This is a genomic window from bacterium (assembly GCA_035530055.1).
Taxonomy (GTDB): domain Bacteria; phylum UBA6262; class WVXT01; order WVXT01; family WVXT01; genus WVXT01.
On sequence record DATKVN010000008.1, the window covers coordinates 1 to 50,645 of the forward strand.

The following is a 50,645-nucleotide window of genomic DNA, read 5'->3' on the forward strand; positions in this document are numbered from 1 at the left end:
ATGAACTCGGGTTGCCGGTAGATATAAATAATCCTTTCCGGGGAATAGATACAGCAAGAATTTCTGGTACAGATTGGCAGGAGCTGGCTCCTTTATTTGCTGTGGCTGTAGGGCTGGCTACCAGGCGCGAAGGGGACACCAAATAGGAAGTGACAGAGTGATAGCTCTGTCTCAATGTAGGTAGTGTAGGGGCTTGTCCCCGTAAAAATTACGCCCATAAAGGGCTACACTACTTTGTTGAATGTATTGAATCCGCGAGTGGGATAAATCCGACCCCTATATTTAGAAGATGTTAAAAAATGATTAAGATTAATTTATTACCTAAAGAGGTAGAGAAGAAAGTTGCTCTGCGGGAGAAAAAGCTTCTACTTTCTATCATAGTTCTCCTGGTGGTAGGAGGATTTTTAGGATTATACTTCTTAAAGGTTGGACAATATACTCGCCTGAAGAAAAAGGTAAAAAGAGTGGAGAAGGAACTTAGCCTTTTAGAAACGATAGTTAAAAAAGTTGATGAAATAGAAGAGTCCAAAGAAGCTCTGGCTAAGAAATTAGATGTCATTCAGAGCTTGCTGGGAAATCGATTGGTCTATCCCCAACTATTTGAGGATTTAGCAAGGATAGTTCCTTCCCGAGTATGGTTAACTTCCTTACTGACTAAAAGTGAGCCTGACTTCTTAACTATTACCATTGAGGCTTCAGCTGTAGATAATTATGCAATTGTTGACTTTATTACTAAATTGAGTAAGGCTAAGAATTTTTCTAAAGTTGAACTGAGCAATATAACTACCAGAAAAGGGAAAGAAGAAGTAGCAATAAAAAATTTCGGCGCAACCTGCGAATACAGGTAACCCCATTTTCTAATAAGTGAGATAATAAGATGACAAAACAACAGAAGGTATTGTTGGGTATTCTGGGAGTCTTAGTTTTTTTTATATTCTATAAATATCTCTATGGTCCGCTGGGGCTTAAGTTAAAAAAGGTCAAGAATGAGTTGGCCACAAAGCAATCAAAACTTACACTCGCCAGAGCAAGAACAGGTCGTCTGGAGCAGCTAAAAACTGATTATGAACTGCTCAGAGTTAAGGTGGCAGAAGCAGAAAAAAAGTTACCCAGAGAGAAGGAAATTCCTCGCCTGCTGCGAGATATAACCAGTGCTGGACGGAAGTTTAAGATTGATATTTCTGATTTCCGGCCGCGAGCAGAAAAACAGCAGGAATATTACATATCCCACCCTTTTCTAATAACTCTGGATACTAACTACCATAATTTGGCGGACTTTCTGGCTGAAATAGGTCAATATGAGAGAATTTTTCATATTAAAAATTTAAGCGTAACACCAATATTGGAAGATGAAAAAAAACTGAAAGGCATTTCCACGGATTTTCAACTATATACCTACACCTTTAAAGAAAAAAAGGAAGAAGAAGAAAAAGTAAAAAGTAAATGAATAGTAAAATTGTTCTAATTATTTTTATCCTGATTCTCCTGGGGCTCAATGGCTGTCCTAAAAAAAAGGCCAGGCCGGTTTCCAGAGAACCTATAAAAGAGAAAGAGATTGTCACGGCTAAAAAAACAGAGGAGAAAAGGCAAGTCAGGTATACATATGGCGGTAAGAAGTATAAGGACCCATTTGCTCCTCCTGAAGACATGGGAGGAGGAATTGAAAGGGTTGGTAAAGGTGTAGAAATTGACCTGAGTAGATTGAAATTAACAGGAATTATGATTTCTCCTTCAGCTAAGGATAACTATGCCCTTATTGATGCTGGCGGAGGAAGAGGATATGTAGTTAAAGGTGGAAAGCTAATAGATAATTACAATAGGGTTGTAGATGGTGTGGTGGCCATAGTGAGAAAAGATAAGGTAATTCTAATTACCCGTAATAATGTCATTCGAGAGCTTAAATTGAAAACTGAAAAATGAGAATTAAAAGAGGAGAATATCGAATGAGAAAACTACTTTTTCCCAAGATAGTATTTATTTTAGTGTTAGGATTGGTCTGTTTTGTAAATGTTGGACCAGTTGCCCGGGAGGGGAACCCTGTACCCGAGTGGGAAGAGTTGACTAATGTGAAAGTTCAGAAGATCAGTGAAACTAAATCGAACATCATAATTACCACTACGGGACCCATAAAATACCACTGTTTCAAGATTACTAATCCGCCAAGGTTGGTAGTGGAGATGACTAATACAGTTCACAACTGGAAGCAGAAAGAGTTGGAAGTAGACAATTTCTTACTTAAGAGAATCCGTTCCGGTCAGTATCAGAATGAACCTATTAAAATAACTCGCGTAGTTCTCGATTTACAGAGGCCGGTTGATTATGAGTCTACTGCCACTGAGAAACAGATTATCCTGACTATTTTTGGTAAAGGAACCATAGAAAAGGTAGAAAAAGAAGTGCCGAAAATAATAAAAGTAGAAAGGGAGAAAAGGCCAAAGATAACAAAGAAAAAAATAATAAGGGAAGAAGGAATTGCACCAAACATTCAAGATGAAGAGCATAAAAGGTTAGTAGAGAAGATAAAAAAAGAAGAGAGAAGGCCGGCTAAGATAGCAATAGAAGAGAAGAAAAGACCAGTGGCGATAGGAGAGTTAATGGGTCCAATCAGCCAGGAGCCAGTGAGTTTAGATTTTGTTGACGCTGACATATCACAAGTAATTCGCTTCTTTGCCTTGAAGACGAAGATGAATTTTGTCCTGGCTGAAGACGTTGAAGGGGAGGTCACCATCCACTTACACAGCATACCTTTCGATGAAGCACTAAGAACTGTTCTGGATCAAAAAGGACTGATAGGAATTCAACATTCTGAAAATGTTATCAAGGTTGTAAACAAGAGCAAAATGCCCACTTATAGAAAGACATTTTCGCTGCAGAATAGAAATGCTTCAGAGGTCAAAGATACCATTGATACGTCATTAACAGAAGAAGAAAAGAAGTATACCACTGTTGGTGTATCTGATGTTACTAACGCCTTAATTATAACTTCCACTTCCGAGGGTATAGAGAAGCTTTCCCAGCTCATTGAGGAATTGGACATCAAGATGCCTCAGATCAGAATTACGGCAAGGATTATGGAAGTAGATATCAGTAAAGGTGTAGATCTAGGAATAGATTGGACAATGACTAAAACCTTTACTGGCAGTGCTACATTCGGTGATACAACGGTGACTGGAAATGTAGAAGATATGGCTGCACCTTTTAGTTATGGAACGCCAGCAACCTTAAATATAGCTACAATAATGAGCGGAGCAGATCTTGCGCTCACTTTAAAGGCTCTGGTAAAAAAGGCCGAAACAAAGACATTGTCTAATCCCACCCTGGTGGTGGAGAACAACCGTCCAGCGCACATCCATGTGGGCGATTCGTTACCTTATAAGGAAACTATAGTTACCGCGGCGGGAGTCACCGAGACCACGAAGCAACTGGAAATCGGAACTACTCTCGATGTTACTCCTACAGTTAGCCCTACGGGTAATCAGATAAGTATGGATGTTAACGTAGCAGTGAAAGACTTTGTGGGTTTTACTGCGGCGGGACCACAAACCACAGACCGGGAGGCGACGACAAAAGTCACAATAAGAGAAGGACAGACAGTGGTGGTTGGTGGATTGGTTAGTGAGACGGAAAAGGGCACGACATACCAGGTACCAATTTTAGGCGATATTCCCATTTTAGGTTACTTGTTTAAGAAGAAAGAAACACACAAGCGGACATTGGAACTTCTGATTTTCTTAACTCCCCATGTCATGCGCCACTAAAAAAGGTGACAGGTACTTTTTTCAAGGAGAGAGAGGATAGCGAGTTACAAATATATATACCAAAAAAGTTATCTATGCAATTTTGTGCCTGATTCTTATATTTTCCCCTCTCGCTCGTGCGAGTATGGATATTTGGACGCTGACTCTTGTCTATCTCTTCTCTCTTTTTGCTCTCCTCCTGTATAGTATCCTCCTAGTATGGTTTCCTCCAGCTACTTCAGAATCACAGACTTCCTTCCGCGTTCAGCTTAAGAGGCTTTCTTTTCCTCTGGTCCTCTTTTTGAGCATGGCTTACATCTCCTTTCTCTTTTCCACTAACAGATTCAATAGCAGAAACGAAATCTTCAATTTGCTCAATTATTTTTTTCTGTTTTATTTAGTAACTACTATAATAAAAAAGAAAAAGAGACAGAATTTAATTCGTTTAGTATTATTAGTAGGCATCTTTCTCTCGATAACCGGAATATACCAATTCATTAGAGGGAATGTAGCGGCCGGGACAATGGTTAATCCCAATATTTTGGCCGGATATTTAACAATGGTAATTCCATTTACGACAGGACTGATTCTCTCCTTGTCAAATTCGATTAACAGAGAATTCATCAAATCCCACCTTTTTTATTTAGTTGGTTGGTTATTAATGGTTGCTTGCTTATTCCTGACGAAATCCCCGGGAGGGATTATAGGAGTAATTTTGGGAATTTGTGTAATTCTCTATTTCAAGCATGGGAAGCAAATTTTTATTAAATTTCGATATATATTTATCGCTATAGCTGTAGTTATCGTAATTCTGCTACTTTTTAAACTCAGACAATTACAGGTTTATAATCGCCTCCTTTGCTGGTGGGGAGCATTGAGAATGGTTTACCAACGTCCTCTAATAGGGGTTGGCCTTGGTGGGTTCGAAACCGCCTATGCCAGGTATAAACTAACAGGCTTAAATCCATTATATGCTTATAACTATTTCTTGCAACTTGCAGCAGAGATGGGAGTTGTAGGATTGGGTGTTTTCCTCTGGTTCCTGTTTATGGTTGGGAAGCATATTAAATTTTTATCTAAGGGTTTCAAGTTCTTTTCTTTTGAAGTCGGGGTATTGGGAAGTATTGTTGCCATATTGTTTCATAATCTTACCGATTATAACCTGTGTATTCCGGCAAATGCAATACTTTTCTGGGTTTTCTTGGGGCTATTAATTACTGGCCCAGGATTTCTGGAGTCCACCCGAAAGGGAGGAAACTCGGCAGTCCCCAGGCACCGATTGGGGAAGATTAATAAACTACTACTTACCGGAGCAATTACTTTTTCCATTCTTGGAGTGGGGGTAGGGCTTACCAGACTATCTCTGGCAAATCGCCATTACCAGTTGGGTAAGCATCTTTTTGAGATTAGAAAGTTAGAGAATTTAGTGAAAGTAGAAGGGGTGAACTTAGAGAAGGCAGAATTTGAATATGGACGAGCGATCGAGTTGGACTCCTTGAATTCCTGGTATCATCACGGACTTGCAGGGGTATATTTAGCCAGATACTGGAGAGAAGGATATTCGAGCTATTTGGATGAAGCAATAATTGAGTTGAGAGAAGCGGTTGAGCGGATGCCTTATTATGGACCGTTTTACGCTAATCTCTCCTATGTGTATGAGTTAAAGAAAGATTACAAGAAGGCTATTCTTTACATGGAATCTGCCATAGCCTGCGACAGGCAAAATGGTGATTACTGGCAAAGAATAAGCGAATTGGTGGGAAGAATGCAAACCAGGATAGATGTTGAGAATAATTAATTTAGGTTTAATATTTATCTTTCTATATATTCCTTGGTTTAATGGTGGAGAAAAGATATTTCCCCGCTCATTAATCCAGGCAATAATTCTCATTTTATCAATTCTCTACTTAGCAAAAAGGAAAAATTTTAACTCTCTTTGGACGAAACTTTACATCTCGCCTTCACTCCATTTTCCAGTCTGTCTTATTCTATTCTTTTCCTTCTTTTCAGTAGTTAATTCCACATATTTACACAATTCCCTTCTCTCTTTTATAAAAATAGTTACTTTTGTTCTCTTCTATTTTCTCTTAGTAGAACATTTAACAGATAGAGACATATTGAGAGGAAATTATCTATTTAAAATAATTTTCGTTTCCGCTTCAATTCTTGCAGTCACTGGTCTATTCCAGTCTTTCTTTCATTTAGAAATTAAAGCAACTCTTCCCACTCCTGACTTTTTAGCCGGTTACCTGACAGTGGGAATAACCCTGGGAATAACTGAACTACTGACTTTTAGAAAGTGGAGTGGTCCAAATAACGTTAATGTAAACATTAAGAATATAATTAGCCAACATAGAGTTCCCTTTATCATTTATCTTATAACTACACTTATAATGTTTATATGCTTAGTTTTGACTCGCTCGTTAAGCGGAGTACTTGCTCTTTTAGCTGCAATCATATTTATAACTATTTTTCTATACAAGAAGAGGGCAGCATATATAATCTTTACTCTCATAGGAATATTTCTAATCTTTCCTTCTACGATGAAAGTTTTTCAATTGTTGGGAGGGGAAACTCTGAAAGAGTTCTTCCTCCAGAGATTGGGAATTTGGAGTCGATGTGTGGAAGTAATCTCAGCACATCCGTTCCTGGGAGTAGGCCCGGGAAACTTTGGCAATTTTCGGATTGCTTCTGGCTATGGCACTTATACAAAATTTGCCTACAATGAGTATTTACAGATAGGTGCTGAACTGGGAATGATTGTAGTATTTCTCGTATGTTCCATTTTTTACATAATGGTGAAGGGAGTAAAGAAATTATTAAAGAATAATCTCTCTCTTAAATCTCAAGCTGAGGTGGTTTCTGCCTCGGCAGGCGCTTTAGCAGTATTAACCCAGGGCCTATTTTATTTCAATCTCCACCTTCCGGCAATAACCTGTATTTTACTCTTTTTTATAACAAAGATTATGGTTGATAATCATAATCTATTTCTATCCCGGATTTCCCCTGACGAAAAGCTCGGTTCACTTTCTGACCTTCAAGCTCCCGGGTGGCTAAGAGTGACGTCTATTTCTTTTCTCTCAATTTTGTTTCTCCTCGTTTCAGTAATCTATCTTGGAAACCACTATGCATATAAGGGAGAATACAGGAAGGCCGTGAAACTTGTTCCTTTGAATGCTGAATACCATAAGGAATTGGCCGATTATTACAGGAAAGAAGAAAAACAGGATAGAGCAATTTCAATTTATGGGAAGGTTATAAAATTACATCCCCAAGAGGCGGATTATCATGACCAGTTAGGCCGTATTTACTATCGTCTTAAAGACACAGTAAGCGCTTTAAAGGAATTTAAACTAGCAGTGAAGCATAACCCCTACAATCCGTTTTTCCGCTTTGCCCTGGGTTCTTACTATCTAGACCGCTGGGAATTTAAGAAAGCAAAAATAGAATATCAAAAAGCAGTTGATATAGAACCATACTATCTATTAGCCCACTTGCGGTTGGGAGAGAGCCAGTTGGGTTTAAAGGAGATTGCCAGAGCCAAGGAAGAATTCTACAAGGTCTTAAAGTTGAAAGGACTACTTCCCCAATTGGTCTTCTCGGGGAAAGATTATGAAAATAGATTATTTGAATTTGATTATTCTCGTGTTTATGTGGGTTTGGGAAGGTGCTGGATGGAGGAAGGGAATATAATTCAAGCCATTGCTGAGTACAGAAAAGCCCTGAAATTGAATCGCTATTCTGCAGCTGCCCATAGCGGACTTGCCGATGTCTACTTTATCCAGAAGAGGTACGACTTAGCAACAGATGAGATTAAAAAGGCAATAAAACTGGCTCCTCAAAATGAAGCTTACAGAATGAACCTTAACCTAATTGAGGAAGCCATCTCAGGAGTAGAGCTTCCGTCCGAATAATAACGCAGAGCAAGCTCTGCTACTCCACAGTTTTTTGGAGTAGCGAAACTTGTTTCGCGATGATGGCTGGTAGTCGGGCTCGTCCCACACTTCGGTAGTCGGGCTCGTCCCTGAGCCCGACATTGCCTAAAAATAGGGCTTGACAAAAGGGGAAAGTTATAATATACTTTGTTTAGAACATTCTAAACGTTCTAAACCAACTATTACAAAGCCATAAAATTATGGAAAACCCTGAACTTGATAAAATAAGAGATGAATTCACAGAAATTGCTGGTCAGCTGGGTGTGCGCCTGGGGCTTAGCCGCACTGTGGGACAGCTATACGCATTGCTTTTCCTAAGCGATGAGCCACTCTGTCTCGATTATATGGTGGAAAGATTAAAAGTAAGCAAGGGGAGTGTAAGTACAAATATTCGCGAATTGGAAAAATGGGGTGGGGTGAGAAAAGTATGGGTGAAGGGTTCCCGAAAGGATTTTTACGAGGCAAACCCTGATACCTTGAAAATAGTAATTAACAGGTTTAAAGGTGGCATACAAGAAAGAGTAAATGAAATGTCAGGAGGAATAGATAAATTTGAGAAAGCCTTATCTAAGATAGAAAACAGCCTTTCTGTAGAGGAGAAAAAGAAGGCTCAGTTCTACAAAGAGAAATTCAGAAAAGTGAAGAAAATGCAAACCCTGATTAATACCTTCTTGAAAATCATCCCCAAGAAAATTTTCCTATGAAAAGAACTTTGAAAAAGATAGAGCCACTTCCGGAGTCCTTCCGAAAGGAAGATGACTTCCGGAGTCCTTCCGAAAGGAAGGGAACATTCCAGATGGTTCTTTCTTCGCTAAAGAGACCGTTGAGCGACAATCTTGAGTCCAGGTGATGTATGAAAATAGGAGTCTGCATGATTAGTGCATATTTTCCTCCAGTCGTTGGGGGAACCGAAATACAAACTTTGAGGCTGGCCAAGGCATTAATCGCTCGAAATGTAAATCCTTTTGTTATTACCGAAAGGTTAAAAGGACTGAAGAGATTTGAAAAGTTAGATGGAGTTCCAGTTTATAGATTGTTCGCTTTGGGTTCGGGAATTGTTGCTTCCTTGTCATTTATGTTTTCATCATTTCTTTTCCTGATGAAAAATCGAAGGAAATACCAGATTATCCACGCCCATTTAGCGTCTTCCCCGGCAATTACAGCAGCAATTGCAGGCAAACTGCTGAGAAAGAAGGTTATCGTGAAATTTGGCCGTTCCGGGAAAGTAGGAGATATCCAAACTTCCGATAGAACTTGTCTTGGAAGGGCAAAGCTCAAAATTCTAATGAAATATGGTGACGTTTTCGTTTGTCCCAGTGAGGAAGTGAAGAGGGAATCAATAGACTATGGATTTGCTAAAAGGAAGGTAGTAAAGATTTCCAATGGTGTAGATACAGCCCTTTTTCATCCAGTCGACGACCTACAAAAACAGGACTTGAAGAGACGCTTCAATTTTCCATCACTCCCAATTATGGTCTATTCGGGGAGACTGGAATCGGTTAAAGGACTGGCAGTATTATTCATGGCCTGGCAAATAGTCATAAAATCTGAAAAAGAAGGTTACCTGCTTATTATAGGCAATGGTTCCCAGAAAGGTAGCTTGATTAGTTTAGCGAAGGAGTTAAAAATTATTGAATCTATAAAATTTACTGGTCAAGTTGATAATGTCAATGAATACCTTCAAACTGGTAATGGCTTTGTCTTTCCTTCAACTGCGGAAGGATTATCTAATGCACTACTGGAAGCAATGGCTACAGAACTGCCGATTGTGGCTACTAAGATAGGTGGCACGGAAGAAATAATTGAGAATAAAAAGAATGGATTCTTAGTTGAACCGGGCAAAGTGCACCAATTTGCAAAAGGAATAATAACATTACTAAGCCAGCCTGAAGTTGGTCATAAATTGGGCCGGGAGGCAAGGCGGACAATTGAAGAAAATTACTCCATAGGTATGGTAGCCCAGAAGCATGTGCAGTTATATGAGGAAATGATTAAATGAGATTTGCGTTGGTAGACCACGATACAAACTATTTCACAAAACCAGAACAATTGGAGAATGTATACGAAAAAATCTGGGATAAAACACCGATATGTTTATCAAATTTAAAGAAGGTAAGAGAGAACGCGCGAAAGAAGATATTAGACAATTTTTTTATTTCCCGAATTATTTCCTTCTATATTCAGGAGGTTTATTTTGGGACTTAAAATTGTCAGCACAAATTTAAAGATAGCAAAAGCAGCATTAATTTTGATAGTTGCAAGTACTTGCGGGCATATACTAAGTTTAGGAAAGGAAATCCTTGTTGCAAATTATTTTGGAATTACAAAGGTTATGGATGCTTTTTATGCAGCAATTACTGTTCCAAATTTAATAAATAGTGTTCTATTATCAACATTTGGAGCTGTTTTTATTCCTATATTTATTAGGTATAAACTTAAAGACAAAAGTGAAGCAAATCATATTTCTTCAGTAATCACAAATTATCTTTTTATTTTTTTTATCTTTGCGTCTTTATTTCTTTATATTTTTGCTCCCTGGATTATCAGATTTGGTTTCCATGGTTTAAAACCAGAGACTATTAATTTAGCAATAAAGATGTTGCGTATAGTCTGCTTTACCCTTATTTTAAGTGGGCTGATAGGGATTATGGCTGGCATTCTTAATGCTTTTGAGCATTTTGCTTGGCCGGCTTTTTCACAGATGTTTGTTACAATCACCACAATTTTGTTTATTTTATTCTTTGTAAAACAGTTGAGCATTTTTACCCTTATTTATGGATTACTTGTAGGTCTAATTCTGCAATTCATTTTCTTAATTCCTATTACAAAGGGAAAAGGGTATCATCATTACTTTGATTTTAACCGGGAACACCCGGCAATAAAAGAAATGATATCCTTAAGTTTTATTTTTTTCATAGCTATGGTTGCCTCTCAATTGAATATCGTTGTTGATAGAATTATGGCCTCTTATCTAGCTCCCGGAAGTATTGCTGCTCTTGGCTATGCAGGAAGGCTTGTTCAGGTTCCTTTGGTAATTTTTTCTTCATCTATTGCTATTGCAGTTTTCCCATTCTTCTCATCTCAGATTGCTGAAAACAAAATTGAAGAAATGAAGGATTCTGTTGCCAAAAGCATAAGGATGTCTGGCTTTATCTTTATACCATTAACTGTGATTTTAGTTATCCTTGCAAAACCGATAATAACGCTCTTATTCCAGAGGGGGCTATTTGATTCCCATGCAACAAATTTAACTTCGATAATTCTTATATGCTATTCCTTCCAGTTTTTCTTTTATACAGTGGGAATGATTCTGGCAAGGGTATTCCTTGCTTTTCAAGATATGGCAACCCTCTTAAAAATAACCATCGTCGGAGTAATAATGAATATAGTCTTAAACTTTCTTTTTATAAAAATTATCAATCCTCCCGCTGCAGGAATTGCTCTTTCGACGTCGGTAACATATTTTACTATAATGAGTCTTCTTTTTATTTTTTTAAAAAAACAAATGTCTCTATCTACAAAGTACATATTGGAAGGAATTACCAAAATTATTATAGCCTCCATAACTGCAGGGATAGGTATCTTTTTTATATTTAACCTTTTGAATCAGATAATCGCTTCTGTGACGATTATCAATCAAGTGATCCAGATTGGAGTCCCCATAATTATTTCGGGATGTCTTTTTATAGGAACAATTTTTTTGTTAAAAATGGAAGAAGTAAATAAATTTTTGGGATTAATGAAAAGCAAAGTTTTTAGTTTTGGAGATAAAATAAGATGAAGTTACTGCTTGTTAATGCGATTGAGAGTAAAACAACGACAGAGGAAGAATATTTTCCTCCACTTGGTTTAGGATACATTGCATCTTATTTACGAAAGAATATGCCATCAATAAAGATAAGAATAATTGAGAAAAATATAAATGAAGAACTAGGAATGTTTAAACCTGATATCGTCGGCATATATTCTCTATCTCAAAATTTTGGGAAAGCAAAAGAAATTAGCAAAATCTGCAGAAATTTAGGCCTTCAAGTAATAATAGGAGGACCCCATATTACTGCTTTACCTTCTAGCCTAACAGCAGATATGGACCTGGCAGTTATGCAGGAAGGTGAGGAAACTATGCTGGAATTGATGGAGATGTTTCAGGGAAGTGGGATAAATTTTGAGCAGATAGGTAAGATTTCTGGAATTGCTTTTTACGATAAAAGCGGTAAACTAAAGGTTACCAAAGCAAGAGAACTAATAGTTCCATTGGACCGTATTCCTTTTCCAGCGAGAGATTTACTTGGTGTTAAAAAGCAAGATAGAGTGCATTTGGTTTCTTCCAGAGGTTGCCCTTATCACTGTCGTTATTGTGCTTCCAGCAGTTTTTGGAAGAGTGTCCGTTTCTTCTCAGCTCGATATGTACTTGAGGAATTAAAAATGTTAATATCCAAGTATTCACCAAGCATAATATGTTTCTATGACGATCTTTTTATTGCAAATAAAGAAAGATTGTCTAAAATTGTAGAGCTGATAAAAAAAGAAGGAATTAATAAGCAAGTAAGTTTTTTTGTGACCGTTAGAGCAAATCTAATTGATGAAGAAACTGTTAAATTGTTAAAGGAGATGAATGTAACTTCCACTAATATTGGATTGGAATCAGGAAATGCAAGAATACTTCATTATCTAAAGGACAGAGTTACAATGGAAGATAATATTAAAGCAATTAAAATAATGAAAAAATTTGGGCTTAACATAGGGGCTAGTTTTATAATTGGTTCACCTGATGAAACTAAGGATGAAATCTTGGAAACGTTATCTTTCATTTGCAATAATAATATTGTTTCTACATCTAATATTTACATCTTAACTCCTTTACCAGGAACCTATTTTTGGGAATACGCCTTGAAGAAAGGATTAGTTTTGGAGGATATGAATTGGAAGAAATTAAAGATTGAATCAAAAGATAATCTTGAAGAAAAAGTCATATTAACAGAAAAAATTGAGAGAAAGAAATTGTTTGAATTGTATTATCTTTTTAGACGTATGAGAAAAAGGTCTTACTTTACAGAGATAATGAGACAGCGATTTACAAAATGGTTGTATAATCCCGTGGAAATTTTTCTATCTTTATTTAGATATTTTAAGAGAATTACTGCAAAAGGCTTGAGGAGGGAGTGAAAGAATGAAAGAAAGGTTATTAGATTATCTTTGTTGCCCAAAGTGTAAGGCAGATCTCAAAATGGAAATTCAAGAGACCAAACAGGAACAAATTAAAACAGGGAAGCTAATTTGTTCGAAATGTCAGCAGGAATATGAAATTAGGGATGGGATTCCAATTATGCTTGATAAACAATCTCGTATATTATTACAACAGAGCTCGAAACCCTCTATGCAGATAGGTTTATTTAAGCAACGGATTTCAAAAATATTAAGAAAAATGCATTCCCTAGAGCCATATTCTATAAATAGTCTATACCAACGAGTTGAAAAATTTCTGAACTATTTTGATTACGGAGCAAAAACTTGTGATTTGGGGTGTGGATATAGAAGATTTGATCAGCGGATAGTTAATCTGGATATAGCACTTTCTGAATATGTGGATATAGTTGGAGATGCTCATATCCTCCCTTTTGCTGACGAGACTTTTGACGGGATAATTTGCACATCGGTATTAGAGCATGTCTGGAATCCAGTGAAGGTAGTAAATGAAATTTATAGAATTTTAAAAAAAGGTGGGAAAATCTATATTGAAGTTCCATTTTTATATCCTTATCATCCGGTAACAGGAACAGATATGGATTATCAGCGTTATACTGAAGCAGGGTTATTGAATCTATTTAAAGATTTCAAGCCTTTGGAGTTAGGCGTTAGTGGTGGACCAAATGTGGCTTTGATTGTTTTTTTAAGACAATATTTTTCTGAATTATTTAATTTCTGGCATAATCACGATGCTCCTCGTGAGATTATCAGTATAATTACTGGTTGGATATTGCTTCCGTTGAAGTATTTGGATCCACTTTTGATAAAAAGAAAATCTATTGCAAGTATTTTCTATTTTGTAGGGGAAAAATAATATAGAAAATGACAAAAAGATGGCAAGAATATTTTCAGAGGCAAGAATATAAACATCATAGCGTCTTGGATTTTGCGGTTAACCACTGGAATTACAACGAACCACTATATTTCAGAATTAAAAGATTGATGCAACCACCAGCGAGAATTTTGGATGTTGGTTGTGGACTTGGCTATTCTGATATTTATCTTCAAAAATGTGGGTATGAGGTGGTAGGCATTGACGATGATGCGAATATTGTGGAAAAAGCCAGGAAAAATGCTGAATATTTTCGCTCCAATGTTAAATTTGAACAGGTAGATGCTTTTGACCTGTCAAAGTATTATGGCAAGTTTGATTTAGTATATTCAGTTGGTGTGGTAGAACATTTTGATAGAAAAACAACAATTGTTTTACTTAAAGAACAAGCAAAATGTGCAAAATATATGATAGCGGTAATTCCGACTAAATTTACAAGATATTCTGGTGAAATAACTGACGAAAGAATTTATACTATTTCTCAATTGCGTGGAATATTTAAGTATGCCGGATTAGAAGTAATAGGTAAGTTCGGGTATGGTAACATTGTTTCGCCATTTCATAATTGGGTGCATCGACTTCTACCTCATGGATTGTATCGGATTCTCCAAAATAATTTCTCATATGCCATGGGAATTGGTTGTATAGGAAAGAAAAAATAATGAAAGATAGATTATTAAGACTTCTTTGCTGCCCTGAATGCAAATCGGATTTAGGCATAGCTAAATCCAAAAGTGTAAACAGTGAAATTGAAAGCGGTATTTTGCATTGTCCCATTTGTCAAGCGGAATATCAAATCATAAATTTTATCCCTCGGTTTGTTTCAACAGATAAATATGTGGAAAGTTTCAGTTTTGAGTGGAAAATTTATAAAAAAACGCAGTTAGACAGCGCAACAGGAAGGACAGAATCCAAGGTTACATTTATAGAAAAGACAGGTATTGAGTTAGAAAAGTTAAGAGATAAGATTGTTCTGGATGCTGGGTGTGGTATGGGACGGTTTATGGAAGTAGTTCAGCCCTATGCAAAGGAAGTAATAGGAATAGATTTATCCTTTGCTGTAGATTCTGCATATGAAAATCTAAAAAAGTTTGATAATGTTCATATTATACATGCCGATATTTTTAACCTTCCTCTCAAAAATAATACATTTGATTATATTTACAGCATAGGCGTTTTACACCATACTCCTGATACTAAGAAAGCATTTATGAACCTCCCCTGTCTTTTGAAAAGCGGAGGAGAAATTGCTATCTGGGTTTATTCTGATGAAACGAGTTATACACAAATCATTACTGATTTTTATAGACTTTTTACTGTTCATCTACCAAAGAAATTGTTGTGGTATTTATCTCATTTGGCGATTCCTTTTTATTACTTTAAAAAAATCCCGAAGGTTGGGGCATTGATTAACGTTTTTCCCATGAGTAGTCATTCCGATTGGAAATGGAGAGTGCTGGATACTTTCGACTGGTATTCACCAAAGTATCAAAATAAGCATCCCTGTTATGAAGTTATGAGTTGGTTTGAGGAAGCCGGTTTAAAAGATATTAAATTATTACATTTTCCAGTAGCAGTCAAGGGGAGGAAGTAAAAATGAATTTTAGAATTTGCATGATATGTTCTCAATTTTATCCTGTTGTTAGTGGGGCAGAACAACAAGCAGAAGCATTAGCAAGGGAGCTTTTAAAAGAGGGAGCAAAAGTATTTGTTCTTACCCAGAGGGTAAAGGGCCTAAGAAGAAGAGAGAACTTGAATGGATTGATAGTATATAGAGAGATAATTGCCCCTCAGTGGGGACCTATTTTTGGATTGAGTTATTTATTGAGTACTTTTCTATTTCTTTTTTTTAAAAGAAATGATTATGACATCATCCATTGTCATATTTTGTACTTACATACAATCTCAGCAGTCATTATGAATATGTTATTCAGAAAAAAAGTTATTGTTACCATTCAATGTACTAGAGAATATGGTGATGTTGTAAGACTTAAAAGAATAAAAGGTGCAAATATTATCTTCAGAATTATCAAAAAAGTTAACAAGTTTATTGTGGTCAGCTGGGAAGCAAAGGATGAATTAAAGAGTATCGGTATTAAAGATGAGAAAATTATCAGAATTCCTAATTTTGTAGATGAAAGTAAATTTTATCCTGTAGTAAACAATGTAAAGAATAAATTAAGAGATAAGTTGCTATTGCCACCGGACAAAAAAATTGTGACATTTGTGGGACGGCTCACTCCTCAAAAAGGAATTTTCTATTCAATAGAAGCGTGGTTTGAAGTGATTATTTCATATCCTGAAGTGGCTTTATTAATTATCGGGGATGGACCTCTGATGAAGAGTTTAAAAGATCAGGCATGTGCTTTAAACTTATTGGATAAGATAGAATTTTTAGGAAAGAAAAAAAATATCTCTGAATATCTTCAGGCGAGTGACATATTTGTTTTACCCTCACTTGCAGAAGGGATGTCTGTTGCACTTTTGGAGGCAATGGCTTGTGGGCTTCCTTGTATAACAACAAAGATTGGAGGTAATGTTGACTTAATTGATGATGGTAAAGATGGAATTTTAGTAAAACCATCAAGTAGTGAAGAACTTGCATCTGCTATATTGAGGTTATTAAAAGATAAAAAATCCTTTAAAGATTTCGGTAGTCAAGCGAGAAAAAAAATTCTAAAACGGTATTCAATAAATTCTATAGTTCCGGCTTACATAAATTTATACAAAGGACTCTTAAGCTAACGGCTCTGGTAACATAACGAGCTTTGGAAATTTGTAATGAGTAACAAAAAGATTCTTTTCGTATTCTATCGCATCTACGGTGGTGGGGCAGAGAAACAAATGCAATATATTTTGAGATATATTGATAGAGAAAAGTTTGAGCCGAATCTTGCTGTTTTTCACTTGACAGGAACCGAGAAAGAGCTGGTGCCAGAAAATGTTCCTATTTTTGATTTGAGTACAAAACTGAGACCAGCTTCGATTTTTTTAACCTTCAAACTCATAAATTTAATTAAAAGGAGTAAACCCGATAAGATATTGTCTTTTCTCTGGGGAACGAACTTGATTTCCATTTTAGCAGGGATTCTTACGAAGACAGACTTTCTAATAAGTGAAAGAACGTTCTCAGGGATAGATATAAAAGGATATTCTCTTCCAAAGTTAAGAAAAAAAATGATTTCACTACTTTATCCCAAAGCAGAAAAGATAATTGCAGTCTCATATAATGTCAAGGAGAATTTATGTAAATATTTTGATATTCCAGAAAGTAAAATTGAAGTAATTTATAATGGAATAGATTTAGAAAAGATAAAAAAATTAAAAATTGAATATGAAATTAATCTCCAAAGTTATTTGCTTGCGTGTGGGGGTTTACACAAATGGAAAAATTATGATTTCTTAATTGAAGTAATGGCAGAACTTAAAAGCTTATCTCTGGTTATTTTGGGTGAGGGTCCTTTAAGGAAACATCTTAAAGAGAAAGCAGAATCTTTGGGAGTAGATTTAATTCTGCCTGGTTATATTAATAACCCGTATCCTTATTTTAAGAAAGCAAGAGCTTTTGTCTTGACTTCTTTATATGAAGGGTTTCCTAATGTTATTTTAGAAGCAATGGCTTGTGGAGTTCCTGTTGTTTCGGTTGATTGTCCGGGCGGTGTGAATGAAATTATTGAAAATGGAAAGACAGGCCTTTTAGTTCCTCGTGGTGATAAAAAGGCACTGGCTCGGGCTATGATTAAATTACTTAAGGATGAAAATTTGCGTAGAATTCTCATAGAAAATGCCTATAGAAAAGTAAAGGAAGAATTTACATTGGATCGGATGGTTAAGAGTTATGAGGATGTGTTGAAATAATGTGTGGAATTTGTGGAATATTAAATTTTGATGGTAAGCCGATATCTGAAGAATTATTGAAGAAGATGAACAATCAAATAATTCATCGGGGACCGGATGATGAGGGATACTATATTAGCGGAAAATATAAAAAGCAAAATGAGGCAAAATATAACGTGGGGATGGGGATGAGGCGGCTGAGTATTATTGATTTGGAAACAGGACAGCAGCCGATTCATAATGAGGATAAGTCAATATGGGTTATATTAAACGGTGAAATTTACAATTTCCAGGAGCTTCGGGATAATCTCAAAAAAAAGGGTCATTGTTTTTACACAAAGAGCGATACAGAGGTACTTGCTCATCTGTATGAGGACTACGGGACTGACTGCCTCAAATATATGAATGGAATGTTTGCCTTTGCCCTGTGGGACGAAAATAAACACTGCCTCTTCATTGCAAGGGATCAGGTTGGGAAGAAGCCTCTATATTATATGAGAATAGGTGACAGGTTCTATTTTGCTTCGGAGATAAAGTCATTTCTGGTAATACCGAAATTTAAGAAGGAGATTAATCTAAAGGCAATTCATTATTATCTTACATATCAATACATTCCTTCTCCTATGACGATATTTAAAGATGTCTTTCGCCTTCCACCGGCTACATTTATGGTTATTGATTCACAGGGCAGGATAAAAAGCTGCAAGTACTGGTCGCTAAATTTCAGACATAAGACAGATTTGACTTTTCATGAAGCCAAAGAGAGAATCAGGTCGCTCTTGAGAGATGCTGTTAGAATTAGGATGATTGCCGACGTTCCTTTAGGTGCATTTCTTTCTGGTGGGCATGATTCTTCCATAATTGTGGCATTGATGAGTCAATTATCATCTCAACCGGTAAAGACATTTTCTATTGGCTTTGAAGAACAAGAATTTTCAGAATTGAGATATGCTAGAATACTTGCTAAGAAATTTGGATGTGAGCATCATGAATTTATCGTTAAACCAGATTATATTGATATTTTACCTAAGATTGTCTGGCATTATGACCAACCTTATGCTGATAGCTCAGCCTTACCAAGTTTTTATGTTGCTAAGATGACACGTGAATATGTAAAAGTTGCCTTAAATGGAGATGGGGGGGATGAGAATTTTGCCGGTTATCTGAGATATTCTGCCTTAAGAAATTTTACTATTCTGGCTTTGCCCTTTCAAATAATTCCTCATAAATTATTTTCAGAATTTTTGAATTTAATCCCTGATGTTGAATCATCTCAACGGAACCCCATTCGTTATGCAAAACGGCTTTTGTCTACTTTAAATGAATCTCCTTCTCGTAGAAACATCATCTGGCATTGTTTCTTTGATAATTTTTCAAAAAAGCGGATCTATTCTGATGAGATGAAAAATAGATTTTCAGATATTGATACTTATGAATATCTCAGCAATTTATTTGAGCGGGCGCCGGCGACCGGGGTTATTGACAGAGCTCTTTATACTGACATCAATGCCTATCTTCCGGAGGATTTACTTATAAAGATGGATGTGGCTACAATGGCGAATTCCCTTGAGGCACGCTCGCCATTTCTGGACTATCGCATACTTGAATTTACTTCCAGCCTTCCATCTTCATGGAAAATGAAGATTTTTTCTCAAAAGTACATTCTAAAAAGAACATTTCAGGATTTACTTCCTCCTGAAATCCTGCATCGTTCTAAACAGGGATTTGGCATTCCTGTCGGAGAATGGTTTCGTCATCAATGGAAGGATTATTTCAGAGAAATTGTCCTTTCCCCAAAAGCAGAAAGAGGTTATTTTGATATGAAAGAAGTGGAGGCATTATTTCAGGAGCATATCTTGGGAAGACGAGACCATGGTTATCGCCTATGGGCTCTTTTTATGTTAGAATTATGGCATAGAGTTTTTATTGATGGAGATATTGTAGTATGAAAAAAGGACTGATTAACGGGGATCACAGGACGGGATGGTTCATATTTAGCAGAATTTTTGTCATCAAAAGGATATGAAGTTCATAGAATAATTAGAAATCATCAAAGAAGAGTGTTCGTTTCATAAAATAGTTCCTCAATACTTGAATCTCTACCATAAACTTTTTTAAGATGAATAAGGAAAAGAAATACTTAATTTTCATTTTCGTACTGGCATTAATCTTAAGGTTAACGTACGTCCTATTTTTCCCTCAGTTAAAAATAGAAAGTGATGCTTTGCAATATGATACTATTGGCTGGAATTTAGCTTCTGGTGATGGTTTTTCACTGGAACCCGGTGTGCCGACACCGGTTAGAGCGCCTGTGTATCCGTTTTTTTTGAGTCTGATTTATCTTGTATTTGGACACAGTTATCTGGCAGTAAGATTAGCACAAACAATAGTCAGTGCTTTGACTTGTTTGGTCATCTATTGGCTGGGAAAGGAGATTTTTGACGAAGAGATGGGTCGGGTCACTTCCTTAATTATAGCTTTGTATCCGGTTCTGATAAGTTACACTGGGTTTCTTCTAACGGAAACCTTGTTTACTTTTTTGCTATCTATTACAGCCTTATTTCTAGTGAGAGCAGTAAAAAATAGATTAGGTAAATATTATGCAATTAGTGGCATGTTGTTGGGAATAACAACTCTATGTCGAGCGACAACGATGTTATTTCCGTTTTTTATCTTTGTAGGATTATGGGCTGTTTATAAAGTAAAGATTAGAGCAATTGTCCATTTTTTGATTTTTCTTTCAATGATGGTTGTTGTAATAATTCCTTGGACGGTGCGCAATTACTTTCGGTTTCATACCTTTTTACCTGTTGCCACAGGAGGAGGATTGACATTATGGGCAGGTACTTATGTGCCCTGGGACGGTAAATATCAAGGAGTGACAACAGAACCCCTAAGAACCATGGGAGAAGAATATTCACCTATAGAATTAGATAAAAGGTTATTTAAGGAAGGAGTGAGAAATATCAAGGAGCGTCCAATAAAATATTTCATTATGTCCATAAAAAAATTTCCCAGATTCTGGATAACCAGTCATAGTAGTGTATTTGGCATTGACAAGCCGAATTCTTGGTATCTACGGGAACGTCAGTATTTTCCGCTTTTCGTGAAATTTTGCCTCTTACTTCTGCACACTGTTACGCTTATTTTAGGTATTATAGGAGTTTTCTTGATTAGAAGACAATGGAAGTCTTGCATAATTCCTTTATTACTGATTTGTTTTTTTACAGGGCATATTTTTTTGGTTACTATACCCCGTTATCATGTCCCAGTTTTACCTTATGTCTTTATTTTTGCTTCAGTATGTTTAATAAAAATCAATAAAAAAATTATAGAATCAAAAGTTAAATTAGGATGACAGAGAGTGAGATCGGTGAAATGATAGAAGCGATTCAGAATTTAGATAGAATGGCGAAGACTGTCAATTACAATAATTGGATATATAAAATAATTAAGCCTTTTATTGGAAAAAGGATATTGGAGATTGGTTGCGGCATTGGAAATATGACCAAATTTTTTCTTGATTATGAAGCAATAGTCGCCATTGATAATTCAGCTGAGTGTATAGAAATTATGAAATCTAAATTCTCTCATTATAAGAACTTACGGATCGTCAATCACGACATATCCAATGAAGGGTTTGGAGAGCTGAGAGAGTTCAATTTCGATACCGTTGTTTGCATAAATGTGTTGGAACACATAAAAGACGACCTTCAAGCACTAAGACATTGCTATCAATTACTCAAAGAGCGGGGGAGATTAATTTTGTTTGTGCCCGCTCTCAAAATTCTTTATGGCACGGTTGACCGGGCTGATTCTCATTATCGGAGGTATACTAGGATTGAACTAACCAAGAAATTGAGAGAGGCTGGTTTTGTTATCAAAAAAGCATCCTATGCAAATTTTTTTGGAATTTTTCCATGGGTTTTGCACAGCAAAATCTTGAAGAGGTCGTTACATCCCCCCAGGCAGATGGTATTCTTTGATAAGTTTGTGCCCTTTTTCGCTTTCTGGGAAAAGCTGTTTCTGCCTCCTATTGGACTTAGTTTACTTTTCGTTTGCCGGAAAGGCTGAGGTATGAAATTATCAGTCATAATGCCTGTTTATAATGAAAAACATACCATAAAGGAAATCGTACGCAAGGTAATGAATGTAAATATGGAGAAAGAGATTATAATTGTGGATGATTGTTCAATAGATAGCACGCGAGATACATTAAGGAGAATTGATAATAATAACATCAAAGTGATTTATCATGATAAAAATATGGGAAAAGGGATGGCGATAAGAACAGGGATTAAGTATGTAACCGGAGATATCATAATTATTCAAGATGCTGATTTAGAATATGAGCCCGAAGACTATTATGAATTGACCCGGCCCATTATTGAGGGGAAAGCAGATGTGGTATACGGGTCTCGAGAACTTCTTAAACAAAATAAATGGTCTTACTATCGGTATGCCATCGGAGGCAGATTCTTGAGTTGGCTGACAAATCTACTTTACCATTCGAGTATTACTGATGAGCCAACTTGTTATAAAGTATTCAAAGCTGACATTTTGAAAAGTATCAATTTGGACTGTAAGAAGTTTGAGTTTTGTCCTGAAGTCACAGCTAAGGTACTAAGAAGAGGTATTAAAATCTATGAAGTACCCATTCATTATTATTCGAGGTCAATAGAACAAGGAAAGAAGATAGGGTTGAGGGATGGATTGCAAGCGATATGGACCCTCATAAAATATCGTTTTATAGATAAACATTCTTTGTGAGTGTGCCAATGAAAAAAGAGCTCGAAAAAATTATGGCTAGCAAATTGGTAATTAATGAATACTTATTCTTAATAGTTTTATTTTCGTTAGCCAGTCTTTTGAGAATTTTATATGCCTTTTATTTAAAAGGAAATATTCCTGTCAGTGATGCTGCAGGATTTGATCTATTAGGGATAAATATTTTGAAGTATGGCCAATATGCTTTTCAACCCGGTATTCCTACAGCACACCGTGCACCTATATATCCACTTTTTCTATCAGGAGTATACTTTCTCTTTGGGCACAGTTATCTTGCAGTAAGGATAATTCAGTCATTAATTGGTAGTTTAACCTGCGTGGCGGTTTATTTTATTGGCAGGAGAATAGCAAATAAGAATGTGGGCGTTATTGCGGCTATTATCTGCGTATTTTATCCATTTTTTATCTATTACACGGGGTATTTACTTGTGGAGACATTGTTTACATTTCTCTTAGCGGTTGCTGTGTACTGCCTTATCACCAGCGTGGATAAGCCTGATTGGAAGAATCTTAGCCTGGGTGGGGCGTTTATGGGACTGGCAGCGCTGTGTAAGCCAACAGCCTTTGCTTTCGTTCCTTTCTCTGCTTTAAGTTTCTTGGTGATTTTGGGAATTAGGAAAGTGTCAACATATAGAAATATTGGGATCTTTTTGCTTTTTTTTACTATTACTTTGTCTCCTTGGGTTATTAGAAACCATATTGTTTTTAGAAGAATTATCCCGTCTACTACACAGTTAGGCTTTGCGTTATTAGACGGAAGCTTGCTATTCGATGCTGAGCACCAGTGGCGGATCGAACAGGAAGAGCAAAAAAATCCTATATTACTAAAAGGGAAAGAATTGAATGAAATAGAACAAAACAACTACTTTACCAAGGAGGCTTTAAAGTTTATAAGAAATAATCCAAAATACATGATGAAATTAGCCCTCAGGAAATTCCTTAAATTTTGGAGATTGTACCCGCATACGGAAAATATCTATACCTACGGGCAATCAAAAGGTCTGTTAGTTCTCCTTAGCCTTCTTTCTTATGGTATACTTTTACCTTTTAGCCTACTTGGAATCATCTTTTCCATCAAGAACTGGAAACGGTTCACATTTTTTTATGGTTTGATACTATCTTTTACTATTATACACCTGATTGTTTGGTCGCAAATCAGGTACCGCTTGCCGATTATGCCTTATATGATAATTTTTGCAGCATTCAGCTTAAACTTTATTTTGTTGAAAGCGAAATCGCTGAGATTGGCGAAGCGACTCAAAATTTAGATAGAATATAAAGGACATCGGAACAAATATGGCTGGAAAATTAGTAATCAAGGTAGTCGAGATTAAGGGAAGATGCCCGGTGTATAGGGTCGGGGAAATGATTGTACTTGATGAAGGATATAAAATAAACCTCAGAGAGACTGCCAATATCTGCATGCACTCTTTGGCTTCAATTATGCCTTATTATAATGCTTTGTATAACGGTGTTGCCCCGGAAAAATTGGGGCTTGCCAACAAGGATGGAAAAGCTTGTGTGCAGTGCCTGGACCCTTGCGAAATTACTGGTGGCGGAACTGTTGTATTTGAAATTACAACTGAAGAGAAATAGAGTGTGGAGTAGCCTGATAAATTTTGAACGATTGTTTCGGTGGGCAAATTGAGATCGTTTAATTTACTACAAGTTGTGCCTGGTTTGACTGTGGGGGGGACGGAAAAGATGTTCGTTCAGTTCCTTCCATTGTTCAATAAAGCCAGGTACAATCTTTCAGTTTGTTGTCTAAAGGGTCGGGGAGCTTTGTCCACCGAGTTGAAAGAAAGGGACATTAAGGTAGAATATTTGAATATGCCCAGAGGTCCAGGTTTTTTGATTCTTCTGGACAGCTTTAGAGCTATTATCAAATTATTCTACTTGATGAAGAAGAGAAAAATTGATATTGTACACTCTTACCTATTCCGTGCAAATATATTATGCCGTATAGCTGCAAAATTGGCTGGAGTACCAGTGGTGATTTCTTCTATGCAAGGCATAGAGGTGACTAGAATGTGTCCTCTTTTGCTGGAGAAGGTAACTTCACCGCTTGTAGATAAGTTCACTGCAGTCTCGGATGCCATAAGGATTTATATCATTCAAAAAGCCCGCATAGACCCTGAAAAGATAGTGACTATCCATAACGGAATCGGGCTTATTGAAGCGAAAGAGGCACCAATAGAAAGAAAGGAATTTGGTTTAAGGCCAGGTGTACCAATTGTGGGTGTGGTGGGCCGATTGGCAAAGGAGAAGGGACACGAATATCTTTTGAATGCAGTCAGGATTGTAATCAGAGAATATCCCCAGGCACACTTTCTTGTTGTGGGAGATGGAGCCCAACGCAAAGAGTTAGTAAATTTGGCATTCGATTTGGGATTGAAAGACCATATTACCTTTACTGGATACAGGAGAAATGTCCTCCGCGTCTTGGCTCTTTTTGATATTTTTGCTTTAGCCACACTCTGGGAAGGTTTATCTATGGTGATTTTGGAAGCTATGGTAATGGCTAAGCCTGTAGTTACCACTAATGTGGCAGGAAATCCTGAAGTGGTAGTTGACGGAGTTACAGGATTTCTGGTAGCGCCTCGGGATGCAGAGGGTTTAGCTGAGCGGATACTAACATTATTAAAGGATGAGAATTTGAGGAAACGAATGGGCAGTGCGGGAAGAAGACGGATAGAGGAGAAGTTTACCATAGAAAGAATGGTAAGTGAAACCGAAAAACTTTATGAAGAATTACTTGTGAAGAAAAGAGGAGAAAAAAGAGGTAATAAATCTTGATTTCCAGAAAGATAGAAAAAATATTACTGATCCAGCCACCGTATGACATTTTAAGAATTGAACCCAAGACCACTCATCCTCCACTGGGACTGGCCTATCTTGCTAGTGTCTTAGAAAAGGACTATGAAGTAAAGATACTTGATGCTGTTGTAGAAGGTTTCGAAAATGAACAGGTTATCGATAGAGAATTCAAGAGATATGGTCTACATTTTGATGACATAAAGAGAGAAATAGAAAAATTTAATCCAGATGTTGTGGGAGTTTCTTGTCTTTTTTCTACTCAGGCTGAAAATTCTCATAAGGTTATCAAGCTTGCCAAGGAAGTAAACCCAGATATAATTACACTATTTGGCGGAGCACACCCTTCGGCTCTTCCGGAGTTAGTAATGGAAGATGGCAATATTGATTTCGTCATAATTGGGGAGGGGGAGCACACTGCAAGGGAGTTACTTAGGGCGTTAGAGACAGGAAGTGGTTTTTTAGCGCTGGATGGATTGGCTTTCAGAGAAAATGGAAGAGTAAGAGTTTTACCGAAGACGAATTATATTCAACACCTGGATAGTCTTCCTTTTCCAGCGAGACATTTGCTTTTAATGGAAAAATATTTTAAAATAAATACTCCCATGGGAACAACAACTCGCAGAATACCGAATACTTGTCTTTCCACATCGAGAGGCTGTCCCGCTAATTGTATTTTCTGTTCTATCCATACGGTTTGGGGTAGAAAATATAGACCTCGTCCTCCAGAAAATGTAATAAGTGAGATGGAATTTTTGATAAAAGAGTATGGAGTAAAGGAATTACAATTCTATGATGACAACCTCACGTTCGATAGAGAGAGGGCTTTTCGGATTTTCGATGAAATGATTAAAAAAAGACTTGACCTGTTATGGACTACTCCCAATGGAGTTGCCATTTGGGCGCTGGATGAAGAATTGCTGAGGAAAATGAGGGAAAGCGGGTGCTATAAGATAAGTCTTGGGGTAGAATCTGGCGATGATTATGTTCTACGCCGTATAATTCAAAAACCCCTGAACCTCAAAAAGGTAAAGCCAATAATCAATTTCTGCAGAAAATTAGGGATGGGTATAGATGCATTTTTTGTGGTCGGTTTTCCTGGAGAGACCAAGGAGCAGATGGAAAAGACTTTGAGATTTGCCCGAAGTTTGAAAGTAGATAACCTGAGTGTTACTCTTGCTACCCCGCATCCAGGCACCCGTCTCTACGAAATTTGTCAAAAAGAAAATTATCTCAGGCCGGGTTTTAACTTTAAAGTCATCAGGTCTCGCAGAGGTCAAATTGATACCCCTCAGTTTACTGCTAAAGAAGTAGAGAAGATGGTCTCCAGGGTTAACTTTATTTCTCGCTTAGAACTCGTCTTCAGGAGTCCAGCTGCTTTTTATGAGAGAGTAGTAAAGCGACTATTTAAAGAGCCAAAGTTTTTTATGGCTTTGGCTTATGAAACTATTAAGAAAATGTTTTCTTTAGGAGGAAGATAAATGGAATTGAAAGAGAAAATTGTTCGGCACAAAGCTAAAATCGGGGTTATTGGGTTAGGATACGTTGGGCTTCCTCTGGCAATGGAGTTTAGTAAAGCGGGATTTGATGTTACTGGAATTGAAATCGATAAGGATAAAGTGAGAATGATTAATCGGGGAGAATCCTATATTCAAGATGTCAAGCAGAGCGAGTTAGAGGAGTTGGTAAAAAACAATAAACTGAAGGCAACGATGGACTTCTCAGTTTTGAAAAAGATGGATGCCGTAAGTATATGCGTGCCCACGCCTTTACGCAAGACGAAAGACCCTGATATCTCTTATATTATTTCTGCCGTTGAAGAAGTGGCTAAATATTTGCGCCCAGGACAACTGGTTATACTGGAAAGCACTACCTATCCAGGCACAACGAGAGAGGTAATTCTTCCCCGATTGGAAGCGAGAAATCTTCAAGTAGGAAAAGACTTCTTTCTGGTTTTCTCGCCGGAACGCGTAGACCCTGGCAATAAGATTTACACTATAAGGAATACACCAAAAATTGTAAGTGGTATCACAAAGAAATGTACCAGTATTGCTGTTACTCTCTATGAACAGATAATTGATGAGGTGGTTCCTGTCTCCACGACGGAATCTGCGGAGATGGTAAAACTTCTGGAGAATACCTTTCGCATTGTTAACGTGGGATTGGTTAATGAGATTGCCCTCATCTGTGATAGGCTGAAATTGGACACCTGGGAGGTGATAGATGCAGCGGCCACAAAGCCATTCGGTTTTATGCCTTTCTATCCAGGTCCTGGTTTAGGAGGCCACTGCGTACCTGTAGACCCCCACTATCTTTCCTGGAAACTGAAAGCTTTAAACTTTTATGCTCGTTTTATTGAACTGGCTGGTGAGATAAATATTAAAATGCCTGAGTTTCTGGTCAGTAAAATTGATGCTGCACTGAATGAGAGAAAGAAAAGCATAAAGGGATCTAAAATCTTAATCTTAGGGGTAGCCTACAAAAGTAATGTTTCGGACATTCGGGAATCCCCGGCTTTGGATGTTATGAGGCTTCTCAAAGAAAGAGGAGGAAAGGTCGTATATAATGACCCTCATGTGCCTCAAGTAGAAGGACTGAAATCGATTCCCCTGACGGGGAGTTCTTTAAGAAATGCTGATTGCGTGGTAATCACCACTGCCCATAGTGACTATGATTATAAGCAGATTGTAGAGAACGCAAGGCTGGTTATCGATTCCAGAAATGCAACCAAAGGAATAAAGAGTAAAAAGATAGTAAAACTGTGAAAAGCAACAAAGGGAAAGGAGAGAAGGTTGGCGTTATATTTAGTGACTGGCGGAGCCGGTTTTATTGGCTCAAATATTGTTGAAGAATTGGTTAAAAAAGGGGAGAAAATCAGAATATTGGATGATTTCTCTACTGGTAAGAGAGAAAATATTGACGGGGTTAAAGATAGTATCGAGCTCATTGAAGGAGACCTCAGGGATTGGGAAATAGTTAAGAGAGTAATGGCGGGAGTCGATTTTGTCCTCCATCAGGGAGCTCTGCCCTCTGTAGAGAGGTCAATAGAAGACCCTCTCACCACTACTAAGGTTAACATCCTGGGGACATTGAATGTCTTATCGGCGGCGCGCGAGGCGAAAGTTGAAAGATTGGTTTATGCTTCTTCCTCATCGGTTTATGGAGATACTCCCACCTTACCTAAGAAAGAAGGAATGAAAGCTAATCCTCAGTCTCCCTATGCGGTCACTAAGTTGATTGGAGAAGAGTATTGTCGAATATACTATTCTATTTATGGACTGGAGACAGTTTGTCTGCGTTACTTTAATGTTTTTGGTCCCAGGCAGGATCCCGGTTCGCAATATGCAGCAGTCATTCCCAAATTCATCACTCTCATGTTGAAAGGCAAATCGCCTCCCATCTATGGTGATGGTGAGCAATCGAGGGACTTCACTTTTATAGATAACGTAGTAGAAGCTAATTTACAAGCATGCACAGCAAAAGGGGCACCGGGAGAAGTATTCAATATTGCTTATGGTAAAAGAGTCACTATAAATGAATTGGTAGAGAGGCTGAATAAGATTCTCCAAACCAGAATAGAGCCTACTTATCAGAGTCCAAGAAAGGGTGATGTGAGACATTCTTTGGCAGATATTTCTCAGGCTCGGAAGACTCTCCATTATTCACCTGAGATTGGGTTTGATGAGGGTCTAGAAAAGACTGTTCAGGGGTTTAGAGGTACCTTTTTCTAAATTTTAAAAGCCTGTGGAGTAGCAGAGCTTGCTCTGCGTTATCATCGCGAAACAAGTTTCGCTACTCCAAAAACCCTGGAGTCCTTGCGAAAGCAAGGGATATTCAAAAATGTAGCAGCAAAGCGTAAGCTTTGCCTTCCTTTAGCAGAGCTTGCTCTGCGTTATCATCGCGAAACAAGTTTCGCTACTCCAAAACTAAAGGGGAAAGATGAGTATTAAGTTAATAATTGGCGTTGCAACAGTTATCGTCTTTGTTGTATTATACTTTTTGTTAAAAGGACTCTTACTCTCACTTTCCCGAAAAAAGAAGTATAGAAAAGTGAAAGATAGAATAAAGAGAAGTATAAAACCTCTCTCTAAAGAGAAAAGAGGCGAGAAAAGGTATTCGGTTTCTGAATATGAGGAATGTATCAGGAGGACTAAGGATAAGAATGTGAAAGCTTGGGGGAAGTGGCTTCTGGCTCAATTTTACCATGATAATCCCCACCGCCAGAAAGATTACCTTGATAAAGCAATTGAGTGCTATACAGATATAATGAAGGAATTTTCGGATTACCCTTTTCACGAAGAGAGTTTATTCCGCTTGGGAAAGCTTCTCTTCTTTGAGAAGTTGGATCATAGGAAAGTCTGCGATGTATATCAACAGTTACTCAAGAAATATCCACGCTCTAAATGGGTGATCGTTGCCAAGGAGAGAGTGGGGCTCGTTAGAAATAATCTTACCTACCCCCAGGCATTAAATGATTATATTCTTGCAGAAAAATATTTTGAACGGGGCAAATATGAAAAGAGCATCCAAAGTTTGCTCGATATCATTGAAAAATATCCCCAATCAGGACTGGCCAGCGAGGCCTTATATTTTCTGGGTGACATATATCAGTTTAAACTTAAAGATTACAGTAAAGCAATAGATGAATATCAGAATCTTATTCAGGAGTTTCCTCAGAGTAGATTTGTGGCCAATGCCCAATTTAAAATTGCCGAATGTTGTCGTAAACTGGAAAAGTGGCAAGAGGCAATTAAAGCCTACGAGAAATTCGTAAAAAATTACAGTCAATATGGCTATTCCGATTACGCCCAATTCTATATAGGGCAGTGCTATGAGAAATTGGAGGATTGGAAAAAGGCAAAAGATTCATATAGTTTAATTTCCGCTAATTATACTGAAAGCATATGGACTGATATTGCCCGTAACAGGATTAAATATTTAGATAAACACCCAGGAGGTTAACTATGGTTTTCTATGTAGTGGCATTTTTCTTTGCTCTGGCTCTAGCGTATGTGTTGACTCCTCTATTCCGAAAAATAGCACTTAAGTTTAAAATTCTCGACCATCCGGTCCCGAATATAAAAATTCATTCAAGGCCAGTTCCCTATTTAGGAGGCTTAGCCATCTGGTTGGCTTTTATTGTGACTCTTCTGGGAGTGAGGCTCCTCACCAGTTTTCCTACAGGCACTCTTCGTAATCTCCGCGGAATTTTCTATGGGGGAACTTTGATAATGGTCTTAGGACTTATTGACGACATTTGGAGGCTCGACTATAGAGTGAAACTTTTTGGACAGTTCATTGCTAGCATCATCCTGATCCTGTACAATGTCAGGATAGAATTCATTTCCAGTCTCCCCCTGTCCATTTTTCTAACTATTTTCTGGGTAGTAGGCATAACTAATGCAGTTAACATTATTGATATAATGGATGGTTTGGCTGCGGGAGTGGTAGTTATTGCCGGTTTGGCTTTTTCCTTCATTGCTTTACCCACGGAAAAGATTTATGTCAACTTTGCTGCCTTAGCTCTTGCTGGAAGTTGCCTCGGTTTCTTAAGATACAACTGGCGACCGGCCAGGATATTTATGGGAGATTCCGGGAGCCTGTTTATCGGGTTCATTCTGGCTGCTGTCTCATTGGGGGAAAGTTATACAACAATAAATAATATTGGGCTTTTTGCTCCCTTTTTAGTCTTAGGCATTCCCATATATGACACCTTATTGGTCATATTTTTCCGGCTAATTAATAGGAAGTCGATATTTGCTGGAAGTCGTGACCATTTTGCCTTCAGGCTGGAGGCAATGGGATACAATAGAAAGAAAGTCGTTCTGATTAATTACTATCTCACAGCAATCTTAGGGCTTGCAGCATTTCTTATTACCGTAGTTAAATTTGAACTCGCAGTCATTATATATGCAGCGATTATCGCTTTTGCTATTCTTTACGCGACTCGTTTGATTTATGTCAGGGTGGAATGATGGCTGGAAAAGTGTTAATAATAGGAGCGGGATTAACCGGTTTAAGCACTGCTTTCCATCTGGAAAAGGTGGGAAGAATAGACTACTCAGTTTTTGAGAAAGAGAGAAAGGTCGGTGGTTTATGCCGTTCAGAGTATAAGCCATGTCCAGGATTGAAAGGGAAGTTTACCTTCGATATCCTGGGACACCTCCTGCATCTGAAAGAGGAATATACAATAGGATTGGTAAAAGAACTCCTCAGTAAGAATCTCATATCCCATGATAGAGATGCCCATATCTATTCAAAAGGTGTGTATACGAGGTACCCATTCCAGGCAAACACATATGGTTTGCCACCAAAAGTGGTGAAAGAATGTGTCTTTGGATTTATTGATGCCAAGTACCATTCTCTTCACTGCAAGACACGTCCACCTGAAGGATCGTTCTATAATTGGATTCTGCAAAATTTTGGAGAGGGGATTGCTAAACATTTTATGATTCCCTATAATCAAAAAATATGGACAGTTCACCCACGAGACTTGACTTGTGGATGGATAAAAGTGAACCCCAAATATGTGCCTTCGCCTAACATTCAGGAGGTAGTAATTGGTGCTTTGGAATACCAGAAAAAACATTTTGGATACAATGTCCGTTTCGACTATCCCCGCAGAGGGGGGATCCAGAAATTGCCTGACGCATTTGAAGCGAAGATTAAGAATCCGGTATTGAAAACAAACCTTTCCAGGGTAGACATAAGAAAAAAGGTGGCCTACTTCGATGGTGGAAAAATCGAGGAGAAGTTCCGATTTCTGGTTTCCACAGTTCCTCTACGAGAATTGATTTTGGAGATAATAGAAGATGTGCCAGGAAAGGTTAAGAACGCTGCTCTTAAATTGAAATATACTTCAGTTTTGAGTTTGAATCTGGGAATTAAACGCGAGGAGATGGACCATGGACATTGGGTCTATTTTCCTGAAAAGGAATATCGCTTCTATCGGGTCGGCTTTCCCAAGAAGTTTTCAGATGAGATGTGCCCTCCTGGCACAAGCTCAGTCTATGTTGAGATTGCCTATAAGCCTGGCGAAATAACCCCAGAAAAGGAAAGAGAACTCATCGCCAGGGCAAAAAAGGACCTGATCAAGGCTGGGATTCTGAGAACAGAGCGTGAAATCCTTGTGGAGCATCGGGAACGGATAGCCTATGCTTATGTCATTTATGACCGAAATCGAGATAGGAATTTAAAGATAATTCAGGATTATCTGAAAGAGAAAGATATTTATTCAGTGGGACGATATGGTGGCTGGAAGTATTCTACGATGGAAGAGGCGATTTTAGAAGGAAAGGAAGTTGCAGAAAAGATAGCTTCAGAATTGTAGCTGCAGAGCGAAGCTCTGCCAATGAAAGCAAAGCTCACGCTTTGCTGCTACAGTATGCGCCCGACCAAAGGCGGGTCGGTCGCCTTTTTTGGAGGAAAAATGCGTTGTCTGGTTACTGGTTGTGCTGGATTTATTGGTTCTCATCTGGCTGAGAAGTTGATTCAATCCGGCTTTGAGGTTGTGGGAATAGACTCCTTTACAGATTACTACGACCGAAGAATTAAGGAAACTAATGTGCAAGGCCTGTTGAAATCGTCCAATTTCACTCTTATAAGAGAAGACCTTTTGGCTATAGATTTAGATAAGTTGTTGGAAGGGGTCGATTATATTTTCCACCATGCTGCCCAGCCAGGAGTTCTCGCCAGTTGGGGAAGGCGTTTTGAAACCTATTTAAATAACAACGTTCTGGCTACACAGAGATTACTGGAGTCAGCAAAGAAAATCTCTCTGAAATCGTTTATTTTCGCCTCGTCTTCCTCTGTTTATGGAGATTGTGAGTTACCGATGAGGGAAGATAGATTGCTTTTACCAGTCTCTCCTTATGGTGTCTCCAAGTTGGCCTGTGAAAGTTTGTGTTATTCATATTGGAAAAACTTTGGAGTTCCTGTTGTATCCTTGAGATATTTTACTGTCTACGGACCACGCCAGAGACCAGATATGGCTTTCCATAAGTTTATCAGAGCAATGTTGAAGGGAGAAGTGATTACCATCTACGGCGATGGAAACCAGACTCGAGATTTCACCTATATCGAGGATGCTGTGAATTCCAATATTTTGGTGATGGAAAAAGCTTGCACAGGCGAAATTTTTAACATTGGGGGTGGCAGTTATATCTCTGTAAATGGCGCGATCAAATTATTGGAGGAAATTATTGAAAAAAAGGCCCAAATTAAATACACAGAAAAGAGGAAAGGAGATATGCGGGCGACTTGGGCAGACATAAAAAAGGCAAAGAAGATGTTAGGGTATAATCCCAGATTTAATTTGAAAGAAGGTCTAATTAAAGAAATAGAATGGATTAAAGGGGTAATGGTTAAATAGATGAGAAAGTATAAAGTGGCGACAATTATTACAAAACTGGAACTGGGAGGAGCCCAAGAGATCGCTATTTACACTACCGAAAACCTTAATCGAGACAGATATAACCCTATTTTAATCTCTGGCTGTGGGGAGATTCTGGATGGTGAAGTCAAAAGTAATCCCAGGATAAAGTCATTTTTTATTCCCCAACTGATTCGGATGCTGAATCCTATAAAAGATGCGATTACCTTAATGAAGATATGGAGGCTTTTAAAGTCAGAAAAGGTCGACTTAGTACATACCCACTCCTCCAAGGCGGGAATTCTTGGCCGGTGGGCAGCCCATTTTGCTGGCGTGCCTCAGATTTTCCACACATACCACGGTTTTGGGTTTAATGAGTATCAGAAGTGGTGGATAAGAAAAGCTTTTATCTGGGTAGAGAGAGTAACTGCCTGGATTACTGACAAATTAATCGTAGTATCTTCCGAAAATGTGAAAAAAGGCCTGGCTAATAGGATTGGGAAGAAAAGACAATATGAGGTGGTACATTGCGCTACAAATATTAAAGCATTTTCTGAAATAAAAATCGACTTTGACCAAAAAAAGAGAGAATTCGGAATTAACTCTGGAAGTCCTGTAGTGGCAATGATTGCCTGTTTCAAGCCTCAAAAGGCTCCTCAAGATTTCATTTTTCTTGCCCATCGTGTCAGCCAGGTTTTACCATCCACAAGGTTTCTTTTGGTGGGAGATGGGGAGTTAAGGCCTGAAGTGGAAGAATTGATCAGGAGGTTCAAACTGAAAGAAAAAGTTATTTTGACTGGCTGGCGACGCGATGTCCCGGAGATTATGCAGATTATTGATGTTTTGGTGCTTACTTCCCTGTGGGAGGGTCTTCCTATTGTGTTTGCTGAAGCTATGGCTTCTGGAAAGCCTGTTGTAGCCACAGCTGTGGACGGCGCTAAAGAAGCAATTATTGAGGGAGTAAATGGATTTTTGGTCGAGCCTCACAATATAGAAAAATTTGCTGAGAGGGTAATTAAGTTGCTTAGAGATCGGAATTTGGCTCAGAGAATGGGTAGGGAAGGCAAGAAAAGGGTCTATCCTACTTTTGATCTCACTCACATGTTGAACAGGATAGAAGCCCTCTACGAAAAATCACTTGTTGAATTTTGAGGAGATTAATTATGGGTAAGACTATCTCTGAAAAAATTATTACCTCCCGTTTGGGAAGAGAAGTAACTGCAGGGGATATTGTGATTGTGCCGGTAGACCTCTGTATGGTGCAGGATGGCACAGGTCCCCTCGCTATTAAGCAGTTAAGAAAATTAAAAAGAGGTGGAACTTTAAGCGGCCCAGGTAAAGTGGTTGACTGCGGAATTTTTGCTCCAGAGAAAACGATTATCTTTCTCGACCACGCTGTTCCTTCTCCGCGCAAAGAACTTTCCAATGTCCAAAGAGAGTTACGAGATTTTGCAAGAGAAACCAAGGTAAATTTCTCGGAAATAGGGGAGGGAATTTCTCATCAGAGACTGGTGGAAAGCTTTGTGAATCCCGGCGATATTGTTATTGGTGCCGATTCTCATACCTGCACTTCTGGGGCTTTAGCTGCCTTTGCTACCGGAATGGGCTCTACGGATGTGGCTGTAGTGATGGCTACAGGAAAGACCTGGCTTAAGGTTCCCCTGACTTTCTTGATTAATGTAGAAGGAGACTTTCCCAAAGGTGTCTGTGCTAAGGATTTGATTCTGTACATTATTGGTATGCTGAGAGCTGATGGAGCAACTTACAGAGCTTTAGAATTTGCCGGGAAAGCGGTGGAAAAGATGTCCATCTCCGGAAGGCTCACTCTTTGCAATATGGCCGTAGAAGCAGGAGCTAAGACTGGACTTGTTGCTTCGGATAGTTTGACCAGAGCCTACCTCAAGGAGAGGGATCGGGAGGATGGATATAGAGAAATCAAGGCAGATAAGGATGCGAAATACGAAAGAGTTTTTGAAATCGATGCCTCAAAATTGGAACCAATGCTTGCCTGTCCTGAGACCCCGGACAATGTTAAACCAATTTCTCAAATAAAGGCTAAAAACGTCAGAATTGACCAGGTTTTTATTGGTACCTGCACCAATGGACGAATAGAGGATTTGCGCCTGGTGGCAGAGATATTGAAAGGACGAAGATGTGCTCCGGGAACAAGGTTACTCATTGCTCCAGCTTCCCGCCAGGTTTACCTGCAGGCAGTGAAAGAAGGAATTTTTGAGATACTTATTGGAGCTGGGGCTACTATCTTAAACCCGGGTTGCGGACCCTGCGTGGGGTTGCAGGGAGGAATTTTGGCTGATAACGATAAATGCCTGTCCACAGCGAACCGCAATTTTAAAGGCAGAATGGGTAACCCCAATTCCCAGATATACCTTTCTTCTCCGGCTACAGCTGCCTGGACAGCAGTAAAGGGAAAGATAAGTGACCCCAGGGAAACAACGTAAAAAGGAGAAAAGAATGATTATTAAAGGCAAAGTACATAAGTTTGGGGATAACATCAGCACAGATTTGATTGCACCTGGGAGATATTTCCATTTAAGGAACAATTTGCCAGAGCTGGCTAAACATACACTGGAAGACGCCAATCACGGATTTATAAAGAAAGTAAAATCAGGAGATTTCATTGTGGCAGGGAAGAACTTTGGTATGGGTTCATCCCGGGAGCATGCTCCCGCAATAATCAAACTGTGTGGCGTAAAGGCAATTTTAGCCAAGTCTTTTGCCAGAATATTCTTCCGCAATGCAATCAATATTGGACTGCCTGTTCTGGAATGTGAAACTGAGAAGATTGCTCGGGGAGATGAATTGGAAATCGATTTAGCTAAAGGTATAATAAAAAATAGAAAGAAGGGACTGGAACTAATATTCCGTCCGCTTCCTAAGGTAATGGTTAACATTTTGCGCGATGGCGGATTGGTGGAACATATCCGGAAACACGGTAGTTTTCAACTATAAAGACTGTCTCATAATGTAGCTGCAGAGCGAAGCTCTGCATGTAGGGGTGGCACTCAGTGGCCACCCGAATGCAGGGACGGCACAGAGTCCGTCCCCTACGGAGAAGCAAAGCTTGCGCTTTGCTGCTACAACAGATAAAAGGGGGCGATTATGTATAAAGTTACCTTAATTCCTGGTGATGGTGTGGGGCCGGAAGTGGTCGATGCTGCTCGAAAATGTATTGAGGCCACAGGGGTAAAGATTAATTGGGAAAAAGTCGATGCCGGAGCCGATATTATGGATAAGTATGGAACGCCTTTACCTGATAAGGTAATCGATTCCATAAAGAAAAATAGGATTGCCTTGAAAGGTCCGGTCACTACACCTGTAGGCATAGGGTTTCGCAGCGTTAATGTTGCCCTGCGTCAGAAACTTGACCTCTACGCTTGCCTCCGTCCCTGTAAGTGGTATCCTGGCGTGAGGTCACGGTATGAAGGGGTCGATTTAATAGTGGTCAGAGAGAATACGGAAGATGTATATTCAGGAATAGAATTTGAAGAGGGAAAGCCTGAGACCAGTGAACTCATTAATTTTATTTACACTTCCACGAATGTGAAGATTTCTGATGATTCTGGAATAAGTATCAAGCCAATTTCCCGACACGCTTCAGAACGGATTATTCGTTTTGCATTCGACTATGCGAGGAAGAATAACCGAAAAAAGGTCACCGGGATACATAAAGCCAATATAATGAAATATTCAGATGGAATATTTGTGAAAGTATTCCACGAAGTCGCCCGCGATTATCCGGACATCCAGGCTGAAGATAAAATCGTGGATAATATGTGTATGCAATTAGTGCAAAAGCCTGCACTTTACGATGTACTCGTCCTGCCTAATCTCTATGGGGATATAATCTCCGATTTATGCGCAGGATTGGTGGGAGGGCTTGGTTTAGCTCCCGGAGCAAATATTGGTGAGGAAATTGCTGTTTTCGAGGCAACTCACGGTAGTGCGCCGAAGTATAAGGGAAAGAACAAAGTAAATCCCACGGCTATGATTCTATCGGGGGTATTGATGTTAAGGCATTTGGGAGAGGAAGAAAAGGCAGAGAGGTTGGAGAATGCTGTGGCTCGAATAATTGCTAAAGGAGAGACAGTTACCTATGATTTGGGAGGAACTGCTACAACTTCCCAGATGGCTAAAGCAATCATCAAAAATTTAAAATGAGACTGTGGAAGAAGTTTCCATCTCCAACCCGGGACAGGCTCGGTGAAAAATCTCAAGTTGTGGAAGGAGAAAATCTTGGAACGCACATTAGTAATTATTAAGCCAGATGCATTCTCTAAGAAAATAGTAGGAAAAGTCATTACCACATTTGAACAGAAGAATTTCAAAATTGTTGCCTTCAAAATGGTCCTTATTAGTCGGGAAAAGGCAGAGGAGTTTTATCAAGAACATAAAGGAAAGGAATTTTATGAGCCTTTAGTCAATTTTATGTCATCCAATCCCTGTCTGGTGATGGTTTTGGAGGGAGAGAACGCAACTCAGAAGATTCGAGATATTGCCGGCAATACAGACCCTCAAAAAGCAGAAGAGAAAACCTTGAGGAGGCTCTACGCTCAAGATAACCGTCACAACATCCTCCATGCAGCAGATTCACTGAAATCAGCAGAGAGGGAGGTTAAGTTCTTCTTTTCTGAAAACGAAATACACCACTGGGAAGAAAAAATATACAAAAAATAAGCCAGAAAGATTTTGGTCGCGTAGGGGCGACCTTTATGGTCGCCCAGGGGTTTATCCCCGTAAAAATTACGCCCATAAAGCAGCCATCAGCAAAAAATAGAGTTGACCCCATTTTTTACAAATGTATAAAATTTTAAAGAAGCAAAATTTGGCTCCTTCTATAAAAGAATTTCTGATATCTTCGCCGGAGATTGCCCGAAAAGCTCAGCCAGGACAGTTCGTAGTGGTGAGGATTGATGAAAAAGGAGAAAGGATTCCGTTAACTATTGCAGATTATGAAAGAGATAAAGGAACCATAACTATCGTAATTCAGGAAGCAGGAAAGAGTACTTGTCAGTTGGGAAGGCTAAATTCAGGCGATACCCTCTCTGATGTTATTGGACCTTTAGGCAGACCCACCCATATGGAAAAGGCAGGCACAGTAGTTTGTGTAGGTGGAGGCGTGGGAATACCGCCCGTCTATCCTGTAGCGCGGGGCTTCAGGGAAATCGGGAACAAGATAATATCGATTATCGGTGCGCGCACTAAGGAACTGGTGATCTGGGAAGATAAGATAGCCTCTGTCTCGGACGAAGTTTACATTACTACTGATGATGGTTCTTATGGCCGGAAAGGTTTTGTATCCGATGAATTGCAAAGGTTGATTAAAGGAAAGAAGGAATTTGCTTTGGTCTTTGCCGTGGGGCCCACTCTTATGATGCGTGCTGTTTCTGAAGTGACCAGACCACATAAATTGAGGACTATAGTGAGTCTCAATCCCATAATGGTTGATGCTACCGGAATGTGCGGTGCTTGCCGAGTTTCGGTAGGGGGCAAGACAAAATTCGTTTGTGTGGACGGTCCGGATTTCGATGGTCACCAGGTAGATTTTGACCAACTCCTCAGTCGTCAGAGAATTTACCTACCAGAGGAAAAGAAAGCTCTCCAATGCTATGATGCGGCCCACAAACATGGTAGAATAGAATGAAAATTGTTCCTAAAAAAGTAAAAATGCCACGTCAAAAACCCAAAGTCAGGGTGACGAATTTTAATGAGGTGGCTTTGGGCTATACAAAAGAGCAGGCACAACAGGAATCCAGAAGGTGTCTCCAGTGCAAGAAGGCTCCCTGCATCAAGGGCTGTCCAGTGGAAATCGATATTCCCAGCTTTATTGCTAAGATTGTCAAAAAGGATTACCGGGGAGCCATCCACAAGATTAAGGAGGCTAACCTTTTGCCGGGTATGTGTGGGAGAGTATGTCCCCAGGAGGGGCTTTGCGAAAAGGCCTGTACTTTAGGTAAAAAGTACGAGCCTGTCGCCATTGGACGCCTGGAGCGTTTTGCCGCTGATTGGGAAATCAAGAAGGGAAACCCGGAAAGCTCACCACTCCCGTCTTCCACTGGAAAACGCGTGGCAGTCATTGGCTCTGGTCCTGGCAGCTTATCCTGTGCCGGCGATTTAATCAGGTTGGGACATAGTGTGACCATTTTCGAAGCATTACATAAACCAGGTGGCGTTCTGGTCTACGGGATTCCAGAATTTCGTTTACCTAAAGCTATTGTGGAAAGGGAAGTAAAGTACATTAGCTCCCTGGGGGTGGAAGTAAAAACTGGCCATGTGATTGGCAAGATTTATACTCTCGATGAACTTTTCTCCCAGGGTTATGATGCTATTTTCATTGGAATTGGGGCTGGTTTGCCCAAGTTTATGGACATTCCCGGAGAAAACCTCAATGGGGTCTATTCAGCCAACGAATTTTTAACCAGAACCAACATGATGAAGGCATACTTATTTCCCCAGTACGATACTCCCGTAAAAATTGGGAAAAGGGTTGCAGTAATAGGAGGGGGAAACGTGGCAATGGACGCCTCGCGGGTAGCCTTAAGGTTAGGAGCTCAAAAGGTTTACAATATTTACCGCCGTTCCCCACAGGAGATGCCTGCGCGGGCGGAAGAAGTGCAAAATGCCAAAGATGAGGGAGTAGAATTTAAATTTTTGACCAATCCAGTGCGGATTCTTGGCAATAAAGAGGATTGGGTTACTGGAATTGAATGTATAAGGATGGAACTGGGGGAGCCTGATGAGTCTGGACGCCGCCGGCCAGTACCGATTAAGGGTTCTGAATTCACCATAAAGGTTGATATAGTAGTAATGGCTATCGGCGCTGGTGCCAACCCTCTGCTTCCCTCTGCTACCCCGGATTTGAAATTAAACAAACGGGGCTATATTGTTATAGATGAGGCCAGTGGAAAGACCTCAAAAGAAGGTGTCTGGGCTGGAGGGGATATCGTTAGTGGTGCAGCCACGGTGATTTCCGCTATGGCTTCTGGTAGGAGGAGTGCCAAAGCAATCCATCAATATCTAATGGCCTCCCATAGAAGCACGTGATTTTTCTTGACAAACCCATTTTTAACTTGTAATATTAAAGATTATTGTTTAGGACAGGAAAATATTATGGCTAATCCCAAGAGAAGACATTCTGTTTCCAGACGAGATAAACGAAGAGCCAACTGGAAACTACATATCCCCACTCTATCTGTTTGCCCGATGTGTAAGGAATTTAAACTTCCCCATTTTGCTTGCTTCAATTGTGGCTATTATAATGAAGAAAAGATAATTAAGACAAAAAAAGAGATAGAGGAAAAAAGGAAAAGAAAAAGGAAAAGTTAACCAGGGGTCTTATTTATGCGAATCGCTGTAGATGCTATGGGGGGCGACTATGCTCCCGGAGTAGTGGTGGAAGGAGCAGTTCAAGCTGTCAAAAAAACCCCTTACGAAATAGTTTTAGTGGGGGATAAAACCCGCTTAACAGGGGAGATGAAGAACTATCGAAGTTCATCTTTACCCCTTTCCATTTATCACTGTTCGGAGGTTATTGGTATGGATGAGTCACCGGCGATAGCTTGTCGCCAAAAGAAAGATTCCTCCATCATGGTCGCTACCCGATTAGTCAAAGAGGGCATGGCTGACGCCATGGTTTCTGCAGGAAACTCAGGTGCAGTATTGGCCTCAGCATTGATGGTTTTGGGGAGATTGCCCAAAGTCGATAGGCCTGCTATTGCTGCATTAATACCTACTCTAAAAGGTGTAGTTGCACTTCTCGATGTTGGCGCAAACGTCAACTCTACGGCAAAAGGTTTGCTCCAGTTTGCGGTAATGGGTAACATCTATATGAAGACAATTATGAATAAAGAATCTCCCCGTATTGGACTGTTGAGTACCGGGGCGGAAGAAACCAAGGGGAATGAGGTGACTGTAGAAACCCATCGTCTCTTGCGCCAATCGGGATTGAATTTTGTGGGTAATGTAGAAGGCAAAGATATTGTGAAAGGAAAGACTGATGTTATCGTTTGTGATGGATTTGTAGGCAATGTTCTTCTGAAATTTAGTGAAGGTATAGCTGAAGAATTTATTAGTTTGTTTAGAGATGAAATTCTCAAATATCCTTTCCGAAAAATAGCACTTATATTGTTGAGAGGCGCCTTTAAAGATATCAAGAAGAGAGTCGATTATGCTGAATATGGAGGAGCTCCTCTTTTGGGCGTAGATGGCTGTTCCATTATTTGCCACGGCAGTTCCAACGCTAAGGCAATTTCCAATGCTATCCGGGTAGCGGGAGAGTTTGTGGAAAAGAGGATCAATCAACAAATCAAAGAAAGTTTATAGGAGTAGAAAAATAGTGGGTATTTGTATAGTGGGAACTGGGTCATATCTGCCAGAGAAAGTCTTAACCAATAAGGATCTTGAGAAAATAGTCGATACATCCGACGAGTGGATTGTAAGTCGTACGGGAATCAGAGAGAGAAGGATATGTTCCGATAAACAGGCTGCTTCTGATCTGGGGATTAAAGCTGCCCAGAGAGCAATGGAGGATGCTAATGTAAAAGTTGAAGATATCGATTTACTTATTGTGGCAACGATTACTCCGGATATGTTCTTCCCTTCAACAGCTTGTATAATACAGACTAAGTTAGGGATAAAAGGTGCTGCTATTTTTGATTTGAATGCTGCCTGCGCTGGCTTTATTTACTCTCTTTCTACTGCCCAGCAATTTTTACAGATGGGAACATATAAAACAGCGTTGGTCATTGCCACGGAAACTCTTTCTAAAATTACTGACTGGGAGGACAGGAATACTTGTGTGCTTCTGGGGGATGGCGCGGGAGCAGCAGTTTTGAAAAAGGAGAAAGGTGATTCAGGGATTCTCTCTTGTTATTTAGACGCAGATGGTCAGTATGGCGATTTGTTGAATATGCCCGCTGGGGGCTCGCGACTCCCGGCAACTATAGACACAGTCAAGAACAGGCTCCATTACCTGAAGATGAAGGGAAATGAGACTTTCAGAATAGGCGTACCGGAAATGGTGAACTCTGTCAAACGAGGATTGAAAGGATGTGGACTTAAGATAGAGGACGTGGCTCTTTTGATACCACATCAGGCAAATATCAGGATAATTAAAGCAATCGTAAAGAGATTATCTATATCCATGGATAAGGTTTTCGTAAATATTGATAAATGCGCAAATACTTCAGCAGCTACTGTGCCTATTGCTCTGGACCAAGCAAATCGCCAAGGCAGAATTAAACGAGGAGATATTATAGAATTGGTTGCCTTTGGTGCTGGGTTCACCTGGGGTTCCTGTGTGATTAAATGGTAAAAGTTGCTTTCCTCTTTCCAGGTCAGGGCTCACAATACGTAGGTATGGGGAGAGAACTATACGAAAGGTACGAGCCGGCCCGGAAGATTATTGACCGGGCAAATGATATTTTAGGTTACGACCTAAGAAAAAAGATTTTTTATGGCCCTGAGGAGGAGTTACAACAAACTTTAATTACTCAGCCCGCCGTCTTTACTATAAGTGTTGCTTGTTTGGAAGTTCTCCAGAGACCTGAAAGTTACTCTTCTAAAGAAATCTTAAGACCCCAGATTGTAGCCGGCCATAGTTTGGGAGAATATACTGCTTTAGTTGCTGCAGGGGTTTTCGGTTTTCCCCAAGCCTTATTAGTAGTTCAAAAAAGAGCTGAGTTTATTCATAAGGCTTCCCAGGAGAAGCCCGGAGCAATGGCAGCCATTATAGGATTGGAAAGAGAGAAATTAGAAGAAGTTATTGAGGAAGTTAGAGGAGAAGAAGTACTGGAAGCTGTAAATTTCAATTCTCCTCATCAAATAGTTATTGCTGGAGAATTGAAAGCGATTGAGAGAGCTGTGGAAGGAGCCAAAGCAAAAGGCGCAAAGAGGGCTATTATTCTAAAAGTTAGCGGAGCTTTCCACTCCCAGTTGATGGCTCAAGCGGGGAAGAATCTGGCCAGAGAATTGGAGAATTATGAGTTGAAAGATCCCGTTATTCCTGTGGTGACAAACTGTAATGCGAAACCGGCAACTTCACGGGAAGAAATCAGAAAAGCATTGGTTTCACAAATAGATAATCCTGTATTATGGGAAGATAGTATAAAAGAGATGTTCCAAAGAGGTGTGGAGATTTTTATTGAGGTAGGTCCAGGGAAGGTGTTAACTGGACTTTTAAGTAGAATAACCAAAGGGTCTTCTGGATTAAACGTGGAAGACGAGAAAAGTCTTCAGGAAACCCTTAAGAAACTAGAAACATTGAATATGTAGTGTAGGGGTTTATCCCTGTGAGAATTACGCCCATAAAGGGCTACACTACTTAACGTAGAAAGTTTTGGAGTCCTCCCGAAAGGGAGGAAAAAATCCTCCGATTTCATCGGAGGACTCCATATTATAAACTATCTTTTTAATGTTATATTGGGGGGTGATTGGTTTTGGGTTTAAAAGGTAAAGTAGCGATTGTAACTGGAGGGGCGCAGGGGATTGGAAAGACCATTGCTACTCAGTTGGCTCAAGAGGGAGCAAATGTGGTTATCGCAGATGTTGTGGAAGAAGTAGCTAAAGCTACTGCCCAAGAAATTTCCCAAAACGGAAGTGAAGCTATCTCCATTGGGGTAGATGTCTCTATTCTATCTTCGGTGGAAGAAATGGTGAAAAAAACTCTTGACAAATTTGGCAGAATTGATATATTAGTCAACAATGCTGGAATAACTCGAGATGCACTGGTAATGCGCATGAAAGAAGAGGATTGGGACCTGGTTTTGAATATTAATCTCAAGGGCGCATTTAATTGTATTAAGGTAGTTTCACCCGTTATGATGAAGCAAAAGGCTGGAAAGATTGTTAATATTGCTTCCATTGTAGGGATAATTGGTAACGCTGGTCAAGCTAACTACTCAGCATCTAAGGGAGGGCTGATTGCTTTAACCAAGACCTGTGCCAGAGAACTCGCTGGCCGCCGAATAAATGTTAATGCTGTGGCTCCGGGTTTTATTCAAACGAGCATGACTGAACGATTATCTGCACAAGTAAAAGAGAAATTATCTTCTCAAATTCCTTTTGGTGAGATAGGGAAACCCGAAGATGTGGCTAGCGCAGTCCTATTTTTAGTATCTGAGAAAGCCAGTTATATTACCGGAGAAGTAATTAAAGTAGATGGTGGCATGGCAATGTAGAGTTTTCAAAACGTGTAACTTTTTAATTGTTTGGTTACACAATTCTTTTGTGGAGGTGAAAAAACAAAATGGCAGTAGCCGAAAAGGTAAAAGAAATCATTGTTGAACAACTTGGGGTAGATCCGGAAGAGGTGACTATTGAGGCTTCATTTGTTAATGATTTGGGAGCCGATTCTTTGGATACTGTAGAACTTGTAATGGCACTGGAAGAAGAATTTAATATTGAAATCCCAGACGAAGAAGCAGAGAAATTAGATACAGTTGGTAAAGCGATCGAGTACATTAATAAACATAAAGCTCAATCCTAAACTAACAAGAAGAAAACCGCTACACAGTAGGAATTTTTGGCGTGGTAGCGGTTTTGTATTTTATTTTTTTTCTTCTGATTAAATTTTTGGAGGGGGAATGGACCGCAGAGTAGTGATTACGGGATACGGAGTCATTTCGCCAATCGGAATCGGAGCAGATGATTTCTGGAACTCACTAGTGAGCGGAAAGTCGGGCATAAGTAGAGTCTCGACCTTTGATACCTCTCAGTTCTCAACCCAGATTGGTGCTGAAGTAAAAAATTTCCAACCAGAAAAATATATTGATAAAAAAAAGATTAGAAAGATGGATCGTTTTAGTCAACTTGCGTTTGCTGCTGCCAAGATAGCCATAGAGGACGCAAAGCTTGACATGAAGAAGGAAGATCCTTTTCGAGTAGGAGTTATCGTGGGTTCTGGCATAGGAGGATTATCTACTGTTGCTCATGAACATAAGGTATTATTAGAGAAAGGACCTCGTCGGGTAAGTCCTTTTATGATCCCCATGCTAATTACCAATATTGCTGCTGGAGAGATTGCCATTGCTCACAACATCAAGGGGCCAAACTATTCATTATCCAGCGCCTGTGCTACCAGTAACCATACGATAGGAGATGCTTTACGCCTCATCCATTATGGGGATGCAGATGTAATTATTGCCGGTGGTTCGGAAGCGGCAGTTACTCCCCTGGGCCTTGCTGGCTTCTGTTCAGCCAGAGCTTTGTCTACTCGAAATGACGACCCTGAACACGCCAGTCGGCCTTTCGACAAGGAGAGAGATGGTTTTGTAATGGGAGAAGGAGCTGGAATTGTAATTTTGGAATTGTTAGAACACGCCCTTTCCCGGGGAGTTACCATTCGTGCTGAACTGATTGGCTATGGAGCTACAAACGATGCTTACCATATTACTGCTCCCTCTCCTGACGGGCAGAGTGCTGCTCGGGCTATGTCTAATGCTTTAGCCGATGGCGGTGTAAAACCCGAAGAAGTCGATTACATAAATGCTCACGGCACTTCCACTCCTTTAAATGATAAGGTAGAAACCTTTGCCATAAAGAAAGTTTTTGGGGACTATGCCTACAAGATTCCCATTTCATCAAACAAGTCTATGATCGGACACCTCCTGGGAGCAGCAGGAGTTGTAGAATTAATTGCCACAATTCTTAGCATGGAAAAAGAGATGCTCTCTCCAACGATAAATTATGAATTTCCTGATCCCGAATGTGACCTGGACTATGTCCCCAATAAGGCCCGCCCTAAGAAAATCAATGTAGCCCTCTCCAACTCTTTAGGTTTTGGTGGCCATAATGCCACCTTGGTAGTAAGAAAATATAAACCAGAAACAGTGTAGTTTGCAGTTACAATTTCGAATTTTAAAGCATTTGTAGGTCCCGATTCATCGGGACAAGAATGGTTTTGCATCCCGATTTTCAATCAGGAAATCTGTGTCTACAATTGATTATGCTGTCATTGCGAACGGAGTGAAGCAATCTCGTAAGTCAGGTTTTAATTTTGCACAGATTGAATCTGTGCTTACAACGAAACGGAGGATTCTTTAATATGAACTCGAAGAAGCTTGAACAAAAGTTAAAAATAAATTTTAAAAACAAAGAACTGTTTTGGCAGGCTTTAACGCATAAATCTTATGCGCACATGTCCGGTATAAAAGAAGATAATGAACGACTCGAGTTTCTAGGGGACAGTGTGCTGAATTTAGTGATATCTGAGCACCTTTATCAGCGGTATCCAACATACGACGAAGGGAAGTTAACTAAACTGAAATCGAGCCTGGTAAACGGAAAGTCTCTTCTGCTCTGGGCCAAGAAATTATCCCTGGGCGACTATCTTTTAATAAGTGAAGAGGAAGAGAAAGCAGGCGGTCGCCAGAGAGCTTCTCTGTTAAGTAATGCCTTGGAGGCCCTAATCGGTGCGATTTACCAGGATCAGGACTGGGATAAGGCAAAGAAGTTTATTCTGGGACAGATTTTCACGCTTAAGGGCATAAGGAAGGTAGATTATAAAAGTAGTCTTCAAGAGTTGATTCAAAAGAAATATAAGATTTTACCAGAATATAAGGTGAAAACAGAGTCGGGTCCAGCCCACAAAAAATTTTTTGAAATCGAAGTGAAAGTGAAAAGTAGAATTTTTGGCCGGGGCACGGGGTTGAGCAAAAAAACAGCCGAACAAGAAGCAGCTAAAAAGGCACTAAATAAGATTAAAGCTAAGAAAAAAACGAAGACACAATAAACAGTTTTCAGACTGTGGAGTAGCAGAGCTTGCTATGCGTCAACTAATCGCGAAACAAGTTTCGCTACTCCAATTTTTTGGAGGGCGATATGGAATACTTTCTTAGTGAAGAACAGAAGATGATTTGTGAATTAGCCAGAAGGATTGCTGAAGAGAAAATTAAGCCAGTACGAGAGCATTATGATGAGACTGAAGAATTTCCCTGGCCAATTGTGGAGGAGCTGGCCAAAGCAGACCTCTGCGGGGTGTATATTCCTGAGGAATATGGCGGAACTGGCGGAGGGGTGTTTGAGCTATGCCTTGCCGTGGAAGAGCTCTGCAAAATTGATGGAGGAATTGCTTTGGTATTAGCTGCCACAGCCCTGGCTGCTTTTCCTATTATGCTTTTTGGTAACGATGAACAGAAGAAGAAATATCTCCCGGATATTGCAGCGGGTAAGAAATTGGCAGCCTTTGCTCTCACTGAGCCAGGTGCTGGTTCCGATGCCTCAGCTATTCAGACCACTGCTAAGAAAGAAGGGGACAGCTATATCCTGAATGGCACGAAATGCTTCATTACCAATGGAGGGGAAGCACAAATTTATATAGTAATTACCATGACCGACAAAACAAAAGGTTCCCGGGGAGCATCTGCCTTCATTGTGGAAAAAGATACTCGTGGATTCTCATTTGGAAAGAAAGAGAAAAAGATGGGAATTCGCGGCTCTGCGACAAGAGAACTGATTTTCAATGAGTGCAAAGTTCCTAAAGAAAACCTTTTAGGTAGAGAAGGTCAAGGATTTATAATTGCCTTGAAAACTTTCGACGTTTCTCGTCCGGGAGTGGCTGCTCAGGCTCTGGGGATTGCTGCTGGTGCTCTGGAGGATGCGATTAATTATTCCAGGGAGAGAGAACAGTTCGGACAGTCCATCTCTTCCTTTCAGGCAATCCAGCATCTTTTAGCTGATATGGCCACTGAAGTGGAGGCAGCTCGAGCATTAATCTATGCTACTGCCAGGATGATCGATAAAGGCCCAAAAACGAGAACTACCAAAGAGTCGGCGATGTGTAAACTCCTTGCTTCCGACGTGGCTATGAAGGTTACCACTGACGCTGTTCAAGTTTACGGAGGCTATGGATATATGCGCGAGTATCCCGTGGAAAAACGAATGCGTGATGCCAAGATTACCCAGATTTACGAAGGGACAAACCAGGTTATGAGAAATGAGATAGCACTTGCCCTGATAAAGGAAGCGGCTAGGAAAAAGAAATGAATTTCATTGTCTGCATTAAACAGGTCCCAGGAACTACAGAGGTAAAGATTGACCCTAAAACAAACACTTTGATTCGCGAGGGGGTCGAATCGATTGTAAACCCATTCGATAGTTATGCGATTGAGGAAGCTTTGAGACTCAAAGAGAGAATGGGAGGAAAGGTAACTGTAATTTCCATGGGACCTCCACAAGCTGAATCGGCTCTCCGAGAAGCTTTATCTATGGGATGCGATGAAGCCATCCTCCTTACTGACCGTGCCTTTGCAGGAAGTGATACCTTAGCCACTTCCTATACTCTGGCGTGCGGGATCAAGAAGATAGGAGAATTTGGGCTGGTCATCTGTGGTAAACAGGCTATTGATGGAGATACAGCACAGGTCGGTCCGGGGATTGCAGAAAAACTGGGAGTTCCTGCAATTACTTATGTAAAGAAGATAGAAGAAATAAACGAAACTCGTATAAGAGTAGAAAGGATGATGGAAGAAGGATATGAGGTAATTGAGACGGGATTTCCTGCTCTAATTACAGTGGTAAAGGAGATTAACGAGCCGAGGCTTCCTTCTTTAAAAGGAATGGTGCGGGCAAAAAAGGCTGAAATTCATAAGTGGAATGCCTCTGATATTGCCTGTGAAAAGAGCAGGATTGGACAATCCGGTTCTCCCACTATTGTCAACAAGATATTTACTCCGCCTCCCCACAAAGGAGGGGAGACAATACTGGGAGATCCTGAAGAACAGGTTCAAAAATTGGTGGAGAAGCTCCGCCAGGCAAAAGTAATCTAATTAAAAAAGTTCCCTCTCCCCTCATGGATGAAATTATCAATCATATTTTTCCCGTTAGAAGTAGTCCATCATAGATTGACGTCAGTTCTAATCGGGACTCATCACCTCCATCCACGCTCGCAGGAAGCAAAGCACGTAGGCTGGTGCTCGCTTCGTGTCACTCCGTTCGCCGTATGCGTCGTCTACGACGCCGTAACCCTCCACCCCTACCCTTGAACGCTCGTCGTCCCTCCAGCAGCCCATCCACACTTGTCCGCCAGTCTGTTTGGAGGATTGCGTCTGGGTTTTGTGGTGGCAGACTCGCTTTTTGTCCCCATCACCAAAAAGGAATTTCTGCCGCGAAGCGGGCAGATGAAGGTGTCGCCGACAAAAGTCCCCATGTCTTAGGTTTCGGCAGAAACCTCGAGGAGAAAAAATCCTTAAATTCGTGCCTGTTCCGCTGTCCAGAAACGAAGTTTCTATCGGGATGTATTCGTGCCTATTCGTGGTAGGCCAAAGGCCAGTGTTTTCTCGAGAAATTTTTTAGTGGAAATGCCCTTGACAAAAATATTGAACTATGATAGCATATGCAGTGTTAGACAATATTAGGAAATATTGGGTACTTTTTATATCAAGAGGTACTATTAAATGGATCGATGGATGACCATAGAAGAAATTGCTAAATATTTAAATGTCAGTAAAGATTCTATTTATCGCTTAGCACAAAAGGGTGAAATCCCAGCATCAAAGTTGGGGAATCTCTGGAGATTTAAAAAAGAAGAAATTGACGAATGGATGAGGAATAACAGAAATAACAAAAGAAAATGAATACAGACCCCAAATCGACCAAATGGTGTATAAACTCTGCGGCTTTACAAAAGAAGAGATTGAAATAATTGAAAGCCAAAGTAAATGATAAGAAATATAATATGGAAATAAAGAAAATATCTGAAATTAAAAATCTTGGAACTTTTACCAATTTTCAGTGGATAAACGGTTGTAATGATTTTAAGAGATATAATTTTTTCTATGGGTGGAATTATTCGGGTAAAACAACATTGTCAAGAATTTTTAGATGTTTGGAAGATAAAAAAACACATCCCGATTTTCCCAATGCTTCATTCAAAGTAGAAACAGATGCCGACAATATAACAGAAAAAGATATAGGGAAAGATTTCAATATCCGTGTTTTTAATGAAGAGTTTGTTGAAGACAATTTTAAATGGAATGATAATAAACATGAAATTAATCCAGTTTTATTGTTAGGTAAAGAATCTGCTGAATTAGAAGAGAAAGTTAAAGAATTAACACAAGAAAATCAAA

General features: G+C 39.4%; 49 protein-coding genes and 1 pseudogene. All 50 read left to right on the top strand.

Annotated elements, in window-relative coordinates; genetic code table 11:
• Positions 1 to 299: 299 nt before the first annotated feature.
• Positions 300 to 848 (top strand): PilN domain-containing protein, encoded by a 549-nt coding sequence (locus VMW39_00680; protein HUW22535.1) that lies wholly within the window; start codon positions 300 to 302, stop codon positions 846 to 848.
• A 29-nt stretch (positions 849 to 877) separates the two neighbouring features.
• A complete protein-coding gene (pilO, locus tag VMW39_00685) occupies positions 878 to 1,447 on the top strand; it encodes a type 4a pilus biogenesis protein PilO (protein ID HUW22536.1) in 570 nt (189 codons plus the stop codon).
• Positions 1,444 to 1,920, top strand: coding sequence for a hypothetical protein (locus tag VMW39_00690; GenBank protein HUW22537.1), 477 nt, complete (start codon positions 1,444 to 1,446; stop codon positions 1,918 to 1,920). The genes pilO and VMW39_00690 overlap by 4 nt, the downstream gene beginning before the upstream one ends.
• A 23-nt stretch (positions 1,921 to 1,943) precedes the next feature.
• Positions 1,944 to 3,758 carry an AMIN domain-containing protein gene (locus VMW39_00695; protein HUW22538.1) on the top strand — a complete coding sequence of 605 codons (1,815 nt, stop codon included), beginning with the start codon at positions 1,944 to 1,946 and terminating at the stop codon, positions 3,756 to 3,758.
• Between the two features lie 124 nt (positions 3,759 to 3,882).
• Entirely contained in the window at positions 3,883 to 5,535 is a 1,653-nt protein-coding gene (locus VMW39_00700) for an O-antigen ligase family protein (GenBank protein HUW22539.1), read from the top strand.
• Entirely contained in the window at positions 5,519 to 7,651 is a 2,133-nt protein-coding gene (locus VMW39_00705) for a tetratricopeptide repeat protein (protein HUW22540.1), read from the top strand. The genes VMW39_00700 and VMW39_00705 overlap by 17 nt, the downstream gene beginning before the upstream one ends.
• Positions 7,652 to 7,872: 221 nt before the next feature.
• Complete coding sequence (locus tag VMW39_00710) at positions 7,873 to 8,376, top strand: hypothetical protein (GenBank protein ID HUW22541.1); 504 nt, start codon at positions 7,873 to 7,875, stop codon at positions 8,374 to 8,376.
• 167 nt (positions 8,377 to 8,543) lie between these two features.
• Complete coding sequence (locus VMW39_00715) at positions 8,544 to 9,671, top strand: glycosyltransferase (GenBank protein HUW22542.1); 1,128 nt, start codon at positions 8,544 to 8,546, stop codon at positions 9,669 to 9,671.
• On the top strand, positions 9,668 to 9,877 hold the full coding sequence (locus VMW39_00720; protein HUW22543.1) for a hypothetical protein: 210 nt from the start codon (positions 9,668 to 9,670) through the stop codon (positions 9,875 to 9,877). The genes VMW39_00715 and VMW39_00720 overlap by 4 nt, the downstream gene beginning before the upstream one ends.
• Positions 9,867 to 11,453, top strand: coding sequence for a murein biosynthesis integral membrane protein MurJ (gene murJ / locus VMW39_00725; GenBank protein HUW22544.1), 1,587 nt, complete (start codon positions 9,867 to 9,869; stop codon positions 11,451 to 11,453). Before VMW39_00720 ends, murJ begins: the two co-directional genes overlap by 11 nt.
• Positions 11,450 to 12,838, top strand: coding sequence for a radical SAM protein (locus VMW39_00730; GenBank protein HUW22545.1), 1,389 nt, complete (start codon positions 11,450 to 11,452; stop codon positions 12,836 to 12,838). Before murJ ends, VMW39_00730 begins: the two co-directional genes overlap by 4 nt.
• A 4-nt stretch (positions 12,839 to 12,842) precedes the next feature.
• The gene (locus tag VMW39_00735; GenBank protein ID HUW22546.1) at positions 12,843 to 13,733 is read left to right on the top strand and encodes a methyltransferase domain-containing protein; all 891 of its coding nucleotides are present in this window, start codon (positions 12,843 to 12,845) and stop codon (positions 13,731 to 13,733) included.
• Positions 13,734 to 13,741: 8 nt separating this feature from the next.
• Entirely contained in the window at positions 13,742 to 14,413 is a 672-nt protein-coding gene (locus VMW39_00740; GenBank protein HUW22547.1) for a class I SAM-dependent methyltransferase, read from the top strand.
• The gene (locus tag VMW39_00745) at positions 14,413 to 15,345 is read left to right on the top strand and encodes a methyltransferase domain-containing protein (GenBank protein HUW22548.1); all 933 of its coding nucleotides are present in this window, start codon (positions 14,413 to 14,415) and stop codon (positions 15,343 to 15,345) included. Before VMW39_00740 ends, VMW39_00745 begins: the two co-directional genes overlap by 1 nt.
• Positions 15,346 to 15,347: 2 nt before the next feature.
• Positions 15,348 to 16,496, top strand: coding sequence for a glycosyltransferase family 4 protein (locus VMW39_00750; protein HUW22549.1), 1,149 nt, complete (start codon positions 15,348 to 15,350; stop codon positions 16,494 to 16,496).
• 36 nt (positions 16,497 to 16,532) lie between these two features.
• Complete coding sequence (locus VMW39_00755; GenBank protein ID HUW22550.1) at positions 16,533 to 17,609, top strand: glycosyltransferase; 1,077 nt, start codon at positions 16,533 to 16,535, stop codon at positions 17,607 to 17,609.
• Positions 17,609 to 19,537 carry an asparagine synthase (glutamine-hydrolyzing) gene (gene asnB / locus VMW39_00760; protein ID HUW22551.1) on the top strand — a complete coding sequence of 643 codons (1,929 nt, stop codon included), beginning with the start codon at positions 17,609 to 17,611 and terminating at the stop codon, positions 19,535 to 19,537. Before VMW39_00755 ends, asnB begins: the two co-directional genes overlap by 1 nt.
• Positions 19,538 to 19,558: 21 nt before the next feature.
• Positions 19,559 to 19,633 (top strand): annotated as a pseudogene (locus tag VMW39_00765) (GDP-mannose 4,6-dehydratase).
• 74 nt (positions 19,634 to 19,707) lie between these two features.
• Entirely contained in the window at positions 19,708 to 20,946 is a 1,239-nt protein-coding gene (locus VMW39_00770) for a glycosyltransferase family 39 protein (GenBank protein ID HUW22552.1), read from the top strand.
• Between the two features lie 20 nt (positions 20,947 to 20,966).
• A complete protein-coding gene (locus VMW39_00775; GenBank protein ID HUW22553.1) occupies positions 20,967 to 21,662 on the top strand; it encodes a class I SAM-dependent methyltransferase in 696 nt (231 codons plus the stop codon).
• Positions 21,663 to 21,665: 3 nt separating this feature from the next.
• A complete protein-coding gene (locus tag VMW39_00780; GenBank protein HUW22554.1) occupies positions 21,666 to 22,358 on the top strand; it encodes a glycosyltransferase family 2 protein in 693 nt (230 codons plus the stop codon).
• 8 nt (positions 22,359 to 22,366) lie between these two features.
• Entirely contained in the window at positions 22,367 to 23,644 is a 1,278-nt protein-coding gene (locus tag VMW39_00785) for a glycosyltransferase family 39 protein (GenBank protein HUW22555.1), read from the top strand.
• Between the two features lie 28 nt (positions 23,645 to 23,672).
• Entirely contained in the window at positions 23,673 to 23,972 is a 300-nt protein-coding gene (locus tag VMW39_00790) for a TIGR04076 family protein (protein HUW22556.1), read from the top strand.
• 48 nt (positions 23,973 to 24,020) lie between these two features.
• On the top strand, positions 24,021 to 25,172 hold the full coding sequence (locus tag VMW39_00795; protein ID HUW22557.1) for a glycosyltransferase family 4 protein: 1,152 nt from the start codon (positions 24,021 to 24,023) through the stop codon (positions 25,170 to 25,172).
• Complete coding sequence (locus tag VMW39_00800) at positions 25,169 to 26,671, top strand: cobalamin-dependent protein (protein HUW22558.1); 1,503 nt, start codon at positions 25,169 to 25,171, stop codon at positions 26,669 to 26,671. The genes VMW39_00795 and VMW39_00800 overlap by 4 nt, the downstream gene beginning before the upstream one ends.
• On the top strand, positions 26,672 to 27,955 hold the full coding sequence (locus VMW39_00805) for a nucleotide sugar dehydrogenase (GenBank protein HUW22559.1): 1,284 nt from the start codon (positions 26,672 to 26,674) through the stop codon (positions 27,953 to 27,955).
• Between the two features lie 27 nt (positions 27,956 to 27,982).
• On the top strand, positions 27,983 to 28,921 hold the full coding sequence (locus tag VMW39_00810; GenBank protein ID HUW22560.1) for an SDR family oxidoreductase: 939 nt from the start codon (positions 27,983 to 27,985) through the stop codon (positions 28,919 to 28,921).
• Between the two features lie 208 nt (positions 28,922 to 29,129).
• A complete protein-coding gene (locus tag VMW39_00815) occupies positions 29,130 to 30,152 on the top strand; it encodes a tetratricopeptide repeat protein (protein HUW22561.1) in 1,023 nt (340 codons plus the stop codon).
• 2 nt (positions 30,153 to 30,154) lie between these two features.
• Positions 30,155 to 31,165 carry an MraY family glycosyltransferase gene (locus VMW39_00820; protein HUW22562.1) on the top strand — a complete coding sequence of 337 codons (1,011 nt, stop codon included), beginning with the start codon at positions 30,155 to 30,157 and terminating at the stop codon, positions 31,163 to 31,165.
• On the top strand, positions 31,165 to 32,520 hold the full coding sequence (locus VMW39_00825; protein ID HUW22563.1) for an FAD-dependent oxidoreductase: 1,356 nt from the start codon (positions 31,165 to 31,167) through the stop codon (positions 32,518 to 32,520). The genes VMW39_00820 and VMW39_00825 overlap by 1 nt, the downstream gene beginning before the upstream one ends.
• Before the next feature lie 99 nt (positions 32,521 to 32,619).
• Complete coding sequence (locus VMW39_00830) at positions 32,620 to 33,561, top strand: NAD-dependent epimerase/dehydratase family protein (GenBank protein ID HUW22564.1); 942 nt, start codon at positions 32,620 to 32,622, stop codon at positions 33,559 to 33,561.
• Entirely contained in the window at positions 33,562 to 34,713 is a 1,152-nt protein-coding gene (locus tag VMW39_00835) for a glycosyltransferase family 4 protein (protein HUW22565.1), read from the top strand.
• An 11-nt stretch (positions 34,714 to 34,724) separates the two neighbouring features.
• Positions 34,725 to 36,020: a 3-isopropylmalate dehydratase large subunit gene (locus VMW39_00840; protein ID HUW22566.1), complete on the top strand. Its 1,296-nt coding sequence runs from the start codon at positions 34,725 to 34,727 to the stop codon at positions 36,018 to 36,020.
• A 13-nt stretch (positions 36,021 to 36,033) separates the two neighbouring features.
• Positions 36,034 to 36,531, top strand: coding sequence for a 3-isopropylmalate dehydratase small subunit (locus VMW39_00845; protein HUW22567.1), 498 nt, complete (start codon positions 36,034 to 36,036; stop codon positions 36,529 to 36,531).
• A 147-nt stretch (positions 36,532 to 36,678) separates the two neighbouring features.
• Positions 36,679 to 37,740 (top strand): isocitrate/isopropylmalate dehydrogenase family protein, encoded by a 1,062-nt coding sequence (locus VMW39_00850; GenBank protein ID HUW22568.1) that lies wholly within the window; start codon positions 36,679 to 36,681, stop codon positions 37,738 to 37,740.
• Between the two features lie 72 nt (positions 37,741 to 37,812).
• Positions 37,813 to 38,256 carry a nucleoside-diphosphate kinase gene (ndk, locus tag VMW39_00855; protein HUW22569.1) on the top strand — a complete coding sequence of 148 codons (444 nt, stop codon included), beginning with the start codon at positions 37,813 to 37,815 and terminating at the stop codon, positions 38,254 to 38,256.
• 121 nt (positions 38,257 to 38,377) lie between these two features.
• Positions 38,378 to 39,223 (top strand): sulfide/dihydroorotate dehydrogenase-like FAD/NAD-binding protein, encoded by an 846-nt coding sequence (locus tag VMW39_00860; GenBank protein ID HUW22570.1) that lies wholly within the window; start codon positions 38,378 to 38,380, stop codon positions 39,221 to 39,223.
• On the top strand, positions 39,220 to 40,623 hold the full coding sequence (gene gltA / locus VMW39_00865) for an NADPH-dependent glutamate synthase (protein ID HUW22571.1): 1,404 nt from the start codon (positions 39,220 to 39,222) through the stop codon (positions 40,621 to 40,623). Before VMW39_00860 ends, gltA begins: the two co-directional genes overlap by 4 nt.
• Positions 40,624 to 40,689: 66 nt before the next feature.
• On the top strand, positions 40,690 to 40,905 hold the full coding sequence (gene rpmF / locus VMW39_00870; protein HUW22572.1) for a 50S ribosomal protein L32: 216 nt from the start codon (positions 40,690 to 40,692) through the stop codon (positions 40,903 to 40,905).
• Between the two features lie 15 nt (positions 40,906 to 40,920).
• A complete protein-coding gene (plsX, locus tag VMW39_00875) occupies positions 40,921 to 41,901 on the top strand; it encodes a phosphate acyltransferase PlsX (protein ID HUW22573.1) in 981 nt (326 codons plus the stop codon).
• Positions 41,902 to 41,914: 13 nt separating this feature from the next.
• Positions 41,915 to 42,892 (top strand): beta-ketoacyl-ACP synthase III, encoded by a 978-nt coding sequence (locus VMW39_00880; GenBank protein HUW22574.1) that lies wholly within the window; start codon positions 41,915 to 41,917, stop codon positions 42,890 to 42,892.
• On the top strand, positions 42,886 to 43,851 hold the full coding sequence (gene fabD, locus VMW39_00885; protein ID HUW22575.1) for an ACP S-malonyltransferase: 966 nt from the start codon (positions 42,886 to 42,888) through the stop codon (positions 43,849 to 43,851). Before VMW39_00880 ends, fabD begins: the two co-directional genes overlap by 7 nt.
• A 164-nt stretch (positions 43,852 to 44,015) precedes the next feature.
• On the top strand, positions 44,016 to 44,756 hold the full coding sequence (fabG, locus tag VMW39_00890) for a 3-oxoacyl-[acyl-carrier-protein] reductase (protein ID HUW22576.1): 741 nt from the start codon (positions 44,016 to 44,018) through the stop codon (positions 44,754 to 44,756).
• Between the two features lie 68 nt (positions 44,757 to 44,824).
• Positions 44,825 to 45,064 (top strand): acyl carrier protein, encoded by a 240-nt coding sequence (gene acpP / locus VMW39_00895; GenBank protein HUW22577.1) that lies wholly within the window; start codon positions 44,825 to 44,827, stop codon positions 45,062 to 45,064.
• 97 nt (positions 45,065 to 45,161) lie between these two features.
• The gene (gene fabF / locus VMW39_00900) at positions 45,162 to 46,412 is read left to right on the top strand and encodes a beta-ketoacyl-ACP synthase II (protein HUW22578.1); all 1,251 of its coding nucleotides are present in this window, start codon (positions 45,162 to 45,164) and stop codon (positions 46,410 to 46,412) included.
• 209 nt (positions 46,413 to 46,621) lie between these two features.
• Positions 46,622 to 47,308, top strand: coding sequence for a ribonuclease III (gene rnc / locus VMW39_00905; GenBank protein HUW22579.1), 687 nt, complete (start codon positions 46,622 to 46,624; stop codon positions 47,306 to 47,308).
• An 89-nt stretch (positions 47,309 to 47,397) separates the two neighbouring features.
• A complete protein-coding gene (locus VMW39_00910; GenBank protein ID HUW22580.1) occupies positions 47,398 to 48,561 on the top strand; it encodes an acyl-CoA dehydrogenase family protein in 1,164 nt (387 codons plus the stop codon).
• On the top strand, positions 48,558 to 49,343 hold the full coding sequence (locus VMW39_00915) for an electron transfer flavoprotein subunit beta/FixA family protein (protein ID HUW22581.1): 786 nt from the start codon (positions 48,558 to 48,560) through the stop codon (positions 49,341 to 49,343). The genes VMW39_00910 and VMW39_00915 overlap by 4 nt, the downstream gene beginning before the upstream one ends.
• Positions 49,344 to 49,970: 627 nt before the next feature.
• Positions 49,971 to 50,150 carry a helix-turn-helix domain-containing protein gene (locus tag VMW39_00920; protein HUW22582.1) on the top strand — a complete coding sequence of 60 codons (180 nt, stop codon included), beginning with the start codon at positions 49,971 to 49,973 and terminating at the stop codon, positions 50,148 to 50,150.
• Positions 50,151 to 50,218: 68 nt separating this feature from the next.
• Positions 50,219 to 50,645: AAA family ATPase (locus VMW39_00925; protein HUW22583.1), on the top strand; the 427-nt coding region annotated here is incomplete at its 3' end.

Bases quoted from the DNA above. Each gene is read 5' to 3' on its own strand.
- VMW39_00860 (HUW22570.1), top strand. From the start codon at position 38,378: ATGTATAAAATTTTAAAGAAGCAAAATTTGGCTCCTTCTATAAAAGAA.
- VMW39_00820 (HUW22562.1), top strand. From the start codon at position 30,155: ATGGTTTTCTATGTAGTGGCATTTTTCTTTGCTCTGGCTCTAGCGTAT.
- VMW39_00775 (HUW22553.1), top strand. From the start codon at position 20,967: ATGATAGAAGCGATTCAGAATTTAGATAGAATGGCGAAGACTGTCAAT.
- VMW39_00920 (HUW22582.1), top strand. From the start codon at position 49,971: ATGGATCGATGGATGACCATAGAAGAAATTGCTAAATATTTAAATGTC.
- VMW39_00835 (HUW22565.1), top strand. From the start codon at position 33,562: ATGAGAAAGTATAAAGTGGCGACAATTATTACAAAACTGGAACTGGGA.
- rnc (HUW22579.1), top strand. From the start codon at position 46,622: ATGAACTCGAAGAAGCTTGAACAAAAGTTAAAAATAAATTTTAAAAAC.
- pilO (HUW22536.1), top strand. From the start codon at position 878: ATGACAAAACAACAGAAGGTATTGTTGGGTATTCTGGGAGTCTTAGTT.
- VMW39_00830 (HUW22564.1), top strand. From the start codon at position 32,620: ATGCGTTGTCTGGTTACTGGTTGTGCTGGATTTATTGGTTCTCATCTG.
- VMW39_00805 (HUW22559.1), top strand. From the start codon at position 26,672: ATGGAATTGAAAGAGAAAATTGTTCGGCACAAAGCTAAAATCGGGGTT.
- VMW39_00745 (HUW22548.1), top strand. From the start codon at position 14,413: ATGAAAGATAGATTATTAAGACTTCTTTGCTGCCCTGAATGCAAATCG.
- VMW39_00755 (HUW22550.1), top strand. From the start codon at position 16,533: ATGAGTAACAAAAAGATTCTTTTCGTATTCTATCGCATCTACGGTGGT.
- VMW39_00750 (HUW22549.1), top strand. From the start codon at position 15,348: ATGAATTTTAGAATTTGCATGATATGTTCTCAATTTTATCCTGTTGTT.
- VMW39_00915 (HUW22581.1), top strand. From the start codon at position 48,558: ATGAATTTCATTGTCTGCATTAAACAGGTCCCAGGAACTACAGAGGTA.
- VMW39_00780 (HUW22554.1), top strand. From the start codon at position 21,666: ATGAAATTATCAGTCATAATGCCTGTTTATAATGAAAAACATACCATA.
- rpmF (HUW22572.1), top strand. From the start codon at position 40,690: ATGGCTAATCCCAAGAGAAGACATTCTGTTTCCAGACGAGATAAACGA.
- VMW39_00730 (HUW22545.1), top strand. From the start codon at position 11,450: ATGAAGTTACTGCTTGTTAATGCGATTGAGAGTAAAACAACGACAGAG.
- VMW39_00910 (HUW22580.1), top strand. From the start codon at position 47,398: ATGGAATACTTTCTTAGTGAAGAACAGAAGATGATTTGTGAATTAGCC.
- VMW39_00785 (HUW22555.1), top strand. From the start codon at position 22,367: ATGAAAAAAGAGCTCGAAAAAATTATGGCTAGCAAATTGGTAATTAAT.
- VMW39_00700 (HUW22539.1), top strand. From the start codon at position 3,883: ATGGATATTTGGACGCTGACTCTTGTCTATCTCTTCTCTCTTTTTGCT.
- gltA (HUW22571.1), top strand. From the start codon at position 39,220: ATGAAAATTGTTCCTAAAAAAGTAAAAATGCCACGTCAAAAACCCAAA.
- VMW39_00825 (HUW22563.1), top strand. From the start codon at position 31,165: ATGGCTGGAAAAGTGTTAATAATAGGAGCGGGATTAACCGGTTTAAGC.
- VMW39_00840 (HUW22566.1), top strand. From the start codon at position 34,725: ATGGGTAAGACTATCTCTGAAAAAATTATTACCTCCCGTTTGGGAAGA.
- plsX (HUW22573.1), top strand. From the start codon at position 40,921: ATGCGAATCGCTGTAGATGCTATGGGGGGCGACTATGCTCCCGGAGTA.
- acpP (HUW22577.1), top strand. From the start codon at position 44,825: ATGGCAGTAGCCGAAAAGGTAAAAGAAATCATTGTTGAACAACTTGGG.
- VMW39_00680 (HUW22535.1), top strand. From the start codon at position 300: ATGATTAAGATTAATTTATTACCTAAAGAGGTAGAGAAGAAAGTTGCT.
- VMW39_00690 (HUW22537.1), top strand. From the start codon at position 1,444: ATGAATAGTAAAATTGTTCTAATTATTTTTATCCTGATTCTCCTGGGG.
- VMW39_00735 (HUW22546.1), top strand. From the start codon at position 12,843: ATGAAAGAAAGGTTATTAGATTATCTTTGTTGCCCAAAGTGTAAGGCA.
- VMW39_00715 (HUW22542.1), top strand. From the start codon at position 8,544: ATGATTAGTGCATATTTTCCTCCAGTCGTTGGGGGAACCGAAATACAA.
- fabD (HUW22575.1), top strand. From the start codon at position 42,886: ATGGTAAAAGTTGCTTTCCTCTTTCCAGGTCAGGGCTCACAATACGTA.
- VMW39_00790 (HUW22556.1), top strand. From the start codon at position 23,673: ATGGCTGGAAAATTAGTAATCAAGGTAGTCGAGATTAAGGGAAGATGC.
- VMW39_00710 (HUW22541.1), top strand. From the start codon at position 7,873: ATGGAAAACCCTGAACTTGATAAAATAAGAGATGAATTCACAGAAATT.
- fabF (HUW22578.1), top strand. From the start codon at position 45,162: ATGGACCGCAGAGTAGTGATTACGGGATACGGAGTCATTTCGCCAATC.
- asnB (HUW22551.1), top strand. From the start codon at position 17,609: ATGTGTGGAATTTGTGGAATATTAAATTTTGATGGTAAGCCGATATCT.
- VMW39_00720 (HUW22543.1), top strand. From the start codon at position 9,668: ATGAGATTTGCGTTGGTAGACCACGATACAAACTATTTCACAAAACCA.
- VMW39_00740 (HUW22547.1), top strand. From the start codon at position 13,742: ATGACAAAAAGATGGCAAGAATATTTTCAGAGGCAAGAATATAAACAT.
- VMW39_00815 (HUW22561.1), top strand. From the start codon at position 29,130: ATGAGTATTAAGTTAATAATTGGCGTTGCAACAGTTATCGTCTTTGTT.
- VMW39_00695 (HUW22538.1), top strand. From the start codon at position 1,944: ATGAGAAAACTACTTTTTCCCAAGATAGTATTTATTTTAGTGTTAGGA.
- VMW39_00845 (HUW22567.1), top strand. From the start codon at position 36,034: ATGATTATTAAAGGCAAAGTACATAAGTTTGGGGATAACATCAGCACA.
- VMW39_00770 (HUW22552.1), top strand. From the start codon at position 19,708: ATGAATAAGGAAAAGAAATACTTAATTTTCATTTTCGTACTGGCATTA.
- VMW39_00705 (HUW22540.1), top strand. From the start codon at position 5,519: ATGTTGAGAATAATTAATTTAGGTTTAATATTTATCTTTCTATATATT.